A 56,949-nucleotide genomic window follows, 5' to 3' on the forward strand; every position below is an offset into this window, starting at 1 on the left:
GATCTCGAAGAAGCAAGACTCCGAAGGTCACCCTAATTAATTCCACTCCACCTCCACCACGTAATCCCGAAGGTCAATGGTGGTGAATTTCTCGTTATTCTGGCGTTTGAGCGACACTTTACCGTTTTGAACCTTCGCTACCTGCTGCGCGATCACGTCTTTTTCGTTTTTCTTGCGGTAAATAGCGACCATCGGATCCTGGCTGGTTACATCTACCTCGCAAGTACGCCCTTTGGCGGTTATCAGTTTGGAGTTATTAGGCAAATACGGGGCCTTCGCCAGCGCGAGCGCGCGGGAAGCCTGGGGCACGCCGTACCCTACAAAATTGTTACCATAAGGATACAAATGCGATGATTTCTCGATTAATGAGATCAGTTCTTTGTTTGAAAGCTGCGGATTGGCTTGTAACAAACAGGCCGCAAAACCGGTAATCACAGGCGCGGAAAGCGATGTTCCGTACAAGGAAAAGCACGAAACATTCGGTTTCACATAAGACAAAAACTCCGGCCCGACGCTGCTGTAACCAATGCGGTTCCAAAGCTTGCCATTGGTAGCGCCGACTGAAAGTACACCTTTTGCATCCGCCGGGGCAGAAACGATCCCCCAGCTTTTATCGTCGCCCTCATTACCGGCGGAAACGATAATCATAATGCCTTTTTTATCGGAGGCAATCTGTGCCGCTTTGCTGATAGCGCTCGTTTTGCCATCCATTTGCGATGGCTGATAGTTTTCTTTCGGGTCGGAGAAGCCTTTGGCATAACCCAATGAAGTGTTGATCAAACGCACGCCCAGGCTGTCCATCCATTCCATCGCCGCGATCCAGTTATCCTCTTCACCGCGGTATTCGCGCATCGAATAGTCGGTGCGAGCGAGGTAGAACTTCGCATTGGTAGCCATGCCATATTGCACCTGATCCTGGTAATCGATGCCCGAGATCGCGGCAAGTACCTCGGTACCATGCATGTCGGAAAACGACTCGGCAGTGCTGAACAGCAGATCGCCCGGGCGGCCTGGCTTCACATAATCCCGGATGCCTAATATTCTTTTATTGGAAAAAACCTGTGAAAGCGAAAGGGAAGAATCCGCACCGTAGAAACCGGCGTCGATCACACCGATCGTCACGTCTTTAGCGGTAATGTTTTCTTTCAAAAATGCATTAGCCTGTACCTGCGACATAACTGGCGCCATTTGCGCCTTTTCGATCGGCTGCGTGCGTGCAATGTAAAAACCGGGATCGATCATCACCACATCGGCCACGAAATCTAACTCCCTTACTTTCATCGCCTGCTCGCTGGTAAGGTTGGCCGAAACAGCATTCAACCATTTGGAGCGGTTGATGATATTAACCGACTGCTGCCGAAGCGCTGCCTCATATTCCTTTTTTACTGGCAAATCGGTTTCGTCCGAAAGTACCAGGCCTAGTTTCTGCCGGTTTTCCAACGTCAGCGCCGACACCGCAGGGCTCGAAGTCAGATCTTTATTTTTCAGATAAATCCAATATTTCGGGCTTGCTGACAACACCAACGGCACAAATACAAACGCAAGCAAAAGCAATCTTCTCATCAACGGCATTAGTTAGGTATTCTTAATCAATTTGGTATAATAACACTTTAAAAACTGTATTTGCACAGCCGCAAACCATTCCGTGCGGCGGCAAATGTTTAGAATTTTTGAACAAGATAAACGTAATTTTACAAATTAAATTACCGGATCCGAAAAAATACAGACATGCGATATTCCCCGATCGACCAAAAACTATTTGTTGAAAACAGACGCCGTTTGACAACTTTGCTCAAACCGAAATCACTGGCCATTCTCAATGCCAACGACATTATGCCTACCAATGCGGACGGCACAATGGGTTTCAAACAAAACAGCGATTTGTTTTATCTCACCGGTGTCGACCAGGAGGAAACCATCCTACTCATTTTCCCGGACCACCCTGATCCCAAGTTCCGCGAGGTACTTTTCCTCCGCGAAACGAACGAAACCATTGCCGTTTGGGAAGGTGAAAAGCTCACCAAAGAACAAGCCCAAGCCACCACCGGCATTCAGAGTATTTACTGGACGCACCAGTACGAAACCGTGTTCGGCAACATCGTTTTCGAAGCTGAGTATGTGTATCTGAACACCAACGAGCACACCCGTAACGACTCGTACGTGCAGTCGCGCGACGCGAGGTTTATCGCGGATTTCAAAAACCGGTATCCATTGCACAACCTCATGCGCCTGGCCCCACTCATGCACCAGCTGCGCGCGGTGAAGCAGCCGGAGGAAATCGCATTGCTCCAAAAAGCCTGTGACATTACCAAGCAAGGTTTTGAAAGGGTATTGAAATTCGTCAAACCGGGCGTCCATGAATTCGAAATCGAGGCCGAGCTGCTGCATGAGTTCGTCCGTAACCGATCAAAAGGCTTTTCATACCAGCCGATTATTGCTTCCGGCGCGAATGCCTGCGTGCTGCATTATATCCAAAACGACCGGGTTTGCAAGGACGGCGACATGCTTCTACTGGACGTAGCCGCCGAATACGCCAACTACGGTGCCGACCTTACCCGCAGCATTCCGGTAAACGGCCGCTTCACGAAGCGCCAGCGCGATGTATACGACGCGGTCCTGCGCGTTTTCAAAGCCGCCAAAGGCCTCCTCGTCCCTGGCAATATCTGGGATGAATACCATCAGGAAATAGGCCGGATTATGGAAAGTGAACTCATCGGTCTCGGACTTATTACCAAAGAGGATATCGCAAACCAGGACCCGGACTGGCCTGCCTACAAAAAATACTTCCCCCACGGCACCTCCCACTTCCTTGGGCTCGACATCCATGACGTAGGCAACAAATACCGCCGCTTCGAGGCCGGGATGGTTCTTACCTGTGAGCCGGGGATTTACATTCGCGAAGAGGGATTGGGCATTCGTTTGGAAAACGACATTCTGATCACGGAGGACGGGAATGTGGATTTAATGGCGGATATTCCGTTGGAGGCCGAGGAAATCGAGGAGTGGATGAATGGTAGGTGATTCTTTGTAAATTTGGGTAGTTTTATTATTCACCAAATTACATACACTTAAAATATGGCCAGAAAAGAACTCTCCGCACAGGAAGCCGTAACCGAGGCGAAGCGCTATTTGAACAATGCAAAAGAAATCCTGCGCGAAAAAGGCGCCAAGGAAGATGGCTTTTACCAAGATTCCAAGTATGTAAAAATGGCAGGGCATACTGCTTATTCCGGTGTTCTTTTGGCGCTAGACCATTATTTCGGCAAGAAAACCAAGGGACGGAAGGATGTGGATTGGTACAAAGCCAACCTGTCCCAGCAGGATAAAAAGATATTGCAAACGTTCGTATCCGTTTATGAACTATTACACCTCGTGATGGCGTACGATGGCGTGGGAGATGCCGAGGTCGTAAAGCTCGGCTTTCAACGCGCTGAAATAATCATAGATTGGGTAGAGTTACGTTCGGCAGCCTGAGCCATAACATTGCAACATTGCGAGCCGGGAGATTCCGCATCTGCCCGGCTTTATTTATGAATACAAAACACATTGAATGGAACTCCTTCCCGAAGACATTTACAAATTATTGATCTCATTCGCCCTCGGCGCAATCATCGGCGCGGAGCGCGAATACCGGAGTAAATCGGCCGGTTTGCGGACGCTGATATTGATCGCAATGGGATCGACGCTTTTTACGATACTTTCCATTAAAATCAGTTCGGACGCAGGACGGATCGCTGCTAATATCGTGACCGGGATCGGTTTTATTGGTGCTGGGATCATCTTCCGGGAAAATAACCGGGTGGTCGGAATTACGACGGCGGCGATCGTGTGGGTGACTGCAGCGGTGGGGATGGGTATCGGGGCCGGGTTTTACGAGGTGACCATCTGTTGTTTCGTGATTTCGGGGATGACGCTGGTCATTTTGTCGCCCGTGCAGAAGTTTATCCGTCGGAAAAGCCAGATCCGCAACTACCGCATCATGTGCGTGTACCAGCGCAAGACATTGAAAACCTATGAAAATCTCTTCAAGGAATATGATTTGAAAATTCTGCGCGGCGAGCAAAGCCGCGTCGGCACTCATATTACCGGCAGTTGGACGTTGCAGGGTTCAGAAAGAAAGCACGAAAAACTGACGCACCACCTGCTCAACGACGCCGATATTCTTGAATTTGACTTTTAAACATCAGTTACAAATGATATTAGTTTTTCATTAAAACTGATATCTATCATGCCCGAAAACGAGCCAAAAATAGCCCTTGATACGTTATAAATAGCCGACCGGAAACTTTATACCAGCAAACAGGCATTATAGCAATAACCCACGTCCTCAAAAGATTTACACGGCGTAAACCGGTAAACAGGATCCACAGACAATAGACATGTCCGATATTATTAAACAAAAGATCTGGCAGATCATCGCTTCGAACACTTCGGCCGAAGAGGCTGAATGGTTGCAGCAGAAGGCAGTCTCCGCCCCCATTGACCTGATGACCGCCTTCGTGGCAACTCCCAGGTTTCTGTCCAAAAAAATCATTCATACCTCCGACGCCGAAAAGGCCGCACTACACCTTGAAATACCGGGTTTTTCGGTCGAGGGCTGGTCGCTCGTGAGGCTCAGCCGCGTTTGGCTGCTCACGCAACTCGACCCTTCGGACAAGGACGAATATGTTAGAAACATTGAAACACTATTCGATACGGCGGAAATGAACGAGCTGGTAGCGCTGTATTCGGCATTACCGCTGCTTTCCTATCCCGATCAATGGCTTTTCCGCGCGACGGACGCCGTGCGGTCGAACATGGGTTTTGTGTTTGATGCGATTGCATTGCATAATCCCTACCCTGAGAAATATTTCAGCGAACTCGCATGGAACCAGCTGGTGCTCAAAACGATATTCAACGACAAGCCTATTCATTTCATAGAAGGCCTGCAAAACCGCGCGAACGAAAAGCTTGCAGTGACGCTGTCGGATTTCGCGCACGAGCGCTGGGCGGCAGGGCGCAGCGTCCCTGCGCAGGTGTGGCGGCTTACCGGAAAATATTTGACCCCGGCGCTTTTGGCCGATATGCAGCATTTGTTTGATTCTGAAAAAGAAGAAGACCGTAAAGCGGCTGCACTGGCTTGCGGTGAAGCGACGCTGCCAGCTGCCAATTACCTTTTGGCGAAATATACCGATCTGGAAAAATCAGTAAAATCCGGCGCATTGACCTGGGCCGATCTTGAACATTGACATTATGTGCGCTAATCATACAGAAATAACCCCTAACCCTTCGCATTTCGAAGATAGCGAAGAAGCCAACCAGGCTCCCGCGCACCGCGACATTGCCTGGAACGATTACAAGGACCTCATCAAAGGAATGCGGTTTTTCGACCCGCATATCCACATGGTTTCCCGCACGACCGACGATTACCAGGCGATGAACCAGGCCGGTATCGTGGCGCTCATCGAGCCCGCATTCTGGGTAGGCCAGCCGCGTACGGGTTTATCGACATTCAAGGACTATTATAGCAGTCTGGTAGGATGGGAAAGATTTAGATCCTCGCAGTTTGGTATCAAACATTACTGCACCATGGGTTTGAACTCGCGTGAGGCCAACAATGAGCCTCTGGCAGAACAGGTAATGGAAATTTTACCACTCTACATTTATAAAGAAGGCGTAGTAGGTGTCGGCGAGATCGGTTTCGACGACCAGACGCCCGCCGAAGAAAAGTATTACCGCCTGCAACTCGAACTCGCCAAAGAAGCAAAACTGCCTGTACAAATCCACACGCCGCACCGCGACAAGAAGAAAGGTACCGAGCGCAGCATGGCCATTGCATTGGAACACGGCATCGACCCGTCGTGGGTGATTGTGGACCATAACAATGAAGAGACCGTAAAAAGCGTGCTAGACCAGGGTTTCTGGGCGGCATTTACCATTTATCCGTTTACAAAAATGGGTAATGAAAGGATGGTGAAAGTGGTGGAACAATACGGTCCCGAACGTATTATGATCAACTCCGCCGCCGACTGGGGTATTTCCGACCCGCTGGCGATTCCAAAAACAGCTGCATTGATGAAAATGCGTGGTATTTCGGATGAAACAATTCGCCTCGTGACTTACCAGAATGCGATCGACGCATTCGGCAAAAGCGGGCAGATCGATGTGAGCGACTTTGAATCGGGCTACGCCGTCGATCAGACGGAGAAATTCCATGGCAACAGCATTCTGAGAGGCGGTCAGCAGCCGGCTCCGGTGAAAGATTTTTTAGTGATCAATTAAAGTGAGCAGCCTCAAACCTTATTTGCAGCTGACGCGCCCGGCCAACCTTGTTACCGCTATCGCGGACATTCTGGCCGGTATGGCGATCGCGCAGTTTACCTTCTCGGATTTCTCGCCCGCATTACTTGTAGTTTCAACGCTTGGTCTTTACGGCGGCGGCGTGGTGATGAATGATGTTTTCGATGCCAAACTCGATGCCGTAGAGCGGCCCGAGCGCCCAATTCCCAGCGGCAAAGTACCACTTGCACAGGCTGCAACGATGGGCATTTCGCTATTGCTGCTCGGCATCATCGCTGCGGGAGCGTTCAGTTTACAGAGCGGAATGATTGCCGTGGTCGTTGCGATGCTCACCATTTTATACAACCGCTTTGCCAAACATCACGTATTCTTCGGTCCGCTCGTGATGGGCATGTGCCGGGGCGGGAACCTCATCCTCGGCATGAGCGTATTGCCTGAATCGTTTCAGCAATGGGCATTCATCGCCGTTTTCCCGATCATGTACATCGGCGCGATCACGCTCATCAGCCAGGACGAAGTGCATGGAGGCAAGAAACGCACCTTATATATTGCCGCATTTCTTTACCTCGCGGTACTTGCCGCACAGCTGACGATCGCGCAGGGCAAGGGTAATCTTTTGTTTACCATTCCATTTGTATTGCTGCACGCATGGTTCATTTTCCGCCCGCTCTGGAATGCTATGCAGAATCCCATCGGCCCGCTGATTGGTAAGGCGGTGAAAGCAGGGGTTATCTCGCTGATTGTCATGAATGCTTCCTGGTGCGCAGCTTTTGGCCTGCTACCTATCGCTATTGCTGTACTCGCCTTACTGCCGCTTTCGATGTATTTGGCGAAGGCATTTGCGGTCACTTAATTCAAAGGAGGAAAGGGAGGAAGGAGGATGGACGGCTTGTGTAGTTAGTACGTGGTTTCTGCCTGATAAATTAATTGGACGATGACGGAACGGGGAAAACCTGTTAATTTTAGTCTTTATATCAATGATTTTGAGCTGCGTTTGAACGGATCGTGTTTTCAAACGTTTTAATGTTAAATACCCATTTTGCGTGTAATGCCAGATTCAATGCAAACCATAAAACAACGTTTCCAGGTGGAATACAACTACGCCGTATTCTTCACCCAACACCTTTTTGACACCCAGAACCCGTTACTGAAAGATTTTTTTCAAGAATATACCGAGCAGGGCTTTCAACGCAAGGCCCTGGTGATCGTGGACGAGGGGTTTGAACAGACACAGCCGGATTTGAAAAACAACATCCGCGCCTATTTCGCACAAAATGTGAAGCATATCCAGCTCGCTCCCGAAATCATTTCAGTGCCGGGTGGAGAAGCTTGCAAAAATGATCCGTCGCAGTTCGATAAGCTCGTGGAAGCTGTCGACGTTTTCGGGATCGATCGCCATTCATTTGTAATAGGTATCGGCGGCGGCGCCGTACTGGACCTCGTGGGATATGCGGCCGCGGTTTCTCATCGGGGCATCAAGCTGATCCGCATTCCGACGACCGTTTTGGCACAAAACGATTCAGGCGTTGGTGTTAAAAACAGCATTAATTTCCACGGCAAAAAGAACTTCCTCGGCACATTCGCACCACCGGTGGCTGTTTTCAACGACCTCACCTTCCTGCGTACGCTCGACGACCGCGACTGGCGCGGGGGACTCGCAGAAGCCGTGAAAGTGGCATTGATTAAAGACCAGGCGTTTTTCGAATGGATCGAAGAGCACGCAACGGCGCTTGCTAACCGGGACGAGGAGGCCATGGCCTACCTTATCCACCGCTGCGCTGAAATGCATACCGACCATATTGCCGGCGGAGATCCGTTTGAATTCGGCTCTTCGCGTCCGCTGGACTTCGGCCACTGGGCGGCACATAAGCTCGAATTTTTGACCAATTTCGAAGTTCGTCACGGGGAAGCGGTGGCCATCGGCATTGCGTTGGATTGTGTATATGCTAATAAAATCGGGATGCTCGCCGAGAGTGATTTACACCGCATTATAGACGTATTGACCAAAGTCGGTTTTGAACTATACCATTCCAAACTGGCTGAAAACGATAAAATCAACCTCCGCAACGGCTTACAGGAGTTCCGCGAGCATTTGGGCGGCCGGTTGACCATTATGCTGTTGGAAAGAATTGGAAAAGGAGTGGAAGTGCATGAACTGGATGCCGACATTATTGCGCAGTCGGTGGATTACCTCGAAAGTTCCAAAATTATCCCTGCATGATCACGCCTTACGGACACCTTACCTATTGCAGCAACATCCATCCCGGTGAAAAGTGGGACGACCATTTCCGGTCGCTGCGAGAAAGCATTCCTTACATCCGCGAGCAACTGGCGCCCGGCAAGCCTTTTGGCCTTGGCCTGCGTGTCGCAAACGAAGCTTCGATCGAGTTGAGCAAGCCGGAAGTGCTGGCCGAGTTCAAAAATTGGCTTGATGAGCAAGATGTATATGTGTTTGTGATCAATGGCTTCCCTTACGGCGGCTTTCATAATACCCGCGTAAAGGACGACGTGCATACGCCCGACTGGACGACCACCGACCGTCTCGCCTATACCAAAAGGCTTTTCAACATCCTGGCCGCATTGCTGCCAGCCGAAATGCACGGTGGCGTTTCTACCCCGCCTCTATCCTACCGACTCTGGTGGAAAACCGAAGTCGACAAGCTCCAAGCTACCGAAAGGGCGACCGATCACATCCTCGAACTCCTGGATGAACTGATCCGCATTGAAAAGAAAACCGGCAAGTTCCTGCATTTGGACATCGAGCCCGAACCGGACGGAATTCTCGACAATACCGAGGATTTCATAACCTGGTATACCAATCTGCTGCTTCCGAAAGGCACTATTTATCTGGTGGAAAAATACGGAATAGAAGGTGAAGCGGCGCAGGCGCTCATCCTGAAACATATTCAACTGTGCTATGACATCTGCCACGCGGCGGTAGGTTTCGAAAAGCCGGAAGACATTCTCGATTCATTGAATGAATACGGCATTCAGGTCGGCCGCATTCAGGTGAGCTCGGCTTTGAAAGTGAACTATACCAGCGAGCGCGAGGTGAAACGCAAAGCCATTGAAACCTTCGACGAGCCGGTTTACCTTCACCAGGTAGTAGCCCGGCACGACGACGGCCATTTCACCCATTACCCCGATCTTAAAGAGGCGTTGACCGACTGGGACGAAACCCATCAAGAATGGCGTGTACATTTCCACGTTCCCCTGTTTGTGAATACCTACGGCGTGCTCGATTCAACGCAGGGAGACATTGTACAGACATTGACATTGCAAAAAGAAGCACCGTTCTCGGCATATCTGGAAGTGGAAACCTACACCTGGGGCGTGCTGCCGGAGGATATGCAGAAGCCGATCGGCGAATCGATCGTGCGCGAGCTCGAATGGGTGAAGAAAGTTTTGAATTATGAATAAAACCGTAGTTATAGATATTGTAGGACTAAGCGCCAACCTGATCGGCGAGCATACGCCATTTTTGGATGCTTATATCAAAAAGCGGCATTTAACCCCCATTAAGCCGGTTTTACCCGCCGTTACTACTACCTCACAGAGCACTTATGTAACGGGCAAATGGCCTGCGGAGAACGGGATCGTCGGCAATGGCTGGTATGACCGCGAGGATTCGGAAGTGAAGTTTTGGAAGCAGTCGAACAAGCTCGTGCAAGGCGACAAGATCTGGGATAATGCAAGAAAGGTTGATCCGAACTTTACGGTTTCGAAAATGTTCTGGTGGTATAATATGTACTCCACCGCCGACTGGTCGGTAACGCCGCGCCCGCAATACCATGCCGATGGCGTGAAAGCGCCCGACTGCTATTCCTATCCGCCCGAATTGCGCGACGAGCTGCAAGCCGAACTCGGCCAGTTTCCGCTTTTCAACTTCTGGGGGCCGAATGCGAATATCAAATCCACCCGCTGGATCGCTGATGCGTCCATGTCGGTCGAAAGAAAGCATAACCCCACACTGACGCTTATTTACCTGCCCCATCTGGACTATTGCCTGCAAAAATTCGGGCCGGATTTTTCCAAGATCAGCAAGGAGCTGAACGAGATCGATGACGTGGTAAAAGACCTCATTCAGTTTTATGAAGCGCGCAATGCGAAGATTATTCTGCTTTCGGAATATGGTATCAATGCAGTCCATAACCCGATCCATATCAACCGCATTCTCCGCAATGAAGGACTGATTTCGGTGCGCAACGAACGCTGGTATGAGCTGCTGGATGCGGGTGTTTCCAAAGCATTCGCCGTTTCCGATCACCAGATTGCACATGTTTACCTCAATGACCCTTCTGTAAAAGAACAAGTAATGCAGGTTTTGAAAAAGACACCCGGCGTCGACCTCGTCCTCGATAAAGAAGCTCAAAAGGAATACCATATCGATCACCAACGCTCGGGAGACATTGTAGTCGTGGCGAAACCGGATAGTTGGTTTACCTACTACTACTGGCTCGACGACGCCAAAGCGCCGGATTATGCGCATTTGGTGGACATTCACCGCAAGCCGGGTTACGATCCCGTGGAGATGTTCATGGATCCGAAAAATCCATTGATTAAGCTCCGCGCTGGTTACAAACTGGCCCGAAAACTGCTTGGCTTCAGATACCTGATGGATGTAATTCCGCTCGATGCCACATTAGTAAAGGGTTCACACGGAGGTATTAACATTCCCAAAGAATACTACCCCATTATCATCACCGATCAGCCCGCTGAAAAGTCCGAACTGGAAGCAGTAGACGTGTATGACGTAATCTGGAAACACCTGATTTAAAGTCATTTCCAAAAACAAATAGGCTTTCATGGCGCTGCCTTAGAAACTTACTGCTACGACCTCATGAAAGCCATCCTTTGCCTGACGCTCATTCCGTTAGCCATCGCTGTGCAGTTTTGGCCCGCACGGATATTGAGGGCGAAATGTACTATTTGAACTAGGGCACGGGCGAAGTGATGAAGGTGGTTAACGGAAATTTAAATTGAAAAATTAACCGCTCGTCCTATCTTTGCCGGAAATTTAAAACTACTAAAATGTCCAAGGTTCTTATCATTGGCGCAGGTGGTGTCGGTAGTGTTGTGGCACACAAATGCGCATTGAACAGCAATGTTTTCACCGAAATAATGCTCGCCAGCCGCACCAAGGCGAAATGTGATAAAATAGCAGCCGAAATCAAGGAAATGCACGGAGTAACCATCCAAACCGCACAGGTGGATGCCGATATCGTGGCCGAAACGGTGTTGCTCATCAAACGTTTTCAGCCCAAAGTGCTCATTAACGTGGCGCTGCCTTACCAGGATCTGACGATCATGGAGGCTTGCCTCGAAACCGGCGTGCATTACCTCGATACCGCCAATTACGAACCTAAAGACGTTGCGAAATTCGAATACAGCTGGCAATGGGCTTACCAGGAGCGCTTTAAAGAGGCTGGCCTGATGGCCGTACTCGGCTGTGGTTTCGACCCCGGCGCTACGCAGGTTTTTACTGCCTATGCTGCCAAGCACCATTTCGATGAAATGCATTACCTGGACATTATCGACTGTAATGCAGGCGACCACGGTAAGGCATTCGCCACCAACTTCAACCCCGAAATCAACATCCGCGAGATCACCCAACCTGGCCGCTATTGGGAAAACGGCGAGTGGGTCGAAATCCCCGCGATGTCTATCCATAAACCGATCGATTACCCGGGCATCGGACCGAAAGAGAGTTACGTGTTGTACCACGAAGAACTCGAATCATTGGTTAAGAACTTCCCTACCCTGAAACGCGCGCGTTTCTGGATGACTTTCGGACAGGCTTATATTACGCATTTGAATGTGCTGGAAAACGTGGGTATGACGAGCATCAAGCCGATCAAATTCAACGGTATCGACATTGTCCCGTTGGAATTCCTGAAAGCGGTGTTGCCCGCTCCTGACACTTTGGGTGAAAACTACTCTGGCCAGACGTCCATCGGCTGCCAGATCAAGGGTATCAAAAATGGCGAGGAAAAAACTTACTACGTTTGGAACAACTGCGACCACGCCGAATGCTACCGCGAGGTACGCGCGCAGGCGGTGAGCTACACCACGGGCGTTCCCGCGATGATCGGAGCCATGCTAATGCTCACGAACGACGAATGGATGAAGCCGGGCGTTTATAATGTAGAAGAACTGAATCCGGATCCTTTCATGGAGCTGCTGAATATCCATGGCTTGCCGTGGCATGAAGCGGTGAACATCGAACTTCCCCACGAATATTGATATGTCACGCTGAGCGAAGTCGAAGCGCATGTACGATGATAACCGTATGGCCTGCCTTCGACTCCGTTCAGGCTGACACCCCTATCCTTCCATCGTAATCACCGCCCGGGTGCAAACCCCTCCTATTGGCGGATTGAATTTCGAGACTTTCACAGTCACCTTTTCGACCGTTGGGTAATGCTCCCTTATTTTTTCAATTACATTAAAACCAATGTGTTCCAAAAGCTTGGCCGGCTCTTTCATCACCTTGGCTGTAAGCTGGTAAATGGTTTCGTAATTGACGGTCTCACTCAGCTTATCGTGCTGCGCGGCACGGAAAAAATCGGTAGTAATGGTAATATCCAGGGCATATTTGTTTCCGATACGTTGTTCTTCGGGGTAATAGCCGTGGTATGCAAAAAATTCGAGTCCTTCGAGACTGATCGTTCCCAATGGTGGTTATTAGATTTGGTCAAAAAATGAACCGCCGCCTGACTTCTTCGGCGGGCTGCTTTCTCTCGGCCGGTTGATACCCGCCGAAGAATCCCTGGCCTTCTCTGCCACCTTATGCATTTCCGCCAACACCTCTTCGGCTTCGTCGGCCGCAGTCCGCTGGGTTTGTCTCGGTCTGTTGTAAGCAACCGGCTCTTCACGCACAGGCTCAGGCTCAGGAATTGCCGCTGGTTCGGGCTGAGGTTCCGGAACTGCCGTAACGACTGGCGCGACAGCCTGGGTATCTTGTTCCGGCTCAACCACTCCGGGGAGTTCAGGATCCACCTCCAAAACCGGCTCCGGCTCAGGCACTTGTTCCTCCGCTATTTCGAACACCACTTCCGGCTTATCGTCCTGCAATACAACTTCTACTTCCGGCTCGGCTGCCGGCACTGCCGGCGTTTCTTCCACTTCGATCCTCACCGGCGCCTGATACAACGGCTTCTTCGGAATTTCGATCTCCGCGATATGCTTTTTAATGTCCTCCATTTTGTTGAGGACCGATTCTTTATCGTATTTCTGCTCGAAACGTTCGACGGTTTCGAGCGCGCTGTTGGCCAGCGAACTAAGCTGGACGATCAGGTTATCGCGGAAGTTTTCGATCGCCCGGAAATCACGTTCCTGGATCTTCACTTCCTGTGCAAATTCCTCCTTGAATTTCGCCAGTCTCTCCTCCGTCTGTTTGATAATCTGGCTGGTGCGCTGCTCTGCTTCCGCTACCAGATCATTCGCCGCGACGCGCGATTCTTCTATTCTTTTTTCCGCATTTTCGTTGGCTTCTTTCTCGATTAACTTGCTGGTATCTTCGGCCGCTTTTAAGGTTCTGAATAAGGTTGATTCGATATCTTTCAACTTCGCCAGTTCCTTCTCCGCGTATTCCAGCTGCATCTTCAGCAAGTTGTTTTCGCTTGAATACCGCTCCCATTCCTGAGACAAAGAGTTCAGGAAAGCATCTACTTCGTCCGGGTCATAACCTCTGAAAATCTTTTCAAAAGTGTGCTTGCGTATCTCAATAGCGGATATTTTCATGATGCATTCTATGCTTTGATGCCTAGTTAAAAACGGTCGTGTAAGTTAAAGATATATGATTCATTTTTCAAAGTATTTACCAACATTACCATATTATAAGTATTGCCTTATGCGACCTCCCAAACCGATATCATGCGGTCGTCGCTGCATGAAATCAGTTGATTCTCATAACTCGTCCAGAGCAGTTTATTCACAGACGTTCCATGCCCCGCATGACGTGCCCGGTCGATAATTTTTTTCAGCTTAAATGTGGCTGCGTCCCACAATTTGATGGACTTGTCCATACTGCAAGTAGCGAAGAGGGCGCGATCGGGACTGAATGTGATGTCGTTGATCGCGTACATATGCGCGGGAATGTCGGAGACGATGCCGTATGCATCATTGACGTCCCATATTTTCAGGTGCGCGTCCCGGCCGGTGGTGAACAGGTATTTACCGTCCGGTGAATACTTAACGGAAAATACGGAGTTTGTATGTGCTTGTATGGTCTTTTTTAATTTGAAGCCATCGAGATCGAAGATATGGACGTTGCAATCACTATCCCCGGTGGCAAATTCATTGGTCTCGACATTGACCGCAATGCTGCGAATGCTTCTTCCTGCTATTTTAATGTGCTTCTGAACAGCGAAACCCGGAACGTCCATCACTACCACCACACCGTCCCCTAGTGCGATGAGAGCCTTATCTCCCGCAAAACGGATGTCGAAAATAGCCGAGGTTGTGATTTTGGAAGTCCTTTCAATCGCATTCCCTTTCTTATTCAACACCTGAATGCCTTCGAAATTCTGCCCGATCCACAGCGAATCGCTGCTTTCATGCAATGCGAGCGCGTATACGGAAGTACCCGCGCGGGCAACGAGTTTTCCCAGATCCGGCTTTTGCAGGTTCCATTGAATTACATAGCCATCGGCACCCGCCGAATAAAAGCCGTGGTCCGTTCCGTCAGAAATAATTGTATAAACACTGTCCCTATGACCGGAAAAAGTATCTACTTTGCGAATATTCATCTTGATAGTTTTGTAGCAAACAGTATTACCATGCCCCTCGTTCATTCCGAAAAGATAGAAGACAGCAGTACATTACTGCTCTGGAAACTGACGGAAACCGAAGCGGAACTTCAAACGGCTCTGGGTAACGGCTTTAACCAGGAAGAGCTCGATAAAATATCTCATCCGCAAAAAAAACGCGAGTGGCTTGCCAGCCGGATGCTGATCAAAACGTTGGCTGAGCAGTTTGGCATCAACTACGTGGGCATTCACAAGGACGAGCACGGCAAGGCATTCCTCATCGACAACGATTCGCACATTTCCATTACCCACACCGCCGAATTCGTAGCCGTGGCCATTAATCCGACCGCCGCCGTGGGCATCGACATGGAAAAGACCGATCCGAAATTACAGCGTACTTCCAAAAAATACCTTTCCCCGCCCGAGTACGATCATGCGCAGGACCAGATGGACCGCCTGTGCATGTACTGGTGCGCGAAAGAAGCTTTGTATAAACTCTACGGAAAGAAAAAGATCAGTTTCAGGGATTCTATTTTTATCAGTCCCTTCGAAAACGCCGACATTCTCCTGCGCGGACAGCTCACCGATGAAGACCTCGTAGTTCCCTCCAATATATATGTACGCTGGTTCGACGGCCATTGCCTGGCCATCGCGCTCTGATTATCAGCTTTCGGGCAGCTCGTCGAGCGTCGATTTCAGTATTTTCTCGATTTCGCGGATCTTGTCCTGCTCGCTTGTTTTTTCGTAGGACAGGATCAGGTTACGCAATACGCGCTGCACAATTTCCAGGTTCGTGCATGGCTGGTAAAATATATCTTTGGATTTGATATTCAACTGTGCGATGTAATGGTCAATGTCCGTTTTAGAGAAAATAATCCCGCGGTTGAAAACATTGATATAAAACTGCGTTTTATCGCTTTTGTAGGTCAATACAAACAGGTTAGGCAAATTCACGCCGTACACGGGCATTCCCAGCTTTCTCGCAATCAGCAAATAGATTACACATAAGGTAATAGGGTTACCGCGGCGGCTTTCCAGCACCGAGTTGATCATCGAGTTGGTCGGCGAATGGAAGTTCTTGGTGTTGGCCGCGAAGTTCATCACACCGAAGAAAATGCTATTAATCCGCTTCACCTGGTCTACCGCATTCATTTCCTCCTGAAACTGGATCCAGATGTCGTAATAAAGCTGTTCAATGGTGGTTTTCAACTTTTCAATCGACAAATCGGGGTAATGGTAAGTGGCGATGATCCACATGCCTTCGAGGAGATCGAGCCCGCCGCCGTTTTTCCACGCCTGTAACCGTTCGATCATAATGCTGAGCTGCAATTCGTGGATCAATTCCTCGATTTTACGCTGGACGATCGGGTTGAAACTCTCCTCCCATTCGGTCTCCAGAAAAGGTATCACTGTCCCTCCCAACGACAATATCTTCCCTTCAACATGCTGACTCACTTCATGATCTTCATCATCAAGCAAGGATATCAGTGCCTTGATTTCTTTCTGGTTCATTTTCCTCAAATCTGCGTTTTACAACCAACGGATAAATAAAAACATTTTTTTTTAATGGACGTCAAATTTTCTACTTTTGCCCGGAAAAAAAGCGGGTTAGCGCCCGTTTTGAAGACCATCTATACCACCATATTTCTATAAAAAACGCGCATAACGCATGAAAATTCTCGTTACCGGAGGGGCCGGTTTTATCGGTTCCCATACCGTTGTAGAGTTGCACAATGCAGGGTTCGAACCGGTCATTATCGACAACCTGTACAACTCCAATCTCAACGTTTTAGAAGGAATCAAAAAGATCACCGGCAAAGAGTTTCCATTCTACGAAATCGATTGCAATGATGCCGACAAAGTAAGGGCTCTGTTTGAAAAGGAAAAGTTCGATGGCGTGATCCATTTCGCAGCCTACAAGGCTGTGGGTGAATCGGTTGAAAAACCTTTGAACTATTACGAAAACAACCTCATTTCCCTCCTGGTACTGCTTCGCGCCGCCCAGGAATTCAATGTAGATAAATTTGTATTTTCCTCGTCGTGTACGGTGTATGGCCAACCCGAAAAGCTGCCAGTGACCGAAAGTACGCCTCGCCTGCCGGCCAACTCGCCTTACGGCAACACCAAGGCGATCGCCGAGGACATTATCCGCGACCACGTGCATTCACGCCCCGGCCTGAAAGCCATTTCGCTGCGTTATTTCAACCCGATCGGCGCGCATGAAACGTCGCTCATCGGAGAGTTACCGAATGGCGTTCCAAGCAACCTGGTACCATTCATTACACAAACCGCCGCCGGCCTCCGCAAGTCGCTTACCGTTTTCGGCAACGACTACGATACGCCGGACGGGACCTGTATCCGCGACTTCATTCACGTGGTCGATCTCGCGAAAGCGCACGTGAAAGCGCTCGACCTGCTCGAATCGCAAACGGATACTAACTATTATGATGTATTTAATGTAGGAACGGGCGAAGGTTATACCGTTTTGCAATTGATTAATACTTTTGAGGAAGTAAACGGCGTGAAACTCAACTACACCATCGGGCCTCGCCGGGAAGGGGATGTGGAGAAAATTTACGCGCAATCCGACAAAGTAAATAATGTAATGAAATGGCGTGCCGAGAAAACCATGGCGGAAGCTTTACGCGATGCATGGAACTGGCAACTAAAACTCAAAAGCTGAAAAATGAAAAAAATCTTGATTACGGGAGGAGCGGGTTTTATCGGCTCACATGTGGTTCGCCGGTTTGTCAACTTTCACCCGGAATATCATATCTACAATCTCGACGCGCTTACATACGCCGGTAACCTCGAAAACCTGCGCGATATTGAACATGCGCCGAATTACACATTCGTAAAAGGCGATATCGTCGATGCGGCGTTTATCGACAAGCTCTTTACCGAAAATGATTTCCACGGTGTGGTACACCTCGCAGCGGAAAGCCACGTCGACCGTTCGATCACTGACCCCATGTCGTTTGTAATGACGAACGTGGTAGGTACCGTTAACCTTTTGAATGCTGCAAAAAAGGCATGGAAAGATGATTTCAGCGGCCGCCGCTTCTATCATGTCTCTACCGACGAAGTTTACGGTGAACTCCACGATCCGGGCACATTTTTCGTGGAAACAACCAAATATGACCCGCGTTCGCCTTATTCGGCTTCCAAAGCATCGTCCGATCACTTTGTAAGGGCTTATCACAATACTTACAAGTTGCCGGTTGTTATTTCAAACTGTTCGAACAACTATGGCCCGAACCATTTCCCTGAGAAGCTGATCCCACTGATGATCCACAACATCATTCAGCAAAAACCGCTTCCGGTTTATGGAAAAGGCGAAAACATCCGCGACTGGTTGTTCGTGGAAGACCACGCGATCGCGATCGACGTGATTTTCCATAAAGGCACCAATGGCGATACCTACAATATCGGCGGCCATAATGAGTGGAAGAACATCGACCTCGTGCATTTGCTTTGCAGCATTATGGACCGCAAGCTCGGCCGCGGCGAAGGTGAAAGCGCCAAGCTGATCACCTACGTGACCGACCGCGCGGGACACGACCTGCGCTACGCGATCGACGCTACCAAATTGTCGGAAGAGCTGGGCTGGAAACCTTCATTGCAGTTTGCAGAAGGCCTGGAAAGAACCGTTGACTGGTACCTGGCCAATCAGGACTGGCTGAACAACGTTACCTCCGGCAACTACCAGAAATATTATGACGAAATGTACCAGGATCGTTAATCCGGCCATTTCTTTACTCAATTGAAACTCTATTTATGAAAGGCATTATTCTGGCCGGCGGTTCCGGTACGAGATTACACCCGCTTACACTGGCGGTAAGCAAGCAGCTCATGCCGGTTTACGACAAGCCGATGATATATTACCCGCTGTCGATCCTGATGCTCGCTGGCATCCGCGAAATCCTGATCATTTCAACCCCGCACGACCTGCCGCATTTCGAGAAACTCCTCGGCGACGGAAGCCGCCTGGGTTGCCAGTTCAGCTATGCGGTGCAGCCCAGCCCGGATGGTCTCGCGCAGGCATTCATTATCGGTGAAGAGTTTATTGGCGACGACAAAGTTGCATTGATCCTGGGCGATAATATTTTCTACGGATCGGGCCTTTCGAGCCTGCTCCAATCCAACAATGACCCCGACGGCGGTGTGATCTTTGCCTACCAGGTACACGATCCGGAGCGTTATGGCGTTGTAGAATTTGATAAATCCAACAATGTGATTTCCATTGAGGAGAAACCGGCTGAACCAAAATCCAACTATGCGGTTCCCGGCTTGTACTTCTACGATAACGATGTTGTGGAGATCGCAAAAACGATCCCTCCTTCCCCACGCGGCGAGCTCGAAATCACGGACGTAAACCGGGTTTACCTCGAACGCGGTAAATTGAAAGTAGGTGTCCTCAACCGCGGCACCGCATGGCTCGATACGGGCACATTCCAGTCGCTTATGCAAGCCGGGCAATTCGTTCAGGTAATCGAAGAGCGCCAGGGCTTAAAAGTAGGCTGCATTGAGGAGATCGCGTACCGCATGGGCTTTATTAATGCAGAACAATTGCGTGAAATCGCCCGCCCTCTTTTAAAGAGCGGCTACGGCACTTATCTGGAACGCATTGTAGCCAACGCCTGACAGGCTGCGGCACCGGGATTAGCACATATTATATTCGAATGAAGTTTTTGGTAGAGGAAATCGAAGAATATTCCGCGGCCCACACGGAAGAAGAGAATGCATTGCTGAAATCCCTGAACAGGGAGACCCACGCCAACGTTCTCAGCCCCCGCATGCTCTCCGGGCACATGCAGGGAAGGTTCCTTTCGATGATTTCCAGGATGATCCGGCCCGACCGCATCCTGGAAATCGGCACGTATACGGGTTACTCCGGCATTTGCCTTTGCGAAGGCCTCAATCCCGGCGGCAAACTCATCACCATCGATGTGAACGAGGAGCTCGAAAGCTTCACCAGGCGCTATTTCGACCAGACGCCTTTCAAAGACCAGATCGACTATCGTATCGGTAATGCATTGGATATTATCCCCACGCTCACCGATACGTTCGACATCGTCTTCATTGATGCGGATAAAATCAATTATTCTTCTTATTTTAACCTCTGTCTCGACAAAACCCGCACAGGGGGCTTCCTGATAGCCGACAATGTGCTTTGGAGTGGCAAAGTCGTGCAGCAGTTGAAAAAGATTGACAAAGACACGCAGGCATTGCTGGATTTCAACCGGATGGTACATGAAGATCCACGGGTTTCCAACATGCTGCTACCAATCCGCGACGGGTTGATGATTCTTCAGAAATTATAGTACTCAATAGTCAGGCGACCATTTACCTTTTTTATGGCCAGAACTTCCATTAACAACATCATCTCTTTTGTTATCGTCCTGCTGCTGACCGGCAATGCAGTTTTTGCACAGGCCCCTGAAATCCCGTCCAGCGTTTCCTTCGGCGGTATCACCGTCAAATTCGACCGAAGTGCGCAGAATATTATCGAGGAGGACATCAAAAGTCTGATGTCGAACAGAAAGTTCTGGGAAGAAAAGATGGATCGCGCCATTATGCACTTCCCTATCGTGGAAGGCATTCTCATGGATGAAGAAGTACCTATCGACTTCAAATACCTCGCCGTTCAGGAAAGCTCTTTCCGTCCGGATGTCGTTTCGAGCTCCAATGCGGTGGGTTACTGGCAATTCAAACCGGAAACCGCACGTGAGCTCAACCTCCGTGTGGATAAGGATGTAGATGAAAGGAAGAACATCAGCTCTTCCACGCATGCTGCCGCCTGGTATCTGAAAAAGAACAACCAACAGTTCAACAACTGGGTAACGACTCTGTACTCCTATTACCAGGGCGCGGGCGGTGTAAAAAAGGTGGTTCCTGCAAACTGGGCATACGCTCGCGAGGTGACGCTTACTGGTAAAACGGATCGCTATATGCTCCGGTTTTTTGCCCACAAAATTGCTTTGGAATCCGGTATCGAGCGGTATAAATCGCCTAATGCCTATGTTTTGATGGAATCCGACTACGGCAAGGGACAATCGCTTGATGACATCGCCAGATCCCTGGGTGTTCCTGCTGCAGAGCTGAAAAATCATAACAAATGGCTCAACGACGACAAAGTACCCGACGACCGTGAATACCTCATTACCTTGCCGGTTCCAGTTGATCAGGTTGCTTCCGTTCGCGAAAAGCTCTCACTGCCGCCACGCCAGACGGCGGTTGCTTCCGTTTATGAAGACACCGGTTATCCCGTGTTGAAGAAATCCGCTGTTCAGCTGAAAGAGCCTAATTCACCCACACTTTACGAAATCAACGGCCTCCCGGGTATCGAAGCACGTGTAGGCGACAAGCCCAAAACACTGGCCAAAGCCGCAGGTATCCGCACGCCGCGCTTCATGCGTTACAACGACCTGCTAGCAGACATGCCGCTTGTTCCAGGCCAGGTATATTACCTCTCGCGCAAGCACAAGAAGGCAAGCGCGCCATCGCACGTAGCCCGTCCCGGCGATACATGGCTGAGTGTATCACAGCAATATGGTATCCGCCTGGTAAACCTTTTGAAATTCAACCGTACTACCAGCCGCAACTACCCTATCCAGACCGGCCAGGTGCTTTTCCTGAACAAAAAACGCCCACGTAAACAGCCAATCGAGATTATCGCTCCACCGCAACCTACCGCACCTGCCAAAAAGGATTCGATCATTGCGGCCGCAGGCACATCGGTTGTGCCTCAAAAGGCGCCAGCGTCGGCTTCGACGTCACCAGCGGCCTCAAACAGTAATATTCCAAGCAATGCGTCGGGACGTAAAAAATACACGCCGGTTCTGGTAGAAAAGAATGAAAGCGGCGCCACAAAAGAAACCGAACCAGTGGCTGCAGCACCTTCCGCTACGACTTCATCAGCCGGTAAAACTGCCGAAACTGCTGGCAATTTGTATAAACCTTCCGGCAAAACACCATCCGGAACTGCAGCGAATGCACCGGCAACAACACCATCTACGGCGAATATTAACGACCGCGTTGTGATCATCACACAGGACGACACCAACAGCACATTCAAATCGGCTGAAGAGGAAAAACCGGCTGGCAAATCCAGTACGCCCGGGAAGGTTGTAACGCCGAACACGACGCGTACGACGGCATCATCCGGCTCTGTATACACCCGTATGCGTGCGGAACGCGCAGCGGAAGGAGAAAACGAAGCTCCGGCGAAAAAAGAAACGGAACCGGCGCGTTGGAACAGCAACGAAGAAAAGAATGCGGCTACCGCCTCCTCGGCGCCAGCATACCATACCGTACAGCCAGGTGACACGTATTTCGGCATTGCAAGCAAGTACAACCTTTCGTTGCGTGAATTGCTGACAATCAACAACCGCTCTGCGCAAAGCCGCCTCGTATCAGGCCAGCGGCTACTGGTGTCCAAATCCGGTGAAGAAGCTGCACCGGCCAAAGTTGCAGTGGAACGCCCTGCTCCCGCTTCGACTTTCAAAACACCGGAGGAGATCAAGGAAGAAACCAGGCTCGCCGCTACACCCGGTAGTGAATTTCACACGGTTCAGAGCGGACAAACCTATTACAGTATTTCCAAAGCTTACGGAATCTCCATTAAGGAACTCCTCGACTTGAATAACTTAAATGATTCTGATCGTCTGAAATCAGGCCAGAAACTACGCGTAAAACGAGGTGAAGGTGGCGAATCGGAGGCTGTGAGCCAGCCATCAGGCTCCCAGACGCACACCGTTGCACCAGGCGAAACCCTCTTCCGCATTGCCCAAACGTACCATACCAGTGTGGATGATATCAAGAAATTAAACAATATGTCCGGAAACAGTGTTATGGTGGGACAAAAACTTAAAATACCTCAGCAATAAGCTGTTCCCATTATGATACTCATTGAAAATACGTGCATTAGCGACGACATCGAAGACCAGGAATTTGTCTGTAATCTGGACAAATGCAAGGGCGCATGTTGTGTAGAAGGGGACTCCGGTGCCCCGCTGGATGAGGATGAGCTCGCGATTCTTGATGAGATCTATCCCGAGGTAGAACCTTACCTGACCGAAGCCGGCAAAAAAGTAATCGCTGCCGAGGGTACCTGGACCAAAGATTGGGACGGTGACTACGTAACACCGATCATCAACGGCCGCGAATGCGCTTACGCCATTTACGACCAGAAAGGCATTCTCAAATGCGGCATCGAAGAGGCATACAACGATGGCAAGATCAGCTATAAGAAACCGCTTTCCTGCCATTTGTATCCGATCAGGGTAACGAAATACGAGCAATACCACGCGCTTAATTACGACCGCTGGGAAATTTGCAGCCCGGCTTGCAGCCTGGGTCAGCAATTAAAAGTCCCGGTTTACAAATTCCTCAAGGACCCGCTCATCCGAGCTTACGGGGAGGATTGGTACCGCCAGCTTTCCGAAGAAATCGACGAGAGACAACAAGCCCGCGCCAACGAACATGAAAAAGGGAAATGACTTTTTCAATGACGTTTACGATGTGGTGAGACAAATCCCGGAAGGACGAGCTACTTCCTATGGAGCAATAGCTGCCTACCTTGGGAACAAACGCGGTGCAAGAATGGTCGGTTGGGCAATGGGTAACAGCTACCAGGAGCAGGGCATTCCCGCCCACCGCGTGGTGAACAAAGCCGGGGAGCTTAGCGCGAGCCAGCTTTTTGAAACACCTACTACGATGCAGGAACGGCTCGAAAGTGAGGGCGTAAAAGTCGAAAACAACCGAATTGTCAACTGGGAGCAGTGTTTCTGGGACCCCGAAAAGGAATTGCATTGACATAGAAAATCCCGGTTTGGCGCGTCAAACCGGGATTTTTTATGGATTTCGTGCTCATTGCAGCGAGATCATTTTGGAACTGGTGCTTTCGATATTCACTTCCTTTACTTTTTTGTCCTTCTTGTGGGACAATTCGAAATAGTAAGTTCCATCGCTCATTTCGTCGAGGTTGAACACGCGACGATATTTGGTGTCACGTTGGTTGAACATTTCCGAGTAATAGATCTTACCGGCTTTGTCTTTCAGCACCACACGCAGTCTTTCGTTGGCATTTTTATCAACCGACAACCGTACTTTGTTAGTATCACCAATTTTGTACAATGCTGCGTCAAAAGCGACCACGCTTGCGGTTTCTTTTTCTTCTTTGTTTTTCTTTTTGTCTGCCGCAAAAGATGTGAAAGACAAGGTGAGCGCGAAAGCGCTGGTCAGGATGGAAACAATGGAGATTTTCATGGCTATAAGTATTTTAAAGTTTGGTACTGTACGATCGCACAGTTGACTTTAAATAAAAAAAGGATGTGCCAAACCCGGTTTTCAACAACCAAAGTCTGACACATCCAGCTTTCAACACACTGATGATGAGTAGCTTACATTTATTTTCAAAAATTTTACAGCTACTTCGTATCCCTTAACAGGTTGTTCAGAACCGAACATTTGTGCCTGAAACCGAACGCATTAAAGCGGCACGCGGACGTGTGCACCGGGTCAAATTTTTCCTCTGCTTTCATTCGCGATTTTCTGGATCATCGGCAGCCTGCTGGCGGGTATCGGGTGGCGATAATCCCAGAATGCCGACACGCACACGATTTTCCATTCTCCATTGATCTTTTCGAGCAGCCTCACCTCTTTACTGTGGTGAAAATTCTTTTCGGATTTGTCGCTGTTGAACTGGTCCCAGGTAAGATAGGCCACGTCATCATCGTAAAACTTGAAAATCATATTTTTCCGCTCCACGATCGGGTGGCTGGATACCGGTTCGGGATTAGCGGCAATATACTTACCGACCTGCTTGTTGATATCCGCCCAACCTACGTTGGAATCGAAAGTACCGTCATCGTTACTCCAAGCCTGGAAGGCATAATCTGTTTGTGCATAATTCGATTTCCAGGCATTGTAGTCCCGGGCGAAAAATGACTTTGTTTCATTCTCTATGACTGCTTTAATGGCTTGCTTTTCCTTTTCGAGGTTAGCCTGACGGGCAGCTTCCTCTTCTGCGGCTTTATCCTTGCAGGAAACACAAAGGACAATGCCTAGTAAAATAACTGACAGTGTTTTCATACTGCAAAAGTTTAGTTTGTTAAATAAATAACCGAACTCAATCTTTCAACAAAACATCCATCAGGTGGCATGAATTACACGCCTGATTTTATCAGAAAGTTAAGATTTTTTTGAATATATGCAAGAGAAAACCCTGGAATTGTGTAACCTTTCCCAGGGTTTTTGAATATCAAATTAGCATCAAACATTCACTGCACACTTATGGCTGTGGCACATAGCGTTTCCCGGCGCGATCATGCAAAAGCCAGAGGCCCATAAAAGTAATTAAGCCATTGATAATGAGTCTTTCAAATCCAAATTTATAACCATTAAACCATTCGGCGGAATGGTCGTTAATGATGTAAGTCAATATCGGAGACAGAATACACACGAACGGCACGAAGCGATCTTTCACGGGCCGTTTCAGGAACGCGCCAAAAGAGAACAAACCCAGCAACGGCCCATAGGTATAACCGGCAAGGTCGAATACGGCCGTGATTACCTCTTTGTTGTTCATCCTGTTGAATATGAGGATTACCAGGTAGAATATCACCGAGAAGCCCACGTGTACCCAGAATTTGATCGACGCACGCTTTTCTTCCGGGCGCTTCTCTATGTTCATGAAATCAATGCAGAATGCGGTCGTCAATGCGGTAAGTGCCGAATCGGAGCTGGCGTAGGTAGCAGCCGTGATCCCCAGGAGGAACGTCACCCCGACCACCAGCCCCAGGTGGTTCAACGCGAGCATCGGATAGAAATCGTCTGTCTTTGAAGTCGTAGGTATGCCTTGCGCCTCAGCATATACGTAAAGTAATGCACCGAGCGACAGAAAAAGGAAATTGACGATCACGAGTACCACCACAAACCAGAACATATTCTTCTGCGCTTCCCCGATGTTTTTACAAGTCAGGTTCTTCTGCATGAGGTCCTGGTCGAGGCCGGTCATAACGATCGCAATGAACACACCGGCAAAGAACTGCTTGAAGAAGTTCTTGGGATCGTTGGTATCCCAGTAAAAGATTTGCGAATACCCGCTTTTCTGTACTGTCGTCCAGATATCGCCTATCCCATTGAGATTCAGCTCGCCGGAAACCAGTACGATCGTCAGAACGACAGCGGTAATGAGGAAAAAGGTTTGCAGTGTGTCCGTGACGATGATCGTTTTAACGCCGCCTTTAAATGTATAAATCCAAATCAGGAATATCGTAATCGCTACCGCCACTTCAAACGGGACGCCCAGCGGCTTGAACAATGCGAGTTGCAATACCTGCGCAGCCACGTACAGACGTACAGCCGACCCTACCGTGCGCGAGAGCAGGAAAAAGCCCGAACCCGTTTTGTAAGACCAGAATCCGAAGCGTTGTTCGAGGTAGGAATAGATTGAAATAAGGTTCAACCGGTAGTAGAGCGGCATCAGCACCGTACCGATCACGAAATAACCCAGAATATACCCGATCACCACCTGGAAATAGGAAAACTGGATATTCGCGACCGCGCCCGGCACAGACACAAACGTAACGCCCGACAGCGAAGTACCGATCATACCAAATGCCACCAGATACCACGGCGACTGCCGGTTGGCGGTAAAAAAAGTATTGGTATCCGCGCCTCTGGAAGTAAAAATGGACACCGTGATCAGCATTCCAAAATAAACTACCAGTATCAGCAGGGAAATATAAGGGTTCATTAAAGTGGGTATTTGGGGATTCAGGAGTGGATTAAAAGGCGCTTAAAAGCTTCGGATAGTCTCCGTTTTTAATTAGATTTGCTAATCAAACAGAAATTTGGTTGTTATGCAAGCGCTCACAGAAACAGAGCTGGAAATTCTGGAAGAAACCGTAGATACGGACATTAAAAAGCTGATTATCTACAATGACGACGTGAATACCTTCGATTGGGTGATCGATACGCTGATGGAAGTTTGTGGTCACAGCAACGAGCAGGCCGAACAATGCACGATTATTATCCATTATAAAGGAAAATGCTCCGTTAAGGAAGGTTCTTTTGAAGAGCTGGCCAGGATGCGCAACGAAATATGCCGGAGGGGTATTTCAGCAGAGGTGCATTGAACCTCTTACTCGCTATCACACTGCCAGCATCAACAAACGGGTTTGATATCCATTCAGGCCCATCACTCAGCATCTTCTCATGAACTATCCCTCACGTCTTATTGAGGAAGCCGTCGCCGAAATTTCCCGCTTACCGGGAATAGGCAAAAAAACCGCACTACGCCTGGCATTGCATTTGCTGAAAAGGGATGAAGAGCAAACCCGCTCGTTGTCCGATGCTTTGCTGAGAATGCGTACCAAAACCACCTATTGCGCCCGCTGCCACAATATCGCCGACGACGTACTTTGCAATATTTGCAGCAATAACAAGCGCGACCAGACGACCATTTGTGTCGTGGTGGACACGCGCGACGTACTTGCTATCGAGTCGACGAATCAGTACCGGGGGCTTTATCATGTGCTGGGCGGCATCATTTCTCCCCTCGAAGGCGTCGGACCATCGGATTTGGAAATCGACTCGCTGATGTCGAGGATTGGAAGCCAGGAAGGCGATGAGGCGGTTCAGGAAGTCATATTGGCATTGAGCCCCACGATGGAGGGCGATACGACAGCTTTTTATCTGCAAAAAAAGCTGAAAGCCACAGGCATTAAGATAAGCACTATCGCAAGAGGTATCCCCATTGGAGGAGACCTGGAATATGCGGACGAGATTACGCTTGGCCGCAGCATTGTAAGCCGGGTGGCTTATGATTAACACTAAACACTTAATGTACTATTATGAATAGAACAGACTTTTTGCGGACACTGGCCGGCAGTGCACTCACTGTTGGCGCATTGGCTGAGCAATCATTTGCAGCAGGAGGAACTTCCAATACCCTACCGGCCGAAACCGCTCCTTTCAAACAAACGCCGCTTCCTTACGACTTCGGCGCATTGGAGCCAAGCATCGACAAACTGACGATGGAAATCCACTATGGCAAGCACCATGCGGCATATGTCAAAAATCTCAACGATGCTGTAAAAGGAACCGAATGGGAGAAAAAATCCCTTGAAGATATCATCAAATCAGTGAGCAAAGCGCCTGCTGCCATCCGCAACAACGGCGGGGGGCACTGGAACCACACTTTCTTCTGGGAAGTAATGGGGCCTAAAAAGAGTGCAGCTCCAACCGGTGCCATAGCCGACGCGATCAATGGCCAGTTTGGCTCATTCGATAAGTTCAAAGAAGAATTCGGTAAGGCTGCAACCACCCGTTTCGGTTCGGGCTGGGCGTGGCTTGTTGCCAAAGGCGGAAAACTCGCGGTAGGCTCTACGCCCAATCAGGATAACCCACTAATGGACGTTTCCGACTTTAAAGGAACACCGATCCTTGGCATCGACGTTTGGGAGCACGCCTATTACCTGCATTACCAAAACAAGCGCCCGGATTATATCAAAGCGTTCTGGGATGTGGTGAACTGGGATAAAGTGGCCGAGAATTTGAAAAAAGCTTAATAAATGGCGCGAAGGGCTTCCTTCGTGACTAACTATTCGAAGGCCTCCGGCCGGGCAGTATTGCAAAACGACTTTGCGGTACGGTCCGGCCGGAGGCCTTCATATATTATGTGCAAATCAGGAGATTTGCACCAGCCTACTAGTTACAATACGCCGCAATCACCTTATAAGCTTGCTGATACCCCAGCTCACCCGCTTTGCTTAAATCCAGGCAGCCGTCGTTGATTTCTCCCAGGCTGTTTTTAACAATGCCTCTCAAATAATAGGCTTCCGGATAATCGGAGCGGAGCTTTATCGAACTGGTAAAATCCAGTACCGCCCCCATTTGATCGCCCGATGCAGAACGGATCACCGCGCGTGAGAAATAGGCGTTCGAATAGGTAGGATTGAGTTCTACCGCAGTAGTGAGATCGGACAGGGCTCCTTTTAGTTCCCCTACTTTCGACTTCGCGATCGCGCGTACGTAATAGGCCTCCGCGCGCTCGTTCGTAAGGTTTTCAATCTTTAGGTGCGTCTGTACCTGGTCGCGCAGCTCGTCGAGTTTCTCTTTGTTGATTTTTCCGGTGAATGCATTCTTCTTAGGATCGCCGGTGTAGGCATTCTTCACTTCAATGGCTTTGGTAAGGTCCACAATGGCGCCGCGCGGATCGTTCAGTTTTCCTTTGGCAAATCCGCGACCGTAATAGGCATTATAATTTTCAGGATCGAGCTGAATGGTTTTGTCAAAATCGATAACAGCTCCCTGGAAATCGTCCATTTTATTCTTGGCAAATCCGCGGTTACTGTAATATTCGCTCTCGTTGGGACTTAATTCAATAGCACGAGTGAAATCAGCGGCGGCCCCCTGGTAATCGCCGAGTTCGAGTTTCGCCAGCCCTCTGCCCGCGTAGGCACCCGTTCGCTTGGGACTGAGCTCGATCACACGTGTGAAATCGGCGAGACTTCCGGCATATTCCTGCAAGTCCTGTTTGCAATTTCCTCTCGCATACAATGCCGCAAGTTCGTCCGGGTTCAGCGCCAATGCGCGGTCGAGGTCGACCAAAGCATTCCGGTGATTTTTCAATTTGGCATAACTCACACCACGATTATAGTAGGCCTTGGGCTCTTCCGGGTTGAGTTCGATGGATTTGGAATAATCTTCAATGGCTGAGCGGTAGTCCTCCTGCAGGCTTTTGCTCACGCCGCGGCTCTGGTAATAAAGAGCTTCTTTGGGATTCAGCTCGATAGCCTTGTCATAATCCTGCATCGCTCCGCGGTAGTCTTTGAGGTTGGCTTTGGCGAGCCCCCGGTTGAAATAGCTCGGTGCATGGTCGGGATTCATGGAAATTACCGTGGTATAGGCCTGCATTGCGCCATTGAAATCACCCGTACCGGCTTTGGTATTACCGTCTTCGAAATATTCGGCAGCTGAACGTTGGGCGGAGGCGGGGCAATAGAAGGCAAGCGCAAGGAGAAAAGAAATGCCAGTAAATTGAAGTCTCATGAATGTAAACCTTTTCCTCAAATCGATGTTTTTTAAATAGTGTATAAAAGTATTCAAAATCCGAATCAGCATCAAAAAAAGAAAAGCCCTATTTTTGAATGGTTCGTATCCACATCCAGTCACCAGAACTACACCAGTTATGTCATCAACCACCAAAAAATTGTCGCTCCTTTTGCTCCTGATAATGGCTGGGGCGGCTGTCTATTTTGTGTTTTTCAAATCTCCGGCGCAGGAAGGGAACGTCGTCGCGGAAGCACCCGTCGTACAGGAATCGGTGTATCTGCCGCTCACCGACCTCACAGGAAAGGAAGTGGCGATGGACGAAAACAAAATCGCCTTTGTGAATGTGTGGGCAACCTGGTGCGGGCCTTGCAACATGGAAATGCCCGGCATTCAGACACTTTATAACAAATACAAAGACCACAGCAAAATCGCATTTTACATCATCTCCGATGAAGACGCAGAAACTGTAAACCCGTTCATCGCCCGTAAAGGCTACAACTTGCCGTTTTACCAATATGCCGGCCCTTACCCTTCCCAGCTCGATGGCAATGCAATTCCACGGACGTACATTATATATAAAGGAAAAATCCTCGCACAGGAAGTAGGCGCTTCGCAATGGGACAGGCCGGAAGTGATCGAACTCATCGAGAAGCAACTCGCCGAGATATAAAACTAAAAAGGCGTCACACCAATGCGTGACGCCTTTTATATAAATTTCAGGTTCGCTTATTCAACGATGAAGCTACCTTTCATCAGCGCGTAGTGGCCTGGGAAGCTGCAAATGTAGGTATAAGTGCCTTTTGCAGGAGCTGTGAACTCGATCGTGTCGCTTTCGCCACCGCCTACCAGTTTGGTGTGCGCGATAATGCTCGTCTTCTCAGCAGCAGGGATATAATCTGTTTCTCTTGCAGCAGCAGCTTTTGAACCGAATGCAGCTACATCAGTACCTGGTTTCAGCAGAACCCAGTTGTGGCCCATAGCAGCTTTGGCAAGTTTACCTGAGTGAGTCAGCGTAAGTTTCACTTTTTGTCCAGCCTTCACTTTGATCTCTTTCAGGTCGAACTGCATTGCATCACTTCCTTTGATCACGATCGTCTTAGCTTGCTTCACATCGCTTGCTACCTCTTTGGCAGGAGATGTTTTAGCCGAAACAGGGTTCAATGTAACTGCTCCGAAAGCCAAAACTGAGGCAAGAAGCATTACGCCATACTTGGTCCTTTTCATATTCTGAGTATTAGTAAACTTGTGTTGGTTAAGATTAACAGGCGCAAGTTACGACACGTGTGCTGAAAAATGCAATGCATTAACAATTGTTTGAACTTAAAAGAGGATCTTATACTGGTCGCGCACAGCCCTTCCGACGCAAATGACCGATAACACCATCATATAGTGGTTGATATCCACCGGGTCCATCGGCAGCGGCAACTTCCCCGACTTGGTCGATAGCGCCAGCAGCATCATCGAAAACAACGTCCATAATGCGCTCTTCTGGCGGTTTGCCAGGCCCACGCAAGAGATGAGCAATGTAACCAGAATGCAAAATGCTTTGATGATCAGCCCCACATATTCGACCCGGAACCAGGTAATGCAGTAAAACAGCAGTGCACCCAGCCCAACCGTGGAATAGAACAGGAAAGAGCCGCTTTCATACCGCATTATGAGGCACCACGAGGCCGTCACGAGGCACAGCGCACCGAGCGTCATTTCCCCCGCTTCGAATATTTCATGAGCCATCCCGAGCCCTTCGACGCCGGCGTAAAACAGCAGATCGGTAAATGCTACGAGTGAAATACTCGTGAAGAAAATGCCCCAAAGCCACCTGATCAGAACGGGCTGCTGCCTGAAATACCGGAAGAAGACAAATAAACTGGTGATCGCCAAAACGAGGTTAGAAAATATATGCGGATTCAGAAATAGGTTCATAAACAGCCATCATGATGTCAAAAAAGCAATTTACAAATTATGCCTACATTTTGCTACTTCGTGCTTTTCGTCCTACTTTTACCGAAAAAACTGATTTACCAACATGAGCGTTTTAGTTAATAAAAACTCCAAGATTATAGTTCAGGGATTTACCGGTTCGGAGGGCTCGTTCCATGCCCAGCAAATGATTGAATACGGTACGAATGTCGTAGGTGGTGTTACGCCTGGCAAAGGTGGGCTTTCTCATTTGGAAAGACCTGTTTTTAATACAGTTGACCTTGCCGTACGCGCTACCGGTGCAGACGTTTCGATCATTTTTGTTCCACCGGCTTTCGCTGCCGACGCGATCATGGAAGCTGCTGATGCTGGTATCGGCGTTATTGTTTGTATTACCGAAGGTATCCCAACCAAGGACATGATGCAGGCGAAAGAGTATATCAAAGGCAAAAACTGCCGCTTGATAGGCCCTAACTGCCCGGGTATCATCACCGCCGAAGAATGTAAAGTAGGTATCATGCCTGGATTTATCTTCAAAAAAGGAACGATCGGTCTGGTTTCTAAATCCGGAACGCTTACTTATGAAGCGGTAGATCAGCTTTCTCGTGCCGGATTAGGCCAAACTACGGCCATCGGTATCGGAGGTGACCCTATCATCGGTACTACTACCAAAGAAGCAGTTGAGCTCCTGATGAACGACGATGAGACTGAGGCGATCGTGATGATCGGTGAAATCGGCGGAAGCATGGAAGCAGATGCTGCTGCATACATCAGATCTACCGGCAACAAGAAGCCTGTTGTAGGGTTCATCGCCGGCCAGACAGCTCCGAAAGGACGCCGCATGGGGCACGCGGGCGCGATCATCGGCGGAGCCGACGATACAGCGGAAGCGAAAATCAGAATTATGAAAGAGTCGGGCATCTTCGTAGCAGAATCACCTGCATTGATCGGCGAAACGATGCTTCTCGCACTTGGAAAGAAATAATCATTGCTCACTGACTTTGATCAAAGGGCTGGGGAAACCCAGCCTTTTTTGTACCAATGAAGTCCATATTTTCGGCTGTTTTTTGGGCTTTTTTTACGGCAGTAACCCTATTAGGCTCACTGGCACAGGGCGCGGCAAAAGTAAACCCGCCGGGTCAGTTCTTCCCGGTTTATAATTACCAGGACGACTGGCTTGTGTACAACGAGCAGTACAAGAACTACGTACCTTTCTCTCAGGGTGTCAATGAAGGCACGCGCTTCGCAAGTCTTTACATTGATCTGGTAAAAAACAGAAGATATTCGCTTCTTGTACACTCCGAAAACGAAAGCTACCTGTTTCTTGAAGGCGCATTGCAAAACCGCATTGCAGCTGGCAAATGGCAGGAACTCAGCCTCGACAGCCTTTATCGCCTTTATCACAAAGATGAACTGTTGCTGACCTTGTACGGCAGCCCTGGTATTGCCGACAAAACGGTGATCATTTGCAACAAAAAAAAGCAAACCGATTCCGAGGCCATCGGGCCCGCACGATCGGGCTTCATCAATATCAAGCCGATTACTTTCACACCTTTCGGCACATTTGCCGGAATTGCATTGATTATTATCCTGGTATTAAATGCGTGGATCTTCAATCTGAACCCGCTTTCTTTTATCCGTTTAATAAATCCCATTGAGTTTTTCAACAACGACCCGCGCGACCAACTTTCGAAGATTAACAAACCATATAGCAACACGGTGATCTTCTTTGTCGTGATCAGTTCGATGATGATGGCATTTACAGTGATTTACCTGTCGATCAACCGACTCAACTTATTCTCCGTCAGCACAATACTTTCCGACAAAGTAAATACGGCGCAAATCCTGGGCGACTTTTGTATTCTTTCGCTGATCTTCTTCCTACTGATTTACGCGAAGTACATATTTATGGTCCTGGCAGGGAATATGCTCAATCTGGACAAACAGGTCGACATTATTTTCATCAAAATAGTACAATCCTCGTACCTATTTTATGCACTGGTGTTTCTGGCCATTTTCGGCTTGTACTCCAACCACATCAATTGGCTGGAAGCAAGCAGGCCATACATCCTTTTGCCATTCCTTTTTTTCTATATCGCCCGGTTCGTCGCACTATATGTTGTAGCCAAGCCGACCGGCTCGTTGATTAATCTCTATTTATTTTCTTACCTTTGTGTCATCGAAATAATCCCGCTCATTGTGAGTATGAAGTTTGCTTTGTAGTCAGGAAACATGAGTTGGGAATAAACTAATGAGGATTATACATGAGTGATACCATCAATTTTGATCAGGACAGGCTTAAAAAAGTAACCAGTCTTTTGGTAAGTCAATCCCGACCAGCAGACGAGAATTCACCTTATTACGAGTTAGCCAGAAAGTATAATATCAAGGTGGACTTCCGGCCTTTCATTCAGGTCGACGGAGTTTCCTACAAAGACTTTCGCAAGCAAAAAGTTAACATCCTGGACCATACGGCCGTCATTTTCACAAGCCGTAACGCCATCGACCATTTCTTCCGTATTTGCAACGAAGGCCGGATTGAAGTACCAGCTACGATGAAATATTTCTGTATTTCAGAGCAAACTGCCAATTACCTTCAGAAATACATCGTAATCCGCAAGAGAAAAATATTTACAGGCACCAAAACCGCTGCTGAGTTGATCGAACTCATGCGCAAACACAAAAAGGAGAAGTTCCTCTATCCTTGCTCAGACGTCAGAAAGAACGACATTCCTGAATTCGCGGATACCGAGGAATTCCACTTCACGGAAGCGACGATGTACCAGACGGTTTCGTCCGATCTCTCCGATCTGGAAGACGTATACTACGATATTATCGCATTTTTCAGCCCGTCGGGGATCAAGTCACTATTTGACAACTTCCCGGACTTCAAGCAGAACAACACCCGCATTGCGGCATTCGGCCCTACCACTGCGAAGGCAGTAGAAGACGCCGGGCTTTTCCTGGACATCCAGGCTCCGCTCCCGAATGCACCTTCGATGACAGGCGCGCTCGACCTGTACATCCGCAAAGCGAACAACGTATAAAAAGCTTTACAAAAAGTACGAAAAGCCCCGGAAAAAATCCGGGGCTTTTTCATGTATATGTCAATTTTTTTAAGCAATATGCGTTATCAATCTAAATCCGAAAGCATATCAGCGTGATCCTTAAATCTATTCCTGCGGCATGACTTTGACCTTTACTCTTCGAAGTACCAGATATATCCGGCCCTTTGCGTTATTGCTTTTCCTACCGCTCTGTGCCATTGCCCAAAAAGACGCGCAGTTCAGTTTGTTCTCGCTGAACCAGCTTTACCTGAACCCGGCTGCGGCAGGCGCCGACGGACTGACCAAGTTCCAACTCACGCACCGGACACAATATGCAGGTTATCAGGGGACTAACATTGATGATCCGGGAGGCGCCCTTTCAACACAACTGTTTTCGTTCAGCATGCCATTCAAAAACTTCGGCATCGGCTTTTATGCATTGAACGACAAAAGCGGCCCCAGGACAGATCAGGATTTCAAGCTTACTGCTGCATACCATATACCGCTAGGTAGTGGCAAATTAGGAGTAGGCGTCAGTGCGGGCTTATTCCGCCAGGCCATTGACTACGGCAAGCTCCGCGCCCGCGATCCGGATGACCCTTTGATCCAGACCGGTACCATCGCCGAAATCAACCCCGACTTCTCCGTGGGCGCACGTTATGAGAACGAGACATTCTACGCAGGTCTCTCGCTGAACCATTTTCTGAAACCTAAATACCAACTGGGCTCCGAAACAGGTACGAACCCACTTCCGCGTACATTGTATTTCAATGCAGGTGTAAATCTCGAACTCGGCTACCTACTGGATATCCAGCCGATCGTACTCGTCAAATCGGACATTAACACCGTTTCGGTGGAAGGTGGAGCTACACTGACGTACAATAAACGTTACTGGATAGGCGGTACTTACCGACAACAGGACACGTACTTCATCATCATGGGCGGTATTTACCTGCTCGCTGATCAATCTCTGCGACTCTCCGGCGCGTATGATATGGTGGTCGGCGGTAATAAAACAAAGTCACCTTCTTCTTTCGAGGTAATGCTTTCGTACGCCCTGCCTTCGCCTAAATTTGGCAAAAAGGCGCCTATCCGTACGCCGCGGTTCCGTTTTTAATGAATTCGCCTAAACGCCATCGGATATACCATCGGATATAGTAATATTTTATCATCAAATTATTAAAAATCCAAGATTTGGATGTCAAATCAACGCTTTTTGCAAACCTCTTGGTAACTCGTGTGAATCAGTTTGCGAAACTTTGATTTATATTTGTAAAATGTTCGGCTTCCATACCAATTGCATTATTCTTACGTTAAGTCGATAAACACCTGATTTAGTAGTCGATCCGTGAAGATTTCGGCACCGAAATCCAGCAGCTCTTATTCTGACAGATGTGCACATTTTGTTTTAATTCAAGTATACTAGATATCATTCGTTGACGTTTTTAGGCTAGCATTTTATTATCAAAATTTACAAAACCACTATGAATGTGAAAGTGTTCTATCGGGATGGAGTCAAAAGCCTGCTTCTGGTAGCCGCATTAATGCTCTTGCAAAGCTGCGGTTTTCTTAAGAGCAAGTTTGGCAAGGGAGGAAAAGAAGAAAGCGGTATTCAAAACGGTGAAATCACTGCTACGGCCCGCAAGGGATTCAAGCAGACAACACCAGCCGGGATGGTCGTGATCCCCTCGGGTTCTTTTGTGATGGGCCAGGCTGACGAAGACATCGCTTCCTCCATGAACAACATGAACCGCCGGGTGACTATCAGTTCATTTTTCATGGATGACACTGAAATCACCAACAACGAGTATCGTCAGTTCGTGAACGCGTTGCTGGTTGACTCCGTATCCGTACTCGGTGAGGAGGAAATCATGGCCAAGTACTACCCTGATACAACCGTTTGGAAAAAAGACTTTGCTTATTCGAACGGAGATCCATTCGTAGAATACTATTATCAGCACCCTGGTTTTGATACCTACCCTGTGGTAGGCGTAAGCTGGATTGCTGCAACTTACTTCTCGAAATGGCGCACCAACCTGCTTCACGATTTCCAAAACAAGGAGGGCCAGTTCAACTCAACGGGTTTCCGTCTGCCGACAGAGGCCGAATGGGAATGGGCTGCAAGAGGTGGACGTGCCGTGGCGAAATATCCCTGGGGTAACCCGTACACCATGAATGCAAAAGGCTGCTTCCTGGCAAACTTCAAGCCTCAGCGTGGTAACTACGATGCCGACGGATATCCTTACACCGGCCCTGCAAACGCTTATAACCCTAACGACTTCGGGTTGTACAATATGGCTGGAAACGTAGCGGAATGGACTTCAGATGCCTACACAGACAATGCGACAGCGATTGTATGGGATATGAACCCACAATACAACGACCCTAACGAGCCACGCAAAGTGGTAAAAGGAGGTTCCTGGAAAGATATCGCTTACTACCTGCAGACCGGTACCCGTACCTACGAGTTTGAAACAGAAACCCGTGCATTCATCGGCTTCCGTTGTGTAATGGATAATGTAAACGACCGCGGAGGAGCCCGTGCCCGTCGTCGCTAAAAAACACTTTCAATTTAAAAGAAGCAGCGTTTTTACTCTGCTTCTTTTTTACGATCAGACCGAATCAATCCAACACTTTACTTACTATAATTTTTTCACTGTAACCGATTTCAATTCACATGGCTAAGAGTAGCGGACCTAATTTTTTTTGGGATAAACTAGTACCAACAATATACAGTGCGGGTGCTGCCGTCGTAATTTTAGGAGCTTTGTTCAAAATCCAGCACTGGGACGGAGGTGGCCCGATGCTAACGGCAGGTCTTGGAACCGAGGTTCTGATCTTCTTGCTTTATGCATTGCAAACGCTTACCCAATCGGTTGATAAAGAGCCGGATTGGACCCGTGTGTATCCCGAACTCGCCGACGATTATTCAGGCCCAGCCATTTCAAGAAGCTCAGCCCCGAGCAGTAACATCACCGCCAAACTGGATAATATGCTGGACAATGCGAAAATCTCCCCCGAGATTTTCGACAGCCTCGGCAAAGGTTTTAGAAACTTGTCTGAAACAGTAAGCAAAATCACCGACCTTACCGACGCGACAGTTGCTACAAATGACTACGCGAAAAATGTGAAGACTGCCTCAACCGCAATCAGTGATATGAACAAGTCTTACGGCGTAGCGATCAACGCGATGTCTTCGATGGCCGATGCCACTAAAGACGCGCAGTCATACCGCGATCAATTCCAGCAAATCACTAAGAACATGGGTGCGTTGAACGCCGTATACGAGCTGGAATTGCAAGACACTACCAAACACCTGAAAGCGATGAACGCTTTCTATGGTAACCTGACAGCCGCTATGGAGAACATGGCTGACGCCACGAAGGAGTCGCAAGTGTTCAAGAGCGAAATGGCGAGACTAACCAACAATATCTCTTCATTGAATGGCATTTACGGCAATATGCTGACCGCAATGCGAGGTGGCAATGCGTAACAGCGCCCAGGCGATGACTCTGTGATTTCCCTTTGGGACTCCCCGTCCGGGTTACAGAGTCATTGTTGTTAGTTAAATAATTTGATCACTGAAACTGATTACACAACAATATGGCAGGTGGAAAAGAAACACCCCGTCAAAAGATGATTGGAATGATGTATCTGGTTCTTACGGCAATGCTCGCATTGCAGGTAAGTTCAGCTATCATCGAAAAATTCCTCCTTCTGAACAATTCGTTGAAACTATCCTCTGATGCGGCAGGTAAAATCAATCAAGAAACAGTATTGAAGATCAAGGCCGCCGTCGAGAAATCCGGAAACCGCGCTGCGGACCTAGCGGTCATCAAAGAGGCCGAACAGGTGCGCAAGCTATCTTCGGATATGTCGAACGAACTGAACGCATTGAAAGATGAGATTATCAAAGATGCAGGCTCCGGTTATAACGAAGAAGGAGCGATCAAAAATCCACAGGAAGAAACCAAAGTGGCCGAATTGATGATCGGCGTTCGCAAGAATGGTAAGGCGTATGCATTGAAGCAAAAATTGAACGCCTTCACTGCAGAGCTTAACAAATTTTCTCCCAACAAATTTAAAAATCTGGCCCAGGATGGTCGTGAAGACGATCTTGCAAAAAACAACAAAGACCAGCGCAACAAAGACTTTGCAGAGCTTAACTTCGAATCTACCCCCGTTGCTGCTGCGTTGGCCGTGTTGAGCCAAAAGCAAACCGACATCCGCCGTATGGAAGGCGAGGTGTTGAATTACCTGGCCAGCAAAGTAGGTGCTGCGGATATCAAATTCGACCGCATACTGGCAATGGTAAGTGCCGACGCGAAAACCGTCGTAGCGGGTACCAAATTCAAAGGACAAATGTTCATCGCGGCTTCCGCTTCCGGTATCACCCCGCGTATGAGCTTGAATGGATCGCCTGTTAAAGTTGAAAACGGTGTGGGTATCATCGAATTTACAGCACAAGGTGGTGGATACAATGCGGAAGGTCTTGCTAAAAGAGAGCTTCGCGGACAGATCACGATCCCTACCCCATCCGGCAAAGACACTACTTATACAATGACTCAGGAATACTTCGTAGTGAAGCCTTCCTACCAGATCGAAACAGGAACACTGCCTCCATTGTATTTGGGCTGTGCCAACAAGCTGAGCATCCAAAGCCCTGCACTCGGGCCACTTTGGGCACCCAACTTTTCGACGGATGGTGGAGAAATCATTCCTAGCGGTCAAAAAGGTAAATTCACAATTGTTCCTAACAAAGCAAGCCTGAATATTACGGTAAGCAATGCTGGTAACGTGTTAGGCTCTGAGCCTTTCCGCGTGAACCGTGTTCCCAAGCCTTCTTTGGAAATACGTGTAAACGGTGCCGCATTTGACGAACGTCGTGGCGCCCCTGCTTCCGGTACCAGAAGCATTCAGGTAATAGCGGTTCCCGACGAGAGCTTCAAAAACTTCTCGCCAGAGGACGCCAAATTCCGTGTGTCGCAAGTTGAAATCTCCCTGGCCCGTGGTGCAAGAAGAATCAATGGCGTAACATTGAATGGCGGAGGCGGCTCAATCTCCTCTTTGGCATCGCAAGCGCAGCCTGGCGACCGTTATGTGATCTCGATCCTGAAAGTAGAGCGTCAGAATTTTAAAGGTGCTGTGAGCGAGGTAGAAATGGGTAACCAAACTCGTACTGTACCGCTATACTAATCCACCGCATTTAGTCGTTGATTGGACAATACAACTTTATGTATGATATGAGAAGAATGAACGGAAAAACGATTGCATGGTCTTTGCTGTCGCTGTCTCTTGCAAGTACTGCCGCATTTGCGCAGGAGAAAGAGGATTCGACTGCGAATCAGTTCTCGTCGCGCCCCATCGCCGATGGCGACGTGATGATGAAAAGAACGCTCTGGAGACGGGTCGATTTGAAAGAAAAGCAGAACATTTCCATGTTCTCTAAAAACAATGAGATCACACGCTACTTGTTGGATGCGGCGAAAGCAGGGTTGATCGATGCTTATACAAACGACTCCTGCGCAACTAAAATCACGGGTGACGAACTTCACAAACGTGTTTTAATCCCTAACCAGACTGCCGGTCTTTCTGCCGAGGAAATCGCGGCAGGTTTCGGAGAACCCGCCAAAGCAGACGGTTGGGATACGAAAGCCAAAACAGACCCTAGCAAACAAGCCGCTAACGCCGACGATGGCTGGGGTGCCAAAAAGGATACAAAAAAAGAAGCTGAGCCGGTAGACGACGGTTGGGGGCCTCCTAAGAAAAAGTCATCCAAAAAAGGTGCTAAAACTGAGGTTGCCAAGGAAGAACCAAAAGTGGAAGCTCCAAAGCCGGATACCACTTCTTTCGAAACTCAGCAAATTGCTGCAACAGAAGAAGAATATTTCCCCGATCAGTTGAGCATTCTGGAAGTGAAGGAAGACTGGATTTTCGACAAGAAACGTTCACGCCTGTATACCGACATCCAGACGCTGACGATCGTTCTCCCTGCTGACCAGACTGCAACAGGACTTGAATTGCCGGTAGCCTCTTTCCGTTGGAAAGACGTTGAAAGACTTTTCAGAAGCGATCCTAAGAAATATATCTGGTATAATACCCACAATACCGCCCAAAACAAGAACCTGGCAGATGCCTTCGACCTTCGTTTGTTCTATGGACGGATTACCAAGTTCTCTAACGCCAACGATAAGGCATTCCTCGACATCTACAATGGAGAAAAAGAGGCCCTGATCAAATCCCTGAACTACGAGCAGGAACTGATGGAACTGGAACACGGCCTTTGGGAATACTAAGAATAACAGATATCAAAATACGAAAGAGCTTCCACTTGGAAGCTCTTTTTGTTTGTGCTATATCGCCGCACGACAGCTCATGCGCTTTCATCTCGCTTATGCCGTTCACCTTTCAAAAGCTTTTCATGGCAATAAAAAAGGTCAGCTATAACGGGATTATCCGTTCCAACTGACCTTTCTTATTAATTGATAGATTTCTCGTTAACCTGCTGAATTGATTATTTTCTTTTCAGGTTCAATTTCAATTTGGTTGCCATTCTCACTTGTGTATCCGTCAACCCGAGTGCTGCGATTGTTTTGTTGTAATCTTTCAGTGTTTCAGCATTTAAACGTCCTCCTACATTTACAACTTCGCCAGGAACGACAACGATGCGAATATCTTGGAAAGTTCTTTTAGGAGCCTCGTCCTGATCTTCACTCCAGTTGGTAGGCAACAACTCAACAAAAAATGTCTTATTCTGAACAGCATGCACAAAGGTATACGAGCTATACTTGTTGCCAGCGAAAAGGACGAGGCCAGGCATCGGCCAGTAAACATTTTGAGATTTCAGGTAGACCAATACAACAGATTTGCTCAAAGCCGAATCTTCTTCCGCAGTAAGGTTGTCCTGACCTATTATAAACCCGCCCGTACTGTCTGTATCGACCTGACCCGTTGAAAGGATTATTGCCGAACTGCCGGCTCCGTCTTCTCCATCCTTACCTGCAGGTCCAGCCGGCCCAGCCGGCCCCTGGGGTCCCGTCGCACCTGCCGGACCGACAGCTCCGTCGTCCCCCTTGCAACTTACCATAGCGATCATTAACACCACAGAGGCGAATAGTAATAATTTTTTGAGCATAACTGTTAAAGTTTAGAAAGTGATTAATTGAAAAACTGTATGAGTCAATACGCAGACGAAGCCTGTTCTGACGAGGACAGAGGCGTATAACGCATAAATTATATAAAAAAATTAACTATTCCTTTCGGGCATCCAAAGAATCAATTTGTGCTTCCAGTGTACGGTAGTGTGTAAACTCACGCAACATTGCCACATTACCATCCGGAAGTTTCATTTCAACTGACCAGTTCATAGAGGCGGCCAACTGAAAGATCATGAGTTGTACCTGATTACCGGCAATGCGAGGCAAGTCACTTTCCATCGCTTTGTCGTTCATTGTTTGCTTGGCTTCATTCAAAATGGCTGTATAATCGTCGCTGTGAAAACGATTGAGCCAGCCTTGCTCGATGTCATAAAACTTGTAATCAGTATCAATAGAAAGGATTTCCGGAGCGGGGAAGAAATCAATTACCAATTTGCGCTCACCATCGGGTCGGTGGAATTTCATTTTGCTAAAATCATATCCCACCAGCACTTTGGCCTTCGCGATAATCAAGGCTTTCTTTTTATCATTAATGAGATTCCAAATGTTTTTGTCATTCTGGTAATTATAAATCTCCGTAAAATAGCCTTCGGCCATTACTACTTTAAATACCTTCTCGATACGTTCGATCAATACGGAAGCTTCCTGTGTAGACACATATTTCTTCGACTTCCTGCCCTGCAACCAGGTATTGAGTGCAGCTCCGGCCAGGCCACCGGCAATGAGGGTAATGATCAAAAAAAATAGTGTAGTGGAGTCCATATCTCTATTTTTGTACCGATTAAAATTCAAATAAAAACGGCACAATGCCAAATAGCCCACAGAAATATCTGGTAACCGTAGCGGGACCCACAGCGGTAGGAAAGACAGCACTGGCGATCAGGCTTGCGCGGGACCTCGGTACTGAAATCATATCCGCCGACTCGCGTCAGTTCTTCCGCGAACTGAGTATTGGCACAGCAAAGCCTACGCCCGAAGAATTGATGCAGGCGAAGCACCATTTTGTCGATTCTCATTCTATTTCGGAAGCATACAGTGCAGGAGATTTCGAACGCGATGCATTAGCCCTTCTCGAAGTGCTTTTCCGGGATTATGATATAGTGGTTATGACAGGCGGCTCGGGCTTTTATGTCAAAGCAGTACTGGAAGGCCTCGACGACCTGCCCGCCCCTCTCCCGGGGCTACGGGAATCGCTTATGCAGAAGCTGAACGATAACGGGCTTTCCACGCTGCAAGAGGAAATCCGCCGGATCGACCCCGATTTCGCCGCTACCACAGAGCTAGCCAATCCTCAGCGCGTCGTTCGCGCACTGGAGGTGTTTTATACCTCCGGCACGCCTATCAGTCAATTTAAACTAAATAATGCCCGAAACAGGCCATTTTTACCTGTTAATATCGCTTTGGACCGCGACCGGGCTGAACTCTATCAGAGAATCGACCAACGAATGGATGTAATGCTGCAAGAGGGACTAATGGAAGAAGCAAAAAGCGTGATCGCATATCGTGAACACCACGCGCTCAAAACTGTCGGATACCGCGAAGTTTACAGCTATCTGGATGGCGAGTATGATGAAAAGGAAATGGTGCGCCTTTTAAAGCAGAACTCACGAAGATATGCCAAACGACAGCTTACGTGGTTCAGACATCAGGGGAATTTCGAGTGGTTTCACCCCGACAAATACGACCACATTCTGGAGTATGTGCGGCAACAGACAGGTTTGCAATAGGCATTTGACGGAGCCGATGCTCCGTCAAATGAAGAAGTCTTAATCTTCCAGCTCGCGGTAAGCAAGAATGCCTCCCAGTACGTTGCGTACATTAGAGAAACCCTGCGATTCCAGGTAGCGTGCCGCTTTACCGCTACGAGCACCCGAACGGCAGTGAATGATGATTTCCTCATCCTTCAACGGCTCCAGCTCATCCAGGTGATCGGGCAACTCGCCAAGAGGGATCAGTATCGCGCCGAGGTTATCCTCTTCGTATTCGTGCTCTTCGCGAACGTCGTAAAAGTGCAAATCTTCGCCCTTTTCAAGACGCTCCTTCAATTCTTCAACGGTAATATCCATATTTTCAAAAATTTATGACGACTGGGTCTATTGAGAGATTAACATTTTTTGTACGAAAGAACGTTTCCCATCGATAGCCTTAAAGATATAAATACCCTGACTCAGATGGTTAACAGGTGCTGATTGTTGATCGCGCGCAGGCACCAGAGAATGTACCAGCTTTCCACCAGTGCTGTAAATTTCGATCTTTTTGAGCGATTTGCTATCCCAGCTCACCTCGCCCCTGGCCGGGTTGGGATAAAAAATAGCATTGATTTGATCGGCTGGCTCATTGCCTGTAATAATTCCCTGCGCCTTTTTGCCCAGGTATGGCCGGATCATGATCGAGCCTTTCAGCGATGTCTCCTTCGCCCATTCAGTTCCCAGATTATAATACACTACATTCCTGCCCAAAAGCGAATTCCGGTCGAAACCTACCGTCACCGGCTGATCGTTGATCTGCAACCAGCCTACATAAAAAGTATCCGATACAGCGACCGGAGTCGCGAATGCGTAGTCGATGAAACCATCACGCACAGCCGGGTAGCGTACCGCAACCGACCGCTGGGCGATCACTTGATCCGGCTTGCCGCCTTTGCTGCTATAAATCTGAATCGTGAAGCCCTGTCCTGAAATATCCTTGTTGAATGAAACCATCGACATCCGTACCCCGCCGATTGTATCTGCCTTGGCAAGCACATATTGCACAGCAACACGTCCGAGTTTCTGATTCACCTGCACCCCGTATTCGGCACTACCATCGTCGTAGGCGAAGTAATCCGTCAATGCGGCTTTTGCGGTGATGGTGTCATTCGTTTTGAGATTCGCCCCGGGAATCGTGTCGGTTGTGGCGATAAAGAATTTACTGATCAAATGCAGGCTGTCGATCTGAGCGGCTGGGTTAACGGGGGCTATTTTAGCCCGCAACACCTGCGACTTCAATGACTCAACAACAATCGAGCGCTGCACATTGCGGACGAACTCCGTCCCGCGCTGCGCGTCCGTGAGCGTGTAGGTGCTCGTGAGGACGTTGAAGTTGTTGAAATGATTGACAATATCGGTTTTGACAGAATCCGCCGTTGCTGCCGCCGGGTTGATGCGATATTGACGCAGGGGCATCGCCGTGTATTTTTTCAGGATATTCGAGACTGCCTTTCGCATGGCCACATCGAAAAGGTACGGCTGTTTGACCGACCGTTTTGAATTCAAATAGACATAATCCAGATGCCAGGTGTCATAAGGACCTGAGCTCCGGCCGTAAGAGCGGAACCGGAACCGGAACGCATCATGCAGATAGCTCGCATCTTTAATAGCCACAAATTGCTGGTGAAACAGCGTATCCACCTCATACCCGAGCTGCCGCCAGACGGACACCCATTCACCTGCTTTGCTGAAAAATTCCAACTGCAAAAAGTCGCTGGAATCCGGCAGCTCCCCCAGACCTTTCGCTGCCCAGTAAAAACTGAGGTAAACGGAATCGGCGGCGACTTTGCCATTGAGATTAACCGGCTGAGAAGTTAGCGTGTCGGTATACCCTTGAACTAACGGGTTCACAAGATTATAAGGTATACCATTGACATTCAAACCGTCGAATGTTGCCACATTGACCGACGGGTGCGAGCTGGTGAGCGTGTTATTGATATAAACCCCGCTACCCGGCATCCAGTATTTGCTATTGGGTGCCAAGGTTTTAGTAGTCGAAAAATCATCGAAAAAAGGCAGGTTCAATGAAGCCTGTGTACGGAGGTTCTGCGCCTCCGGCTCATCGTCTCCATGGCTGTACCGGGCCTGATCGATCGGCACGATGCGTAATTGCGCGCGCGCAACCTGGCCCTGCACCATGGCCAGCACACAAACCCAAATAAAAATCCTGTGTGTGAAGAATTTTCTACTGCTCCGGTTGATTCTCATTATCCGTCGATTCAGCCGCCTGCGGCGTGACCCACAAGTCGATTACGTCCCCTATTCTTACCTTATTGCCCGCATCGGGGTTCTGCCGCACAATCGAGCCGGCCGCCTGACCTTCCTCGGCTGGCACTTCCATTACCTGTCCCACTTTCAACCCTGCCCCCACAATCGCTATTTTCGCTTCATCCAATGGCATTCCAATCACAGACGGTGCTTCAAACTGTGCCGTACCCAGCCCTTCACCCAATTCCAGGTCGATTTTTGAACCCTTTGCAATCGGCTGACCCGGCAGGATTTCCTTGCCGTTATACATCTGCCTCAAAACCGCATTCTGCGCCATATCAGGCACATAAGAGATATTTCCTTCTTCCAGTCCCACACTTTTCAGCAACATCTGTGCGCTGCGGTGTGTCATATCCGTCAGCTTCGGCATTTTGATCAGTGGCGCGGTGCGGGAAACTACCGTTACATAGATTTTCCGGCCTTCTTTCACCTTCGACCCCGGCAATGGATATTGAGAAATGATGGTCAATGGCGGTACGTTGGTCACAAAAGTACAGTCGACCTCATAGCGCAGGTCACGGTCACCGAGAAAATCGTCCAGATCCGCTACGCTCTTCTTTTTCAGGTCCGGCACGGTAATGGCTTCACCATGATTGGTTGTAAAAGGGAGGTAAACGAAGAAAAACCCCAGAAAGAGGACCAAAAGCAGCGAGACAATGATTCCGATGTGTATAAAAAGATCAGTTCTGGATTGTGTACTTATTTTGGCCATGAATGTATTGAATGGGCTTTTGGTATTATAAACGGGTAAAAATAAACGTAATATTCCAAGATGCCAATATGCTAAACTGCATACGAACCGAGAATTCTCTTGATGTATTTACCCAGAATATCAAATTCGAGGTTCACCGTGTCTCCCGCTTTTAACGAATGGAAATTGGTAAAGTTATAGGTGTAAGGAATAATCGCAACCCGGAATGTATTTTCTCCGGAATTAAAAACCGTGAGACTCACACCGTTAATGCAAATCGATCCCTTTTCGACAGTAATATTGCCGGTAGAAGCATCATACTCAAAGTCAAACAGCCAGCTTCCGTCGCGCTCCTGCACCTGCGTACACGTCGCAGTCTGGTCCACGTGCCCCTGTACGATATGACCGTCGAAACGGCCGTTGGCAGGCATACAGCGTTCAAGGTTTACTTTGCTGCCCGGCGTGAGGTTACCCAGATTGGTCTTCAAAAGTGTTTCTTCGATGGCGGTTACTTTGTATTGGTCGCCGTCCGTTGCCACCACCGTGAGGCAAACCCCGTTATGACTTACGCTCTGATCTATTTTAAACTCATTGGCAATGTCTGATCGGAAAGTGAAAGTTTTGTTAGTCCCTTCCGTGTCGACATTCACCACTTCCGCGATGGCTTCTACGATTCCTGTGAACATTTTAATATCGGATTATAATGCAAAGTTACAATTTCCTAACTGCTCTCCTACCGCACAAAATTCCCGCGCGTACCATTATTCGTGCCCAACTGCTTTTCAATTAGGCTTTCTTTGCGAACTTTGCGGGAAAATAAGCATTGCTTTAATGAAAAAAGTCCTATTTATCGATCGCGACGGTACGATCATTGTTGAGCCTCCTACCGATTTTCAGGTAGATTCCCTGGAAAAGCTCGAATTCCTACCCAAAGCCATTTCTGCATTACGCAAAATCGCGGATGAAACCGACTATGAGCTGGTCATGGTGACCAACCAGGACGGCCTGGGCACCGACTCTTTCCCCGAAAACACTTTCTGGCCCGCTCAGAACAAGATGGTCAAAACCCTGGAAGGTGAAGACGTCCGTTTCGCGAATGTGCATATCGACCGCAGCTTTCCGGAAGATAATCTTCCTACCCGTAAACCGGGCATCGGAATGCTCACTGCTTATTTCTCAAATGAATATGATCTGGCCAACAGCTACGTGATAGGGGATCGACTGACCGACGTGCAACTGGCCGTGAACCTGGGCGCGAAAGCCATCCTTTTCCGTTCGGAACTGCCGGAAGAAGGTATTACCGACCAGATGAACGAAACCACCGCATTGGTTACCAGCGACTGGGACGCTATTTACGAGCATTTGAAACTGCCTTCCCGCAAAGCATTTGTGGAAAGAAATACAAAGGAAACACAGATCAAGGTGGAGCTGAACCTAGACGGAAGCGGCCGTTCCGACATTCATACAGGCCTCGGCTTTTTCGACCACATGCTCGACCAGCTTGCCCGCCATTCAGGCGCCGATTTGTCGATCCACGTAGAAGGCGACTTGCACATCGATGAGCACCATACCATTGAAGATACTGCGCTCGCATTGGGCGAAGCTTACCGTCAGGCGATTGGTGACAAACGCGGAATCAGCCGCTATGGCTTCCTTTTACCAATGGACGAAGCATTGGCACAGGTAGCGATCGATTTCTCCGGCCGCCCATGGATCGTTTGGGATGCCGAGTTCAAAAGAGAAAAAATCGGGGAGATGCCGACGGAGATGTTTTTCCACTTCTTCAAGTCATTTTCAGATACTTCACTATCGAACCTGAATATCAAAGTGGAAGGCGACAATGAGCACCACAAGATCGAGTCGATTTTCAAAGCATTTGCCAAGGCGATCAAAATGGCGGTAAAACGCGACCTTAAAGCGCTGGATTTCATGCCTTCGACCAAAGGGGTACTTTAATTTTTTGTTGAACAGCGAGTCTATATAGCATTTTTTAGCTATTTTTGCTCATCCTACATTGCATTATAATCGAGTACAACTATGATGATGACCATTGTTATGATTGCGTTTTATGTAGTTCTACTGACCTCAGCGTTCCTGGTTGGGCGTTGGTTGGAGAACAATGAAAGGCAATGGAAAGCGAATAAATAAGGGTTGTTAATACGACCCTTTTTTTGTTCATTTTAATCCGAGCTCTAACAAAAATTCATTCCCAGATTACACTAAAAAGTGCCATACTGAACGTTTTAGTGGCATTAAGTGTTATTTTGGTTCTCAAAAAACTATTTTCCCGTGTTCAGAACACTTTGTCTCATACTGCTTACGGCCTTTCTCATCTGTAAAGCCACAGATGTTGCCAGTCTGCTGCTGGCCAAGGAAAAGGCATCTGTGGTTTGTGATTCAGGAACCTGCGACAACGAGGAAAAAACAGAGGTCGAAAAGCTGAACGACGACCAGGTCCTGACTTCACATAACGTCCATTTTGACCGTTCGGTGACACTTATCCCGGTCAAAAGCTCATTCTTCTATACTGCGAATTTCGATAACGAGATTTACCGCAATCTGCTCTCTCCGCCTCCGGAGTTAATCTGATTTCTTTCATCCAAACTTTTTAGGGTTCATTGCCATCGCGACGTGATGTTGTATTTCCGCGTCTCTACGGGCATGTTCCTCGTATTATTCATTCCATTATTCCAATCAAGAAATCATGATAAGGGCTTATAATCAGTTATTTGAAAACAATAAGAAGTGGGCAGAAGAAACAACTAAGGAAAATCCTGATTTCTTCTCCAACCTGGCGAAAGGACAATCCCCGAAATTCCTATGGATTGGTTGCTCCGACAGCCGCGTACCCGCCAACCAGCTTACCGGCACCCAGCCCGGCGACATTTTCGTGCACCGTAACATCGCCAACATGGTGATCCACACGGACATCAGCATGCTCAGCGTACTCGACTATTCGGTGAACGTACTCGGCGTGGAGCATATCCTCGTATGCGGTCATTACGGCTGCGGCGGGGTTATCACCGCAATGGGCAACAAGCAGGTAGGTCTGATCGACAACTGGTTGCGCCACATCAAAGACGTGTACCGCCTGCACGCACAGGAACTGAATGCCATTGAAGACCCGAAAGAACGGGCCGATCGTTTCGTTGAGGTCAACGTACAGGAGCAAGTACGCGACCTTGCCAAAACAACCATCGTACAAACCGCCTGGGCGAATGGTAAAAGGCTGCAATTGCACGGCATGGTGTACGATATCAGCAATGGCATTCTGAAAGATCTGGACGTAACCATCGATGCCAGCAACTTTGCCGACGACGTATACCGTCTCGAAATACCGCAGCTTGTCTGACTAGCGGTTCTGCATTCCGAGTAGTCCAATTTTTGATCCTTATTGAATCAATCGTATGTCATTGAATAATAAAAGTTTGTTCGCCAATATCAAATACGATTTACCTGCCGGGCTTGTCGTATCCCTGGTAGCGCTGCCGTTATGCCTCGGTATTGCGCTAGCCTCGACCGGGCGCTCCGATCTTCTTTTTTCGGGTGTTATTGCCGGTATTGTAGGCGGAATCGTAGTAGGCTCGCTGAGCGGCTCCTCCCTGGGTGTGGCAGGTCCGGCAGCGGGTCTGGTTGTGATTGTACTCAACGCGCTCGATACTCTGGGGAGCTTCGAGGCATTTTTGCTTGCGGTAGTGCTTGCGGGTGCTCTGCAAATAATCGCCGGTTTCCTCAAAGCCGGTATTATCGGTTACTATTTCCCTTCGTCGGTGATCAAGGGAATGCTTGCAGCCATTGGTATTACGCTTATTTTAAAGGAGATACCGCACGCATTCGGCTACGACGCCGATTTCATGGGCGACGAAGCCTTTGCACAGAAGGACGGCCGCAATACCTTCACGGAGGTTTGGTATTCATTCAGATATAACAGCACGGGAGCAATCATCATTTCAGCAATTTCGCTCGCGATGCTGATCCTGTTCGATAAGCCGTTCATGAAGCGCATTCAGCTTTTTCGGTATATTCCGGGTGCTTTATTCGTCGTCATGACAGGGGTGATCCTGAACCTCGTATTTGGTTCGGTAGCACCGCAATGGGTACTGAGCGGCGAGCATATGGTGCAGCTTCCGGTTGCTTCGAGTGCGCAGGAGTTTTTTAGTTTCTTTAAAACACCTGATTTCTCCGCATTCAGCAAGCCTGAGGTTTACACCGTGGCATTGACGTTGGCTATCGTTGCGAGCCTTGAGACGCTGCTTTCCGTGGAAGCGACCGACCGCCTCGACCCATTCAAGCGTACCACGCCTACCAACCGCGAGTTGATCGCACAAGGTACAGGTAACATGGTTTCAGGCTTGCTGGGCGGGTTGCCGGTAACGCAGGTAATCGTCCGCAGCTCCGCCAACATCGATTCGGGTGGCAGAACGAGACTGAGTACCATCATTCACGGTACGATCCTCCTTATTTCGGCAGTTTTTATTGCAAAATACCTCAACTACATCCCACTCGCATCGTTGGCGGCAATATTGCTGATGGTCGGTTATAAACTGGCCAAATTTGAACTGTTTAAAGGAATGTACAAGCTTGGTCTGGAACAATTCATTCCATTTGTAGTGACGATTATCGCAATTCTGAGCACCGATTTGCTTAAAGGTATCGGAATAGGAATGGTAGTGGCGATCTATTTCATCCTGAAAAAGAACCACAAACATTCTTACCACTATATCAAAGAGGAGCACCGCGACGGCGATGTGATTACGCTTTTGCTCTCTGAGGAAGTCACGTTCCTCAACAAGGGAAGCATCAGCGCCACGCTGGATAATCTGCCTGATGGCGCTACCGTGGTGATCGACGGCTCCAAATCAATGAATATCGACTACGACGTTCTCGAAATCATTCAGGACTTCAAAAAACACCAGGCGCCGCTGCGCAATATTATCGTGGAAACACGTGGTATCGGCGAAGTGGAAGCTGTGGGAGCTCATTAGCATAACCTGTTTCATAATGAAGGCCCGCCTCCCTACGGAAGCGGGCCTTTCTGTTTGTAATAAGTTGACAAGCAGATTAACTTAATTCTTTTGCTTCAACCGCTGGATCAGCATGTCGTTGAATGTACGTTCAGCTTTATACAATTCGATCACCTGACTGGCTGTAATTACTTTCAAAAACCTGTTTTGGTATTCCTTTTCGAGGTCTAGCTCCTTTTGGCGGAGTTCCTGTACCTCTTTGAGGTTATTCAGCACCGATTCGTCGTTTTGGCCTTCAGCTTTTTTGTCATTAATAATTTTTCGTTGCGAACGGTGTATTTCACGCCTCTTTTGCGAGTACTCATTATACATCGGCCAGAAACCGGTGGATTGCTCCGGCGTCAGGTTCAGGCGGTTGGTAATGATCGCCACCTTGGCGTCCTGGATCTTCTTTATTTCTTCTTCAGAACGGCGCTGGGCCTGGGCCGCCGTAGACGCAACCCCGATGAATAGGAGTAAAAGAGCAAAAGTGTTCCGATACCGTTTCAATTCAATTTGTAAGTTCATTTCGATTGTTCGTTAGGGTCAAATCTTCTCTTGGCCAACCATAGCTTCCTCCAACTGCTGGCGAAGAATATCGTCTTCCAGGCCGTCCAGGTAATTCAGCACGGTCGAATCGGATTCGAATGCTTTCTGGACCACCTTGTGCTCGCTTAAATCGTAATAACTGATGTCCTGGTCTTCCAGGTAACTGATGATAGAGGCGTTACTGATATCGCTCAAAGGCTCCTGGCCCAGCGATCCCTGGCGTTCTGGTACCGTCACCCACACGAGTACGAGAATCAATGCTGACGCTGCCGCCAATCCGAGGGAGCGTTGCCACGACCAGCTAACGAGGGGTTTACGGACGGGCTCCGCGGGGATCCGCCCCTGAATCATTTGCGGCAGCTTGTCAAAATAACCTTCCGGCACGGAAAAGGGAGTTTCCCTCTTCAGATCATCCAGCCGTATACGTTTTTTGTCCATGATTATTTATATTTCCTGTCTTGTGAAGGTTTGACTAATGTGAATCCAAATAGTTTAATCTGTATCGTTCAAAAAATCCTCAATTTTTTTGGAAGCCCAATGATATGAGGCTTTTAACGCTCCTACTGACGTTCCGGTGATTTCCGAAATCTCTTCGTAGGGTAAATCTTCAAAATATTTCAGGTTAAATACCAAACGCTGCTTTTCTGGTAATTTTAATAATGCCTTCTGCAATTTCAACTGAACGGCATCGCCGCTCACATCGGGGTCGGCTTCCAGTTTTTCGCTCAGCTCATTCTCTACGTCGTAAATCGGGATAAAATATTTTCGCCGTTTTTTATTGAGAAAGTTAATGGCTTCGTTGCTCGCAATGCGGTACAGCCAGGTGTACAGCTTGGCGTCGCCGCGGAAGTTCTCGAGCGCGCTCCATGCTTTGATAAAAACATCCTGGGTAATGTCATTGGCATCATCATGATCCACCACCATCTTCCTTACCAGCCAATATACTTTTTGCTGGTACTTCCGCACCAGCTGATTGAAAGCGTTTCTTCGCGTTTCGGGATTTTCAAATAGGGATAGTAATTCTTCGTCGGACATTTAATCAGTATTAACCTGATCGTTTTTTACAGGGGAAATCCGCGTGACCAATAATTGTACCGGGGCCCGAAGTCAACGCCGATCAATAATAGTTTATTTTTTTGTGCAGGACAAATAAAAGAGCTCTGAGAATGCAAAAATGGCATTTTGCACTCCCAGAGCTCAATTCAATCTAATCTATTGATTAATCTGATTTGATGAATATTCAGATTTGATCAATCTTATCTATTCTCTAATCAATTCCCGTCGACTTAAGTCGACGGCAAGGCGATGCATTCTCTTGTGAGATGTCTTGATGACATTCGGCACTCAATAACGCAACATGCTTTTTAATCCGATTCCGTCGACTTGAGTCGACGAGAAAAGCGATGCATTTTTTGCAGGATGACACGATGCGATCCGGCACAATGACAATGCAGAATGTTATTTTCTTGCGATCGCGCGTTTGGCGGCTTCAACGATGTGTTTCGCGTCGAGACCGTATTTTTGGAGCAATTGCGCTGGCGTACCGCTTTCTCCGAAGCTGTCGTTTACAGCTACGTATTCCTGCGGAACGAGTTTGTTTTTAACCAAAACCTGCGCCACGCTGTCACCCAAACCACCAATGCGGTTGTGCTCCTCAGCTGTCACCACGCAACCTGTTTTCTCAACCGATTTCAGGATCGCTTCTTCATCCAGCGGCTTAATGGTGTGAATATTGATGATCTCCGCATTAATACCCTCCGCTTCAAGGATTTCGCCAGCCTGAATCGCTTCCCATACCATGTGCCCGGTAGCGATGATACTCACGTCGGTACCTTCGTTTACCATCCATGCCTTACCGATTTCGAATTTCTGGTCGGCATCGGTGAAAACAGGGATTACCGGACGACCAAAACGCAGATAAACTGGTCCGTCATGGTCGGCAATCGCGATGGTAGCCGCTTTGGTCTGGTTGTAATCGCAAGGGTTGATAACGGTCATGCCTGGAAGCATTTTCATCATACCGATATCTTCGAGGATCTGGTGGGTAGCACCGTCTTCACCCAAAGTAAGACCTGCGTGCGAAGCACAGATTTTCACATTTTTACCTGAATAAGCTACGCTCTGACGGATCTGGTCGTACACACGGCCTGTCGCGAAGTTGGCGAAAGTAGTGGCAAAAGGGATTTTGCCTCCGATAGTCAAACCGGCGGAAACACCGATCATGTTAGCCTCGGAAATACCGCATTGGATAAAACGTTCAGGGTTTTCTTTGATGAACGGTTCAAGTTTCAAAGAACCAACGAGGTCGGCGCAGAGCGCTACGACGTTGGGATTTTGCTGCCCCAGCACGTGCATTCCGGCACCAAAGCCCGAACGCGTATCTTTCTTCTCAGTGAAGGTGTATTTTTTCATTTTGGATATGTCTGTTTTGTGAAACCGCACGCATTAATGTGCTGGTCCGGATATTAATAATCTCCCAAAGTTTCGTCAAGCTGAGCCAGTGCCGCCGCCAATTGCTCGTCGTTAGGCGCTACACCGTGCCATTTGTGGCTGCCCATCATGAAGTCGACGCCGTAGCCCATGCCGGTGTGGAGCAACACCATGATCGGTCTGCCATGTCCCAAACGGCCTTTGGCTTCGTACAGGCCTTTCGTCACTGCCGCCATGTCGTTTCCTTCTTCGATAGAGATCACTTCCCATCCGAATGCTTCATATTTGGCACCCAGATCACGGTTGTTCATTACCTTGACAGTCGGGCCATCGATTTGCTGGCCGTTCAGGTCAATGAATGCGATCAGGTTATCCACCTGGTGGTGCGGCGCAAAAGTAGCGGCTTCCCAAACCTGACCTTCCTGCTGCTCGCCGTCGCCCATCAGTACATATACGATTCCTTTGTCGTTATTCAATTTCTTAGCTGTTGCCGCGCCCAGTGCTACCGACAATCCCTGGCCCAGCGAACCCGACGCGATACGGATACCTTCGAGGTGCTCATGCGTGGTAGGGTGTCCCTGCAGACGGGAATCCAGCTTGCGGAAAGTAGCCAGTTCCGATACGGGGAAATACCCTCTGCGCGCCAACACGCTGTACCATACCGGGGAAATGTGGCCGTTCGAAAGGAAGAAAAGGTCTTCGTCCTTGCCATCCATGTCGAATACAACCTTACCATCGTTTTCTTTAAGCTTCATACGCTCAAAGTACAATGCTACCAACAATTCGGTGCAACCCAGCGACCCGCCAGGATGTCCCGACTGACAACCATGTACCATTCGTACGATGTCCCTGCGAACCTGGGATGCTACTTTTTCTAATTGTTCAATTTCCATTTTCATTTATTTTCTATTGGACTGTCCTTAATCGGGTTACCCGAGTGCGGGACGATTTAGGCGGCGTAAATGTCCTGCTATTCGGAATGGTAAAATGACTGATTATTATTCAGTTTTTCCAAGAATTTGATCAGTGTGTTTCGACGATTCCACTTTGGAAATAATCTCTTCAATGATCCCTTTTTTGTTGATGACGAAAGTTGTGCGCAGTACGCCCATATAAGTGCGCCCGAACATTGTTTTTTCTCCCCAGACGCCGTAAGCTTCTACCATTTGATGCTCCGTATCGGCCAGCAGGGGAAATGGGAGGTTATATTTTTTGATAAACCGCTGGTGCGATTTTTCGCTGTCGGGACTCACCCCGAATACCTTGTAGCCCTTTTTCAGCAGCGCTCCGTAGTTATCACGGATATTGCAGGCCTGACTGGTGCAGGTAGGTGTGTTATCTTTGGGATAAAAGTACAAAACAACTTTCTCCCCCTTCAAATCCGACAGCTTTACTTGGTTTCCATCCTGATCTTTTACTGAAAATGCGGGTGCGGGGTCACCGACTTGTAGTCCCATAATCTATCTTCTACGTTTTCTGGTTTTCTTAGGTTTAACAACCAGGTCTACCAATTCTGTTCGCAAGATAGTACTATTTCCTGCCCTATCCGTCACTTCCAACACGAGTTCTCCTTCAAATGGCTGGCTATCATCCAGTTTTTCCGACCATATATAGCCCTTTTTAAAATCGTAATTCAGCAAAACCCATTCACCATTCACCATTGCCTTGGCATTCGCGATCCCCGACATGCCATCACCCACATACCCGCGTATGCGGTGCTTGCTATGCTCGACCAGGCGCGCCCGCGGCGGAACGGTATCCTCCTGGATTACAAACGTACCCAGCTCACGGGTGTCGAAACGGATCTGGTCGCCCTCCCATTTACCGCCCAGAAATCGGTAATCGCCGTTCAGATAACGGTACACATAAGTGCGCGACTTGTCCTCAGGCGCTTTTTCAGGCGTGAAGGTGACGTGAATGTAGTCGTTCAATGCCGTGCCGCGGTTATTAATGGTTAATGCATTGAAATTCCGCTGGCCCATTAAAAACAGCGTATCGAAAAGACTGGTGTTATCCAGGTCAACCGACCATTTCGCGTCCTTGA

Annotated in this window: 60 protein-coding genes (2 of these 60 cut by a window edge); 36 read left to right on the forward strand and 24 right to left on the reverse strand. The window is 48.5% G+C overall.

What is annotated here, in order from left to right:
• A protein-coding gene (locus AC2YIT_RS03275; protein ID WP_430842478.1) for a Na+/H+ antiporter crosses the window boundary here: on the forward strand, positions 1-36 show its 3' portion. 1,560 nt of this gene lie to the left of the window's left edge; only the last 36 of its 1,596 coding nucleotides appear in the window; its start codon lies off the left edge, out of view; its stop codon occupies positions 34-36.
• Here AC2YIT_RS03275 and AC2YIT_RS03280 read toward each other — a convergent pair whose 3' ends face one another.
• The gene (locus AC2YIT_RS03280) at positions 37-1,563 is read right to left on the reverse strand and encodes a S8 family serine peptidase (RefSeq protein ID WP_430842476.1); all 1,527 of its coding nucleotides are present in this window, start codon (positions 1,561-1,563) and stop codon (positions 37-39) included.
• 165 nt (positions 1,564-1,728) lie between these two features.
• On the opposite strand from AC2YIT_RS03280, the gene AC2YIT_RS03285 reads away from it, so the two are divergent.
• The 10 genes from AC2YIT_RS03285 to AC2YIT_RS03330 all read left to right on the forward strand — a co-directional run bounded on the left by AC2YIT_RS03285 (position 1,729) and on the right by AC2YIT_RS03330 (position 12,522).
• A complete protein-coding gene (locus tag AC2YIT_RS03285) occupies positions 1,729-3,021 on the forward strand; it encodes an aminopeptidase P family protein (RefSeq protein ID WP_487278221.1) in 1,293 nt (430 codons plus the stop codon).
• Positions 3,022-3,075: 54 nt separating this feature from the next.
• The gene (locus tag AC2YIT_RS03290) at positions 3,076-3,474 is read left to right on the forward strand and encodes a DUF5618 family protein (protein ID WP_430842473.1); all 399 of its coding nucleotides are present in this window, start codon (positions 3,076-3,078) and stop codon (positions 3,472-3,474) included.
• A gap of 76 nt (positions 3,475-3,550) precedes the next feature.
• On the forward strand, positions 3,551-4,180 hold the full coding sequence (locus tag AC2YIT_RS03295) for an MgtC/SapB family protein (protein ID WP_430842471.1): 630 nt from the start codon (positions 3,551-3,553) through the stop codon (positions 4,178-4,180).
• A 199-nt stretch (positions 4,181-4,379) separates the two neighbouring features.
• Entirely contained in the window at positions 4,380-5,228 is an 849-nt protein-coding gene (locus AC2YIT_RS03300; RefSeq protein ID WP_430842469.1) for an EboA domain-containing protein, read from the forward strand.
• Positions 5,229-5,232: 4 nt separating this feature from the next.
• Positions 5,233-6,261 carry a TatD family hydrolase gene (locus AC2YIT_RS03305; RefSeq protein WP_430842467.1) on the forward strand — a complete coding sequence of 343 codons (1,029 nt, stop codon included), beginning with the start codon at positions 5,233-5,235 and terminating at the stop codon, positions 6,259-6,261.
• Position 6,262: 1 nt separating this feature from the next.
• Positions 6,263-7,132 (forward strand): UbiA-like protein EboC, encoded by an 870-nt coding sequence (gene eboC, locus AC2YIT_RS03310; protein ID WP_430842465.1) that lies wholly within the window; start codon positions 6,263-6,265, stop codon positions 7,130-7,132.
• Between the two features lie 207 nt (positions 7,133-7,339).
• On the forward strand, positions 7,340-8,500 hold the full coding sequence (locus tag AC2YIT_RS03315; RefSeq protein ID WP_487278222.1) for a 3-dehydroquinate synthase: 1,161 nt from the start codon (positions 7,340-7,342) through the stop codon (positions 8,498-8,500).
• On the forward strand, positions 8,497-9,699 hold the full coding sequence (gene eboE / locus AC2YIT_RS03320) for a metabolite traffic protein EboE (RefSeq protein ID WP_487278223.1): 1,203 nt from the start codon (positions 8,497-8,499) through the stop codon (positions 9,697-9,699). Before AC2YIT_RS03315 ends, eboE begins: the two co-directional genes overlap by 4 nt.
• Entirely contained in the window at positions 9,692-11,056 is a 1,365-nt protein-coding gene (locus tag AC2YIT_RS03325) for an alkaline phosphatase family protein (RefSeq protein ID WP_430842459.1), read from the forward strand. The genes eboE and AC2YIT_RS03325 overlap by 8 nt, the downstream gene beginning before the upstream one ends.
• A 209-nt stretch (positions 11,057-11,265) precedes the next feature.
• Complete coding sequence (locus AC2YIT_RS03330; RefSeq protein ID WP_430843796.1) at positions 11,266-12,522, forward strand: saccharopine dehydrogenase family protein; 1,257 nt, start codon at positions 11,266-11,268, stop codon at positions 12,520-12,522.
• An 81-nt stretch (positions 12,523-12,603) separates the two neighbouring features.
• Here the strand turns inward: AC2YIT_RS03330 and folB are convergent, their stop codons facing one another.
• The 3 genes from folB to AC2YIT_RS03345 all read right to left on the reverse strand — a co-directional run bounded on the left by folB (position 12,604) and on the right by AC2YIT_RS03345 (position 15,029).
• A complete protein-coding gene (gene folB, locus AC2YIT_RS03335; RefSeq protein WP_019940367.1) occupies positions 12,604-12,954 on the reverse strand; it encodes a dihydroneopterin aldolase in 351 nt (116 codons plus the stop codon).
• 9 nt (positions 12,955-12,963) lie between these two features.
• Positions 12,964-14,022 (reverse strand): DivIVA domain-containing protein, encoded by a 1,059-nt coding sequence (locus AC2YIT_RS03340; protein WP_487278224.1) that lies wholly within the window; start codon positions 14,020-14,022, stop codon positions 12,964-12,966.
• Between the two features lie 107 nt (positions 14,023-14,129).
• The gene (locus AC2YIT_RS03345) at positions 14,130-15,029 is read right to left on the reverse strand and encodes a WD40 repeat domain-containing protein (protein WP_487278225.1); all 900 of its coding nucleotides are present in this window, start codon (positions 15,027-15,029) and stop codon (positions 14,130-14,132) included.
• A gap of 30 nt (positions 15,030-15,059) precedes the next feature.
• Between AC2YIT_RS03345 and AC2YIT_RS03350 the strand changes: the two genes are divergently transcribed.
• Positions 15,060-15,689, forward strand: a complete 630-nt coding sequence (locus AC2YIT_RS03350) for a 4'-phosphopantetheinyl transferase family protein (RefSeq protein WP_487278226.1) — start codon at positions 15,060-15,062, stop codon at positions 15,687-15,689.
• A gap of 3 nt (positions 15,690-15,692) precedes the next feature.
• Here AC2YIT_RS03350 and AC2YIT_RS03355 read toward each other — a convergent pair whose 3' ends face one another.
• Positions 15,693-16,541 carry a transglutaminase-like domain-containing protein gene (locus AC2YIT_RS03355; protein ID WP_430842450.1) on the reverse strand — a complete coding sequence of 283 codons (849 nt, stop codon included), beginning with the start codon at positions 16,539-16,541 and terminating at the stop codon, positions 15,693-15,695.
• Positions 16,542-16,698: 157 nt separating this feature from the next.
• On the opposite strand from AC2YIT_RS03355, the gene galE reads away from it, so the two are divergent.
• Genes galE through AC2YIT_RS03390 form a run of 7 tightly spaced genes read left to right on the forward strand, consistent with a single transcriptional unit; the run spans position 16,699 to position 23,846 of the window.
• A complete protein-coding gene (galE, locus tag AC2YIT_RS03360) occupies positions 16,699-17,712 on the forward strand; it encodes a UDP-glucose 4-epimerase GalE (RefSeq protein WP_430842448.1) in 1,014 nt (337 codons plus the stop codon).
• Positions 17,713-17,715: 3 nt separating this feature from the next.
• Positions 17,716-18,771 (forward strand): dTDP-glucose 4,6-dehydratase, encoded by a 1,056-nt coding sequence (rfbB, locus tag AC2YIT_RS03365; RefSeq protein ID WP_430842446.1) that lies wholly within the window; start codon positions 17,716-17,718, stop codon positions 18,769-18,771.
• Positions 18,772-18,806: 35 nt separating this feature from the next.
• A complete protein-coding gene (gene rfbA, locus AC2YIT_RS03370) occupies positions 18,807-19,673 on the forward strand; it encodes a glucose-1-phosphate thymidylyltransferase RfbA (protein ID WP_430842444.1) in 867 nt (288 codons plus the stop codon).
• A gap of 38 nt (positions 19,674-19,711) precedes the next feature.
• Positions 19,712-20,353 (forward strand): O-methyltransferase, encoded by a 642-nt coding sequence (locus AC2YIT_RS03375; RefSeq protein WP_487278227.1) that lies wholly within the window; start codon positions 19,712-19,714, stop codon positions 20,351-20,353.
• Positions 20,354-20,386: 33 nt separating this feature from the next.
• Positions 20,387-22,918 carry a LysM peptidoglycan-binding domain-containing protein gene (locus AC2YIT_RS03380; RefSeq protein WP_430842440.1) on the forward strand — a complete coding sequence of 844 codons (2,532 nt, stop codon included), beginning with the start codon at positions 20,387-20,389 and terminating at the stop codon, positions 22,916-22,918.
• A 12-nt stretch (positions 22,919-22,930) separates the two neighbouring features.
• Positions 22,931-23,530, forward strand: coding sequence for a DUF3109 family protein (locus AC2YIT_RS03385; RefSeq protein WP_223400275.1), 600 nt, complete (start codon positions 22,931-22,933; stop codon positions 23,528-23,530).
• Complete coding sequence (locus AC2YIT_RS03390; protein WP_487278228.1) at positions 23,514-23,846, forward strand: MGMT family protein; 333 nt, start codon at positions 23,514-23,516, stop codon at positions 23,844-23,846. The genes AC2YIT_RS03385 and AC2YIT_RS03390 overlap by 17 nt, the downstream gene beginning before the upstream one ends.
• 54 nt (positions 23,847-23,900) lie before the next feature.
• Here AC2YIT_RS03390 and AC2YIT_RS03395 read toward each other — a convergent pair whose 3' ends face one another.
• The 3 genes from AC2YIT_RS03395 to AC2YIT_RS03405 all read right to left on the reverse strand — a co-directional run bounded on the left by AC2YIT_RS03395 (position 23,901) and on the right by AC2YIT_RS03405 (position 26,790).
• Positions 23,901-24,299 (reverse strand): hypothetical protein, encoded by a 399-nt coding sequence (locus AC2YIT_RS03395; RefSeq protein ID WP_430842434.1) that lies wholly within the window; start codon positions 24,297-24,299, stop codon positions 23,901-23,903.
• A gap of 252 nt (positions 24,300-24,551) precedes the next feature.
• Positions 24,552-25,124: a Cif family virulence factor gene (locus tag AC2YIT_RS03400; RefSeq protein WP_430842432.1), complete on the reverse strand. Its 573-nt coding sequence runs from the start codon at positions 25,122-25,124 to the stop codon at positions 24,552-24,554.
• Between the two features lie 199 nt (positions 25,125-25,323).
• A complete protein-coding gene (locus AC2YIT_RS03405; RefSeq protein WP_487278229.1) occupies positions 25,324-26,790 on the reverse strand; it encodes a sodium:solute symporter in 1,467 nt (488 codons plus the stop codon).
• A gap of 106 nt (positions 26,791-26,896) precedes the next feature.
• Here AC2YIT_RS03405 and AC2YIT_RS03410 point away from each other — a divergent pair, with 106 nt between their 5' ends.
• The 3 genes from AC2YIT_RS03410 (at position 26,897) to AC2YIT_RS03420 (ending at position 28,606) form a co-directional block, all read left to right on the forward strand.
• Positions 26,897-27,172 carry an ATP-dependent Clp protease adaptor ClpS gene (locus AC2YIT_RS03410; RefSeq protein WP_487278230.1) on the forward strand — a complete coding sequence of 92 codons (276 nt, stop codon included), beginning with the start codon at positions 26,897-26,899 and terminating at the stop codon, positions 27,170-27,172.
• A gap of 79 nt (positions 27,173-27,251) precedes the next feature.
• Positions 27,252-27,866: a recombination mediator RecR gene (gene recR / locus AC2YIT_RS03415; protein ID WP_430842425.1), complete on the forward strand. Its 615-nt coding sequence runs from the start codon at positions 27,252-27,254 to the stop codon at positions 27,864-27,866.
• Between the two features lie 23 nt (positions 27,867-27,889).
• Complete coding sequence (locus tag AC2YIT_RS03420; RefSeq protein WP_487278231.1) at positions 27,890-28,606, forward strand: superoxide dismutase; 717 nt, start codon at positions 27,890-27,892, stop codon at positions 28,604-28,606.
• Positions 28,607-28,745: 139 nt separating this feature from the next.
• Here the strand turns inward: AC2YIT_RS03420 and AC2YIT_RS03425 are convergent, their stop codons facing one another.
• Positions 28,746-30,089, reverse strand: a complete 1,344-nt coding sequence (locus AC2YIT_RS03425; RefSeq protein ID WP_430842421.1) for a tetratricopeptide repeat protein — start codon at positions 30,087-30,089, stop codon at positions 28,746-28,748.
• Between the two features lie 139 nt (positions 30,090-30,228).
• Here AC2YIT_RS03425 and AC2YIT_RS03430 point away from each other — a divergent pair, with 139 nt between their 5' ends.
• Positions 30,229-30,762 (forward strand): TlpA family protein disulfide reductase, encoded by a 534-nt coding sequence (locus AC2YIT_RS03430; protein WP_430842419.1) that lies wholly within the window; start codon positions 30,229-30,231, stop codon positions 30,760-30,762.
• Positions 30,763-30,818: 56 nt separating this feature from the next.
• Here the strand turns inward: AC2YIT_RS03430 and azu are convergent, their stop codons facing one another.
• Together azu and AC2YIT_RS03440 are read right to left on the reverse strand one after the other, a co-directional pair.
• Positions 30,819-31,316 carry an azurin gene (gene azu / locus AC2YIT_RS03435; protein ID WP_487278232.1) on the reverse strand — a complete coding sequence of 166 codons (498 nt, stop codon included), beginning with the start codon at positions 31,314-31,316 and terminating at the stop codon, positions 30,819-30,821.
• A gap of 96 nt (positions 31,317-31,412) precedes the next feature.
• Positions 31,413-32,015, reverse strand: a complete 603-nt coding sequence (locus tag AC2YIT_RS03440; RefSeq protein WP_430842415.1) for a hypothetical protein — start codon at positions 32,013-32,015, stop codon at positions 31,413-31,415.
• Positions 32,016-32,118: 103 nt separating this feature from the next.
• Between AC2YIT_RS03440 and sucD the strand changes: the two genes are divergently transcribed.
• From sucD to porN, 8 genes are all read left to right on the forward strand, one after another.
• Complete coding sequence (sucD, locus tag AC2YIT_RS03445; RefSeq protein WP_106597013.1) at positions 32,119-32,997, forward strand: succinate--CoA ligase subunit alpha; 879 nt, start codon at positions 32,119-32,121, stop codon at positions 32,995-32,997.
• A 56-nt stretch (positions 32,998-33,053) separates the two neighbouring features.
• The gene (locus AC2YIT_RS03450) at positions 33,054-34,235 is read left to right on the forward strand and encodes a DUF4271 domain-containing protein (RefSeq protein WP_487278233.1); all 1,182 of its coding nucleotides are present in this window, start codon (positions 33,054-33,056) and stop codon (positions 34,233-34,235) included.
• 41 nt (positions 34,236-34,276) lie between these two features.
• A complete protein-coding gene (locus tag AC2YIT_RS03455; protein ID WP_223400264.1) occupies positions 34,277-35,059 on the forward strand; it encodes a uroporphyrinogen-III synthase in 783 nt (260 codons plus the stop codon).
• A gap of 139 nt (positions 35,060-35,198) precedes the next feature.
• Positions 35,199-36,176 carry a PorP/SprF family type IX secretion system membrane protein gene (locus tag AC2YIT_RS03460; RefSeq protein WP_487278234.1) on the forward strand — a complete coding sequence of 326 codons (978 nt, stop codon included), beginning with the start codon at positions 35,199-35,201 and terminating at the stop codon, positions 36,174-36,176.
• A gap of 367 nt (positions 36,177-36,543) precedes the next feature.
• Positions 36,544-37,617: a T9SS ring complex lipoprotein PorK/GldK gene (porK, locus tag AC2YIT_RS03465; RefSeq protein WP_106597010.1), complete on the forward strand. Its 1,074-nt coding sequence runs from the start codon at positions 36,544-36,546 to the stop codon at positions 37,615-37,617.
• A gap of 119 nt (positions 37,618-37,736) precedes the next feature.
• Positions 37,737-38,552, forward strand: a complete 816-nt coding sequence (porL, locus tag AC2YIT_RS03470) for a type IX secretion system motor protein PorL/GldL (protein WP_430842408.1) — start codon at positions 37,737-37,739, stop codon at positions 38,550-38,552.
• Between the two features lie 110 nt (positions 38,553-38,662).
• Complete coding sequence (porM, locus tag AC2YIT_RS03475) at positions 38,663-40,255, forward strand: type IX secretion system motor protein PorM/GldM (RefSeq protein WP_430842406.1); 1,593 nt, start codon at positions 38,663-38,665, stop codon at positions 40,253-40,255.
• 38 nt (positions 40,256-40,293) lie between these two features.
• Complete coding sequence (gene porN / locus AC2YIT_RS03480) at positions 40,294-41,355, forward strand: type IX secretion system ring subunit PorN/GldN (protein ID WP_487278235.1); 1,062 nt, start codon at positions 40,294-40,296, stop codon at positions 41,353-41,355.
• A gap of 218 nt (positions 41,356-41,573) precedes the next feature.
• Here porN and AC2YIT_RS03485 read toward each other — a convergent pair whose 3' ends face one another.
• Positions 41,574-42,194, reverse strand: a complete 621-nt coding sequence (locus AC2YIT_RS03485; RefSeq protein WP_487278236.1) for a hypothetical protein — start codon at positions 42,192-42,194, stop codon at positions 41,574-41,576.
• A gap of 115 nt (positions 42,195-42,309) precedes the next feature.
• Positions 42,310-42,978: a DUF4230 domain-containing protein gene (locus AC2YIT_RS03490; protein WP_487278237.1), complete on the reverse strand. Its 669-nt coding sequence runs from the start codon at positions 42,976-42,978 to the stop codon at positions 42,310-42,312.
• A 44-nt stretch (positions 42,979-43,022) separates the two neighbouring features.
• On the opposite strand from AC2YIT_RS03490, the gene miaA reads away from it, so the two are divergent.
• On the forward strand, positions 43,023-43,943 hold the full coding sequence (gene miaA, locus AC2YIT_RS03495) for a tRNA (adenosine(37)-N6)-dimethylallyltransferase MiaA (RefSeq protein WP_487278238.1): 921 nt from the start codon (positions 43,023-43,025) through the stop codon (positions 43,941-43,943).
• Between the two features lie 39 nt (positions 43,944-43,982).
• On the opposite strand, the gene AC2YIT_RS03500 is transcribed toward miaA, so the two are convergent.
• From AC2YIT_RS03500 to AC2YIT_RS03515, 4 genes are all read right to left on the reverse strand, one after another.
• Positions 43,983-44,282 (reverse strand): rhodanese-like domain-containing protein, encoded by a 300-nt coding sequence (locus AC2YIT_RS03500; RefSeq protein ID WP_090374863.1) that lies wholly within the window; start codon positions 44,280-44,282, stop codon positions 43,983-43,985.
• 27 nt (positions 44,283-44,309) lie between these two features.
• Entirely contained in the window at positions 44,310-46,172 is a 1,863-nt protein-coding gene (locus AC2YIT_RS03505; RefSeq protein ID WP_487278239.1) for a T9SS type A sorting domain-containing protein, read from the reverse strand.
• Complete coding sequence (locus tag AC2YIT_RS03510; RefSeq protein ID WP_430842394.1) at positions 46,150-46,944, reverse strand: PASTA domain-containing protein; 795 nt, start codon at positions 46,942-46,944, stop codon at positions 46,150-46,152. The genes AC2YIT_RS03505 and AC2YIT_RS03510 overlap by 23 nt, the downstream gene beginning before the upstream one ends.
• A gap of 71 nt (positions 46,945-47,015) precedes the next feature.
• A complete protein-coding gene (locus tag AC2YIT_RS03515) occupies positions 47,016-47,609 on the reverse strand; it encodes a riboflavin synthase (protein ID WP_487278240.1) in 594 nt (197 codons plus the stop codon).
• A gap of 145 nt (positions 47,610-47,754) precedes the next feature.
• Here AC2YIT_RS03515 and hisB point away from each other — a divergent pair, with 145 nt between their 5' ends.
• From hisB to AC2YIT_RS03535, 4 genes are all read left to right on the forward strand, one after another.
• Complete coding sequence (gene hisB, locus AC2YIT_RS03520; RefSeq protein ID WP_430842390.1) at positions 47,755-48,879, forward strand: bifunctional histidinol-phosphatase/imidazoleglycerol-phosphate dehydratase HisB; 1,125 nt, start codon at positions 47,755-47,757, stop codon at positions 48,877-48,879.
• Between the two features lie 333 nt (positions 48,880-49,212).
• Positions 49,213-49,512 carry a hypothetical protein gene (locus tag AC2YIT_RS03525; protein WP_430842388.1) on the forward strand — a complete coding sequence of 100 codons (300 nt, stop codon included), beginning with the start codon at positions 49,213-49,215 and terminating at the stop codon, positions 49,510-49,512.
• 115 nt (positions 49,513-49,627) lie between these two features.
• Positions 49,628-50,275 (forward strand): carbonate dehydratase, encoded by a 648-nt coding sequence (gene can, locus AC2YIT_RS03530; protein WP_487278241.1) that lies wholly within the window; start codon positions 49,628-49,630, stop codon positions 50,273-50,275.
• Between the two features lie 55 nt (positions 50,276-50,330).
• Complete coding sequence (locus AC2YIT_RS03535; protein WP_487278242.1) at positions 50,331-51,908, forward strand: SulP family inorganic anion transporter; 1,578 nt, start codon at positions 50,331-50,333, stop codon at positions 51,906-51,908.
• A gap of 81 nt (positions 51,909-51,989) precedes the next feature.
• On the opposite strand, the gene AC2YIT_RS03540 is transcribed toward AC2YIT_RS03535, so the two are convergent.
• The 7 genes from AC2YIT_RS03540 to AC2YIT_RS03570 form a co-directional block, all read right to left on the reverse strand.
• Complete coding sequence (locus AC2YIT_RS03540) at positions 51,990-52,454, reverse strand: hypothetical protein (RefSeq protein ID WP_487278243.1); 465 nt, start codon at positions 52,452-52,454, stop codon at positions 51,990-51,992.
• Positions 52,455-52,472: 18 nt separating this feature from the next.
• Positions 52,473-52,913, reverse strand: coding sequence for a hypothetical protein (locus AC2YIT_RS03545; RefSeq protein WP_430842380.1), 441 nt, complete (start codon positions 52,911-52,913; stop codon positions 52,473-52,475).
• A gap of 54 nt (positions 52,914-52,967) precedes the next feature.
• Complete coding sequence (locus AC2YIT_RS03550) at positions 52,968-53,510, reverse strand: RNA polymerase sigma factor (RefSeq protein ID WP_487278244.1); 543 nt, start codon at positions 53,508-53,510, stop codon at positions 52,968-52,970.
• A 423-nt stretch (positions 53,511-53,933) separates the two neighbouring features.
• The gene (locus AC2YIT_RS03555; RefSeq protein ID WP_430842378.1) at positions 53,934-54,887 is read right to left on the reverse strand and encodes a transketolase family protein; all 954 of its coding nucleotides are present in this window, start codon (positions 54,885-54,887) and stop codon (positions 53,934-53,936) included.
• Positions 54,888-54,940: 53 nt separating this feature from the next.
• Positions 54,941-55,798, reverse strand: a complete 858-nt coding sequence (locus tag AC2YIT_RS03560; RefSeq protein ID WP_223400246.1) for a transketolase — start codon at positions 55,796-55,798, stop codon at positions 54,941-54,943.
• 105 nt (positions 55,799-55,903) lie between these two features.
• Positions 55,904-56,362, reverse strand: coding sequence for a thioredoxin-dependent thiol peroxidase (bcp, locus tag AC2YIT_RS03565; protein ID WP_487278245.1), 459 nt, complete (start codon positions 56,360-56,362; stop codon positions 55,904-55,906).
• A gap of 3 nt (positions 56,363-56,365) precedes the next feature.
• Positions 56,366-56,949, reverse strand: the end of a protein-coding gene (locus AC2YIT_RS03570; protein ID WP_487278246.1) for a M23 family metallopeptidase. It continues 1,375 nt past the right edge of the window; 584 of the gene's 1,959 nt are visible here — the last part of the coding sequence; its start codon lies off the right edge, out of view; it ends in the stop codon at positions 56,366-56,368.

It is taken from the genome of Dyadobacter sp. SRI_021, assembly GCF_057586235.1.

Excerpts from the sequence above, each read along its gene's own strand:
- AC2YIT_RS03510 (WP_430842394.1), bottom strand. The coding sequence starts at position 46,944 with ATGGCCAAAATAAGTACACAATCCAGAACTGATCTTTTTATACACATC.
- AC2YIT_RS03555 (WP_430842378.1), bottom strand. The coding sequence starts at position 54,887 with ATGAAAAAATACACCTTCACTGAGAAGAAAGATACGCGTTCGGGCTTT.
- porM (WP_430842406.1), top strand. The coding sequence starts at position 38,663 with ATGGCAGGTGGAAAAGAAACACCCCGTCAAAAGATGATTGGAATGATG.
- AC2YIT_RS03380 (WP_430842440.1), top strand. The coding sequence starts at position 20,387 with ATGGCCAGAACTTCCATTAACAACATCATCTCTTTTGTTATCGTCCTG.
- AC2YIT_RS03340 (WP_487278224.1), bottom strand. The coding sequence starts at position 14,022 with ATGAAAATATCCGCTATTGAGATACGCAAGCACACTTTTGAAAAGATT.
- AC2YIT_RS03535 (WP_487278242.1), top strand. The coding sequence starts at position 50,331 with ATGTCATTGAATAATAAAAGTTTGTTCGCCAATATCAAATACGATTTA.
- hisB (WP_430842390.1), top strand. The coding sequence starts at position 47,755 with ATGAAAAAAGTCCTATTTATCGATCGCGACGGTACGATCATTGTTGAG.
- AC2YIT_RS03515 (WP_487278240.1), bottom strand. The coding sequence starts at position 47,609 with ATGTTCACAGGAATCGTAGAAGCCATCGCGGAAGTGGTGAATGTCGAC.
- sucD (WP_106597013.1), top strand. The coding sequence starts at position 32,119 with ATGAGCGTTTTAGTTAATAAAAACTCCAAGATTATAGTTCAGGGATTT.
- AC2YIT_RS03540 (WP_487278243.1), bottom strand. The coding sequence starts at position 52,454 with ATGAACTTACAAATTGAATTGAAACGGTATCGGAACACTTTTGCTCTT.
- AC2YIT_RS03425 (WP_430842421.1), bottom strand. The coding sequence starts at position 30,089 with ATGAGACTTCAATTTACTGGCATTTCTTTTCTCCTTGCGCTTGCCTTC.
- AC2YIT_RS03440 (WP_430842415.1), bottom strand. The coding sequence starts at position 32,015 with ATGAACCTATTTCTGAATCCGCATATATTTTCTAACCTCGTTTTGGCG.
- AC2YIT_RS03385 (WP_223400275.1), top strand. The coding sequence starts at position 22,931 with ATGATACTCATTGAAAATACGTGCATTAGCGACGACATCGAAGACCAG.
- AC2YIT_RS03345 (WP_487278225.1), bottom strand. The coding sequence starts at position 15,029 with ATGAATATTCGCAAAGTAGATACTTTTTCCGGTCATAGGGACAGTGTT.
- AC2YIT_RS03305 (WP_430842467.1), top strand. The coding sequence starts at position 5,233 with ATGTGCGCTAATCATACAGAAATAACCCCTAACCCTTCGCATTTCGAA.
- AC2YIT_RS03505 (WP_487278239.1), bottom strand. The coding sequence starts at position 46,172 with ATGAGAATCAACCGGAGCAGTAGAAAATTCTTCACACACAGGATTTTT.
- porL (WP_430842408.1), top strand. The coding sequence starts at position 37,737 with ATGGCTAAGAGTAGCGGACCTAATTTTTTTTGGGATAAACTAGTACCA.
- AC2YIT_RS03400 (WP_430842432.1), bottom strand. The coding sequence starts at position 25,124 with ATGAAAACACTGTCAGTTATTTTACTAGGCATTGTCCTTTGTGTTTCC.
- AC2YIT_RS03500 (WP_090374863.1), bottom strand. The coding sequence starts at position 44,282 with ATGGATATTACCGTTGAAGAATTGAAGGAGCGTCTTGAAAAGGGCGAA.
- AC2YIT_RS03430 (WP_430842419.1), top strand. The coding sequence starts at position 30,229 with ATGTCATCAACCACCAAAAAATTGTCGCTCCTTTTGCTCCTGATAATG.
- eboE (WP_487278223.1), top strand. The coding sequence starts at position 8,497 with ATGATCACGCCTTACGGACACCTTACCTATTGCAGCAACATCCATCCC.
- AC2YIT_RS03405 (WP_487278229.1), bottom strand. The coding sequence starts at position 26,790 with ATGAACCCTTATATTTCCCTGCTGATACTGGTAGTTTATTTTGGAATG.
- rfbA (WP_430842444.1), top strand. The coding sequence starts at position 18,807 with ATGAAAGGCATTATTCTGGCCGGCGGTTCCGGTACGAGATTACACCCG.
- porN (WP_487278235.1), top strand. The coding sequence starts at position 40,294 with ATGTATGATATGAGAAGAATGAACGGAAAAACGATTGCATGGTCTTTG.
- AC2YIT_RS03315 (WP_487278222.1), top strand. The coding sequence starts at position 7,340 with ATGCAAACCATAAAACAACGTTTCCAGGTGGAATACAACTACGCCGTA.
- AC2YIT_RS03290 (WP_430842473.1), top strand. The coding sequence starts at position 3,076 with ATGGCCAGAAAAGAACTCTCCGCACAGGAAGCCGTAACCGAGGCGAAG.
- AC2YIT_RS03550 (WP_487278244.1), bottom strand. The coding sequence starts at position 53,510 with ATGTCCGACGAAGAATTACTATCCCTATTTGAAAATCCCGAAACGCGA.
- porK (WP_106597010.1), top strand. The coding sequence starts at position 36,544 with ATGAATGTGAAAGTGTTCTATCGGGATGGAGTCAAAAGCCTGCTTCTG.
- AC2YIT_RS03280 (WP_430842476.1), bottom strand. The coding sequence starts at position 1,563 with ATGAGAAGATTGCTTTTGCTTGCGTTTGTATTTGTGCCGTTGGTGTTG.
- AC2YIT_RS03410 (WP_487278230.1), top strand. The coding sequence starts at position 26,897 with ATGCAAGCGCTCACAGAAACAGAGCTGGAAATTCTGGAAGAAACCGTA.
- AC2YIT_RS03455 (WP_223400264.1), top strand. The coding sequence starts at position 34,277 with ATGAGTGATACCATCAATTTTGATCAGGACAGGCTTAAAAAAGTAACC.
- galE (WP_430842448.1), top strand. The coding sequence starts at position 16,699 with ATGAAAATTCTCGTTACCGGAGGGGCCGGTTTTATCGGTTCCCATACC.
- AC2YIT_RS03390 (WP_487278228.1), top strand. The coding sequence starts at position 23,514 with ATGAAAAAGGGAAATGACTTTTTCAATGACGTTTACGATGTGGTGAGA.
- AC2YIT_RS03560 (WP_223400246.1), bottom strand. The coding sequence starts at position 55,798 with ATGGAAATTGAACAATTAGAAAAAGTAGCATCCCAGGTTCGCAGGGAC.
- rfbB (WP_430842446.1), top strand. The coding sequence starts at position 17,716 with ATGAAAAAAATCTTGATTACGGGAGGAGCGGGTTTTATCGGCTCACAT.
- AC2YIT_RS03460 (WP_487278234.1), top strand. The coding sequence starts at position 35,199 with ATGACTTTGACCTTTACTCTTCGAAGTACCAGATATATCCGGCCCTTT.
- AC2YIT_RS03420 (WP_487278231.1), top strand. The coding sequence starts at position 27,890 with ATGAATAGAACAGACTTTTTGCGGACACTGGCCGGCAGTGCACTCACT.
- AC2YIT_RS03285 (WP_487278221.1), top strand. The coding sequence starts at position 1,729 with ATGCGATATTCCCCGATCGACCAAAAACTATTTGTTGAAAACAGACGC.
- AC2YIT_RS03375 (WP_487278227.1), top strand. The coding sequence starts at position 19,712 with ATGAAGTTTTTGGTAGAGGAAATCGAAGAATATTCCGCGGCCCACACG.
- AC2YIT_RS03295 (WP_430842471.1), top strand. The coding sequence starts at position 3,551 with ATGGAACTCCTTCCCGAAGACATTTACAAATTATTGATCTCATTCGCC.
- can (WP_487278241.1), top strand. The coding sequence starts at position 49,628 with ATGATAAGGGCTTATAATCAGTTATTTGAAAACAATAAGAAGTGGGCA.
- AC2YIT_RS03450 (WP_487278233.1), top strand. The coding sequence starts at position 33,054 with ATGAAGTCCATATTTTCGGCTGTTTTTTGGGCTTTTTTTACGGCAGTA.
- bcp (WP_487278245.1), bottom strand. The coding sequence starts at position 56,362 with ATGGGACTACAAGTCGGTGACCCCGCACCCGCATTTTCAGTAAAAGAT.
- AC2YIT_RS03485 (WP_487278236.1), bottom strand. The coding sequence starts at position 42,194 with ATGCTCAAAAAATTATTACTATTCGCCTCTGTGGTGTTAATGATCGCT.
- AC2YIT_RS03490 (WP_487278237.1), bottom strand. The coding sequence starts at position 42,978 with ATGGACTCCACTACACTATTTTTTTTGATCATTACCCTCATTGCCGGT.
- miaA (WP_487278238.1), top strand. The coding sequence starts at position 43,023 with ATGCCAAATAGCCCACAGAAATATCTGGTAACCGTAGCGGGACCCACA.
- AC2YIT_RS03325 (WP_430842459.1), top strand. The coding sequence starts at position 9,692 with ATGAATAAAACCGTAGTTATAGATATTGTAGGACTAAGCGCCAACCTG.
- AC2YIT_RS03300 (WP_430842469.1), top strand. The coding sequence starts at position 4,380 with ATGTCCGATATTATTAAACAAAAGATCTGGCAGATCATCGCTTCGAAC.
- azu (WP_487278232.1), bottom strand. The coding sequence starts at position 31,316 with ATGAAAAGGACCAAGTATGGCGTAATGCTTCTTGCCTCAGTTTTGGCT.
- AC2YIT_RS03545 (WP_430842380.1), bottom strand. The coding sequence starts at position 52,913 with ATGGACAAAAAACGTATACGGCTGGATGATCTGAAGAGGGAAACTCCC.
- AC2YIT_RS03355 (WP_430842450.1), bottom strand. The coding sequence starts at position 16,541 with ATGAACCAGAAAGAAATCAAGGCACTGATATCCTTGCTTGATGATGAA.
- AC2YIT_RS03395 (WP_430842434.1), bottom strand. The coding sequence starts at position 24,299 with ATGAAAATCTCCATTGTTTCCATCCTGACCAGCGCTTTCGCGCTCACC.
- recR (WP_430842425.1), top strand. The coding sequence starts at position 27,252 with ATGAACTATCCCTCACGTCTTATTGAGGAAGCCGTCGCCGAAATTTCC.
- AC2YIT_RS03350 (WP_487278226.1), top strand. The coding sequence starts at position 15,060 with ATGCCCCTCGTTCATTCCGAAAAGATAGAAGACAGCAGTACATTACTG.